Annotated in this window: 49 protein-coding genes and 2 pseudogenes (1 of these 51 running past the window's edge); 15 read left to right on the top strand and 36 right to left on the bottom strand. The window is 58.9% G+C overall.

All coding sequences use genetic code 11. From position 1 onward, the window contains the following. Positions 1 to 474: the beginning of a 4-aminobutyrate--2-oxoglutarate transaminase gene (gene gabT / locus AC1DU9_RS15570; RefSeq protein ID WP_457266033.1), read on the bottom strand. It extends 819 nt beyond the left edge of the window; 474 of the gene's 1,293 nt are visible here — the first part of the coding sequence; it begins with the start codon at positions 472 to 474; its stop codon lies off the left edge, out of view. Positions 475 to 761: 287 nt separating this feature from the next. Between gabT and AC1DU9_RS15565 the strand changes: the two genes are divergently transcribed. The 4 genes from AC1DU9_RS15565 (at position 762) to tatA (ending at position 4,033) form a co-directional block, all read left to right on the top strand. Beyond that, on the top strand, positions 762 to 1,688 hold the full coding sequence (locus AC1DU9_RS15565) for a 2-hydroxyacid dehydrogenase (protein WP_223458824.1): 927 nt from the start codon (positions 762 to 764) through the stop codon (positions 1,686 to 1,688). 413 nt (positions 1,689 to 2,101) lie between these two features. After that, positions 2,102 to 2,959, top strand: a complete 858-nt coding sequence (locus AC1DU9_RS15560) for a GNAT family N-acetyltransferase (protein WP_457266032.1) — start codon at positions 2,102 to 2,104, stop codon at positions 2,957 to 2,959. Between the two features lie 57 nt (positions 2,960 to 3,016). Continuing rightward, entirely contained in the window at positions 3,017 to 3,724 is a 708-nt protein-coding gene (locus AC1DU9_RS15555; RefSeq protein ID WP_457266031.1) for a cupin domain-containing protein, read from the top strand. A gap of 84 nt (positions 3,725 to 3,808) precedes the next feature. Further along, positions 3,809 to 4,033 (top strand): twin-arginine translocase TatA/TatE family subunit, encoded by a 225-nt coding sequence (gene tatA / locus AC1DU9_RS15550; RefSeq protein ID WP_457266030.1) that lies wholly within the window; start codon positions 3,809 to 3,811, stop codon positions 4,031 to 4,033. A gap of 51 nt (positions 4,034 to 4,084) precedes the next feature. Here the strand turns inward: tatA and AC1DU9_RS15545 are convergent, their stop codons facing one another. From AC1DU9_RS15545 to AC1DU9_RS15485, 13 genes are all read right to left on the bottom strand, one after another. Next, positions 4,085 to 6,211: a TonB-dependent siderophore receptor gene (locus tag AC1DU9_RS15545; protein WP_457266029.1), complete on the bottom strand. Its 2,127-nt coding sequence runs from the start codon at positions 6,209 to 6,211 to the stop codon at positions 4,085 to 4,087. 260 nt (positions 6,212 to 6,471) lie between these two features. Beyond that, positions 6,472 to 7,551 carry a tartrate dehydrogenase gene (locus tag AC1DU9_RS15540; protein ID WP_223458813.1) on the bottom strand — a complete coding sequence of 360 codons (1,080 nt, stop codon included), beginning with the start codon at positions 7,549 to 7,551 and terminating at the stop codon, positions 6,472 to 6,474. Between the two features lie 41 nt (positions 7,552 to 7,592). After that, a complete protein-coding gene (locus AC1DU9_RS15535) occupies positions 7,593 to 9,050 on the bottom strand; it encodes an NAD-dependent succinate-semialdehyde dehydrogenase (protein ID WP_223458811.1) in 1,458 nt (485 codons plus the stop codon). A 693-nt stretch (positions 9,051 to 9,743) separates the two neighbouring features. Beyond that, complete coding sequence (gene argE, locus AC1DU9_RS15530; RefSeq protein WP_477810448.1) at positions 9,744 to 10,901, bottom strand: acetylornithine deacetylase; 1,158 nt, start codon at positions 10,899 to 10,901, stop codon at positions 9,744 to 9,746. Continuing rightward, positions 10,898 to 12,052 carry an NAD(P)/FAD-dependent oxidoreductase gene (locus AC1DU9_RS15525; protein ID WP_477810447.1) on the bottom strand — a complete coding sequence of 385 codons (1,155 nt, stop codon included), beginning with the start codon at positions 12,050 to 12,052 and terminating at the stop codon, positions 10,898 to 10,900. Before AC1DU9_RS15525 ends, argE begins: the two co-directional genes overlap by 4 nt. Continuing rightward, positions 12,049 to 13,440, bottom strand: coding sequence for an FAD/NAD(P)-dependent oxidoreductase (locus tag AC1DU9_RS15520; protein ID WP_477810446.1), 1,392 nt, complete (start codon positions 13,438 to 13,440; stop codon positions 12,049 to 12,051). The genes AC1DU9_RS15525 and AC1DU9_RS15520 overlap by 4 nt, the downstream gene beginning before the upstream one ends. Next, positions 13,422 to 13,730 (bottom strand): (2Fe-2S)-binding protein, encoded by a 309-nt coding sequence (locus AC1DU9_RS15515; RefSeq protein ID WP_052964739.1) that lies wholly within the window; start codon positions 13,728 to 13,730, stop codon positions 13,422 to 13,424. The genes AC1DU9_RS15520 and AC1DU9_RS15515 overlap by 19 nt, the downstream gene beginning before the upstream one ends. Further along, positions 13,727 to 15,571 (bottom strand): ABC transporter ATP-binding protein, encoded by a 1,845-nt coding sequence (locus AC1DU9_RS15510; RefSeq protein ID WP_477810445.1) that lies wholly within the window; start codon positions 15,569 to 15,571, stop codon positions 13,727 to 13,729. The genes AC1DU9_RS15515 and AC1DU9_RS15510 overlap by 4 nt, the downstream gene beginning before the upstream one ends. 1 nt (position 15,572) lies before the next feature. Beyond that, positions 15,573 to 16,445, bottom strand: a complete 873-nt coding sequence (locus AC1DU9_RS15505; RefSeq protein WP_457265720.1) for an ABC transporter permease — start codon at positions 16,443 to 16,445, stop codon at positions 15,573 to 15,575. After that, positions 16,442 to 17,398: an ABC transporter permease gene (locus AC1DU9_RS15500; protein WP_151213984.1), complete on the bottom strand. Its 957-nt coding sequence runs from the start codon at positions 17,396 to 17,398 to the stop codon at positions 16,442 to 16,444. Before AC1DU9_RS15500 ends, AC1DU9_RS15505 begins: the two co-directional genes overlap by 4 nt. A 46-nt stretch (positions 17,399 to 17,444) precedes the next feature. Then, positions 17,445 to 19,091: an ABC transporter substrate-binding protein gene (locus AC1DU9_RS15495; RefSeq protein WP_477810444.1), complete on the bottom strand. Its 1,647-nt coding sequence runs from the start codon at positions 19,089 to 19,091 to the stop codon at positions 17,445 to 17,447. A gap of 93 nt (positions 19,092 to 19,184) precedes the next feature. Further along, the gene (locus tag AC1DU9_RS15490) at positions 19,185 to 20,459 is read right to left on the bottom strand and encodes an NAD(P)/FAD-dependent oxidoreductase (RefSeq protein WP_223458797.1); all 1,275 of its coding nucleotides are present in this window, start codon (positions 20,457 to 20,459) and stop codon (positions 19,185 to 19,187) included. A gap of 36 nt (positions 20,460 to 20,495) precedes the next feature. Next, entirely contained in the window at positions 20,496 to 21,164 is a 669-nt protein-coding gene (locus AC1DU9_RS15485) for a haloacid dehalogenase type II (protein ID WP_477810443.1), read from the bottom strand. Between the two features lie 862 nt (positions 21,165 to 22,026). On the opposite strand from AC1DU9_RS15485, the gene AC1DU9_RS15480 reads away from it, so the two are divergent. Further along, positions 22,027 to 23,532: an aldehyde dehydrogenase family protein gene (locus AC1DU9_RS15480; RefSeq protein ID WP_477810442.1), complete on the top strand. Its 1,506-nt coding sequence runs from the start codon at positions 22,027 to 22,029 to the stop codon at positions 23,530 to 23,532. 185 nt (positions 23,533 to 23,717) lie between these two features. Here AC1DU9_RS15480 and AC1DU9_RS15475 read toward each other — a convergent pair whose 3' ends face one another. Genes AC1DU9_RS15475 through AC1DU9_RS15445 form a run of 7 tightly spaced genes read right to left on the bottom strand, consistent with a single transcriptional unit; the run spans position 23,718 to position 30,001 of the window. Continuing rightward, positions 23,718 to 24,422, bottom strand: a complete 705-nt coding sequence (locus tag AC1DU9_RS15475; protein ID WP_108219368.1) for a 2-oxo acid dehydrogenase subunit E2 — start codon at positions 24,420 to 24,422, stop codon at positions 23,718 to 23,720. 3 nt (positions 24,423 to 24,425) lie between these two features. Next, positions 24,426 to 24,659 carry a lipoyl domain-containing protein gene (locus tag AC1DU9_RS15470; RefSeq protein WP_223458791.1) on the bottom strand — a complete coding sequence of 78 codons (234 nt, stop codon included), beginning with the start codon at positions 24,657 to 24,659 and terminating at the stop codon, positions 24,426 to 24,428. A 4-nt stretch (positions 24,660 to 24,663) separates the two neighbouring features. Further along, positions 24,664 to 25,689, bottom strand: coding sequence for an alpha-ketoacid dehydrogenase subunit beta (locus AC1DU9_RS15465; RefSeq protein WP_223458789.1), 1,026 nt, complete (start codon positions 25,687 to 25,689; stop codon positions 24,664 to 24,666). Between the two features lie 24 nt (positions 25,690 to 25,713). Then, on the bottom strand, positions 25,714 to 26,793 hold the full coding sequence (locus tag AC1DU9_RS15460) for a 2,3-butanediol dehydrogenase (protein WP_223458992.1): 1,080 nt from the start codon (positions 26,791 to 26,793) through the stop codon (positions 25,714 to 25,716). Between the two features lie 56 nt (positions 26,794 to 26,849). Next, positions 26,850 to 27,839 (bottom strand): thiamine pyrophosphate-dependent dehydrogenase E1 component subunit alpha, encoded by a 990-nt coding sequence (locus AC1DU9_RS15455; RefSeq protein WP_223458786.1) that lies wholly within the window; start codon positions 27,837 to 27,839, stop codon positions 26,850 to 26,852. Between the two features lie 12 nt (positions 27,840 to 27,851). Next, entirely contained in the window at positions 27,852 to 29,432 is a 1,581-nt protein-coding gene (locus AC1DU9_RS15450; protein ID WP_223458784.1) for a GMC family oxidoreductase, read from the bottom strand. A gap of 50 nt (positions 29,433 to 29,482) precedes the next feature. Beyond that, positions 29,483 to 30,001: a gluconate 2-dehydrogenase subunit 3 family protein gene (locus AC1DU9_RS15445; protein WP_477810441.1), complete on the bottom strand. Its 519-nt coding sequence runs from the start codon at positions 29,999 to 30,001 to the stop codon at positions 29,483 to 29,485. Positions 30,002 to 30,499: 498 nt separating this feature from the next. Between AC1DU9_RS15445 and AC1DU9_RS15440 the strand changes: the two genes are divergently transcribed. Beyond that, positions 30,500 to 32,449: a sigma-54-dependent Fis family transcriptional regulator gene (locus AC1DU9_RS15440; RefSeq protein ID WP_477810440.1), complete on the top strand. Its 1,950-nt coding sequence runs from the start codon at positions 30,500 to 30,502 to the stop codon at positions 32,447 to 32,449. 61 nt (positions 32,450 to 32,510) lie between these two features. On the opposite strand, the gene AC1DU9_RS15435 is transcribed toward AC1DU9_RS15440, so the two are convergent. Beyond that, positions 32,511 to 33,062, bottom strand: coding sequence for a VOC family protein (locus tag AC1DU9_RS15435; RefSeq protein WP_477810439.1), 552 nt, complete (start codon positions 33,060 to 33,062; stop codon positions 32,511 to 32,513). A gap of 262 nt (positions 33,063 to 33,324) precedes the next feature. Here AC1DU9_RS15435 and AC1DU9_RS15430 point away from each other — a divergent pair. Continuing rightward, positions 33,325 to 33,444 (top strand): annotated as a pseudogene (locus AC1DU9_RS15430) (lipoyl synthase); the annotation flags it as partial. A 38-nt stretch (positions 33,445 to 33,482) separates the two neighbouring features. Here the strand turns inward: AC1DU9_RS15430 and AC1DU9_RS15425 are convergent. Then, complete coding sequence (locus tag AC1DU9_RS15425) at positions 33,483 to 34,391, bottom strand: carbohydrate kinase family protein (RefSeq protein ID WP_223458775.1); 909 nt, start codon at positions 34,389 to 34,391, stop codon at positions 33,483 to 33,485. Between the two features lie 160 nt (positions 34,392 to 34,551). Further along, on the bottom strand, positions 34,552 to 36,117 hold the full coding sequence (locus AC1DU9_RS15420; protein WP_477810438.1) for a carbohydrate porin: 1,566 nt from the start codon (positions 36,115 to 36,117) through the stop codon (positions 34,552 to 34,554). A gap of 167 nt (positions 36,118 to 36,284) precedes the next feature. On the opposite strand from AC1DU9_RS15420, the gene AC1DU9_RS15415 reads away from it, so the two are divergent. The 6 genes from AC1DU9_RS15415 to AC1DU9_RS15390 all read left to right on the top strand — a co-directional run bounded on the left by AC1DU9_RS15415 (position 36,285) and on the right by AC1DU9_RS15390 (position 43,136). Then, positions 36,285 to 37,559 carry an ABC transporter substrate-binding protein gene (locus AC1DU9_RS15415; RefSeq protein ID WP_223458771.1) on the top strand — a complete coding sequence of 425 codons (1,275 nt, stop codon included), beginning with the start codon at positions 36,285 to 36,287 and terminating at the stop codon, positions 37,557 to 37,559. A gap of 21 nt (positions 37,560 to 37,580) precedes the next feature. Then, positions 37,581 to 38,540 carry a carbohydrate ABC transporter permease gene (locus AC1DU9_RS15410; protein WP_223458769.1) on the top strand — a complete coding sequence of 320 codons (960 nt, stop codon included), beginning with the start codon at positions 37,581 to 37,583 and terminating at the stop codon, positions 38,538 to 38,540. Then, on the top strand, positions 38,537 to 39,379 hold the full coding sequence (locus AC1DU9_RS15405) for a carbohydrate ABC transporter permease (RefSeq protein WP_223458766.1): 843 nt from the start codon (positions 38,537 to 38,539) through the stop codon (positions 39,377 to 39,379). The genes AC1DU9_RS15410 and AC1DU9_RS15405 overlap by 4 nt, the downstream gene beginning before the upstream one ends. 27 nt (positions 39,380 to 39,406) lie before the next feature. Then, positions 39,407 to 40,552 (top strand): ABC transporter ATP-binding protein, encoded by a 1,146-nt coding sequence (locus tag AC1DU9_RS15400; RefSeq protein WP_223458764.1) that lies wholly within the window; start codon positions 39,407 to 39,409, stop codon positions 40,550 to 40,552. Next, complete coding sequence (locus AC1DU9_RS15395; RefSeq protein ID WP_223458762.1) at positions 40,549 to 42,051, top strand: glycoside hydrolase family 32 protein; 1,503 nt, start codon at positions 40,549 to 40,551, stop codon at positions 42,049 to 42,051. The genes AC1DU9_RS15400 and AC1DU9_RS15395 overlap by 4 nt, the downstream gene beginning before the upstream one ends. Before the next feature lie 92 nt (positions 42,052 to 42,143). Next, entirely contained in the window at positions 42,144 to 43,136 is a 993-nt protein-coding gene (locus tag AC1DU9_RS15390; protein ID WP_477810437.1) for a LacI family DNA-binding transcriptional regulator, read from the top strand. Positions 43,137 to 43,421: 285 nt separating this feature from the next. Here the strand turns inward: AC1DU9_RS15390 and AC1DU9_RS15385 are convergent, their stop codons facing one another. Continuing rightward, positions 43,422 to 44,834 (bottom strand): aldehyde dehydrogenase family protein, encoded by a 1,413-nt coding sequence (locus AC1DU9_RS15385; protein WP_223458758.1) that lies wholly within the window; start codon positions 44,832 to 44,834, stop codon positions 43,422 to 43,424. Positions 44,835 to 44,838: 4 nt separating this feature from the next. Continuing rightward, positions 44,839 to 45,888 carry a homoserine dehydrogenase gene (locus tag AC1DU9_RS15380; protein ID WP_477810436.1) on the bottom strand — a complete coding sequence of 350 codons (1,050 nt, stop codon included), beginning with the start codon at positions 45,886 to 45,888 and terminating at the stop codon, positions 44,839 to 44,841. Between the two features lie 267 nt (positions 45,889 to 46,155). Here AC1DU9_RS15380 and AC1DU9_RS15375 point away from each other — a divergent pair. Beyond that, positions 46,156 to 46,284 (top strand): annotated as a pseudogene (locus tag AC1DU9_RS15375) (DUF6124 family protein); the annotation flags it as partial. A 315-nt stretch (positions 46,285 to 46,599) separates the two neighbouring features. On the opposite strand, the gene AC1DU9_RS15370 reads toward AC1DU9_RS15375, so the two are convergent. From AC1DU9_RS15370 to AC1DU9_RS15340, 7 genes are all read right to left on the bottom strand, one after another. Next, positions 46,600 to 47,037, bottom strand: a complete 438-nt coding sequence (locus AC1DU9_RS15370) for an Lrp/AsnC family transcriptional regulator (RefSeq protein WP_008003746.1) — start codon at positions 47,035 to 47,037, stop codon at positions 46,600 to 46,602. Between the two features lie 22 nt (positions 47,038 to 47,059). Continuing rightward, on the bottom strand, positions 47,060 to 48,439 hold the full coding sequence (gene thrC, locus AC1DU9_RS15365) for a threonine synthase (RefSeq protein WP_477810435.1): 1,380 nt from the start codon (positions 48,437 to 48,439) through the stop codon (positions 47,060 to 47,062). A gap of 16 nt (positions 48,440 to 48,455) precedes the next feature. Then, positions 48,456 to 49,346: a LysR substrate-binding domain-containing protein gene (locus AC1DU9_RS15360; RefSeq protein ID WP_477810434.1), complete on the bottom strand. Its 891-nt coding sequence runs from the start codon at positions 49,344 to 49,346 to the stop codon at positions 48,456 to 48,458. A 60-nt stretch (positions 49,347 to 49,406) separates the two neighbouring features. After that, positions 49,407 to 50,837 carry an amino acid permease gene (locus AC1DU9_RS15355; RefSeq protein ID WP_223458750.1) on the bottom strand — a complete coding sequence of 477 codons (1,431 nt, stop codon included), beginning with the start codon at positions 50,835 to 50,837 and terminating at the stop codon, positions 49,407 to 49,409. 150 nt (positions 50,838 to 50,987) lie between these two features. Then, positions 50,988 to 52,265, bottom strand: a complete 1,278-nt coding sequence (locus AC1DU9_RS15350) for a cystathionine gamma-synthase family protein (RefSeq protein WP_223458748.1) — start codon at positions 52,263 to 52,265, stop codon at positions 50,988 to 50,990. 394 nt (positions 52,266 to 52,659) lie between these two features. After that, positions 52,660 to 53,598, bottom strand: coding sequence for a carbohydrate kinase family protein (locus AC1DU9_RS15345; RefSeq protein WP_223458746.1), 939 nt, complete (start codon positions 53,596 to 53,598; stop codon positions 52,660 to 52,662). Between the two features lie 90 nt (positions 53,599 to 53,688). Next, positions 53,689 to 54,348 carry a nucleoside triphosphate hydrolase gene (locus AC1DU9_RS15340; protein WP_223458744.1) on the bottom strand — a complete coding sequence of 220 codons (660 nt, stop codon included), beginning with the start codon at positions 54,346 to 54,348 and terminating at the stop codon, positions 53,689 to 53,691. A gap of 147 nt (positions 54,349 to 54,495) precedes the next feature. On the opposite strand from AC1DU9_RS15340, the gene AC1DU9_RS15335 reads away from it, so the two are divergent. Next, on the top strand, positions 54,496 to 54,621 hold the full coding sequence (locus tag AC1DU9_RS15335; RefSeq protein WP_477810433.1) for a hypothetical protein: 126 nt from the start codon (positions 54,496 to 54,498) through the stop codon (positions 54,619 to 54,621). A 16-nt stretch (positions 54,622 to 54,637) separates the two neighbouring features. Here the strand turns inward: AC1DU9_RS15335 and AC1DU9_RS15330 are convergent, their stop codons facing one another. The 3 genes from AC1DU9_RS15330 to AC1DU9_RS15320 form a co-directional block, all read right to left on the bottom strand. After that, positions 54,638 to 55,564, bottom strand: a complete 927-nt coding sequence (locus AC1DU9_RS15330) for an ABC transporter substrate-binding protein (protein ID WP_108219387.1) — start codon at positions 55,562 to 55,564, stop codon at positions 54,638 to 54,640. 46 nt (positions 55,565 to 55,610) lie between these two features. Beyond that, a complete protein-coding gene (locus AC1DU9_RS15325) occupies positions 55,611 to 56,633 on the bottom strand; it encodes an ABC transporter permease subunit (RefSeq protein ID WP_477810432.1) in 1,023 nt (340 codons plus the stop codon). Further along, on the bottom strand, positions 56,630 to 57,671 hold a 1,042-nt coding region (locus AC1DU9_RS15320; protein ID WP_477810431.1), incomplete at its 5' end, for a sugar ABC transporter ATP-binding protein. The genes AC1DU9_RS15320 and AC1DU9_RS15325, both read right to left, overlap by 4 nt.

Raw genomic sequence — 57,671 nt, 5'->3', positions numbered from 1 at the left:
GGGTTGGCTCATGCCAGTCAGCGTCGTACCCAGTAAAGTACGCCCATGGAAACCGCCACGAAAGGAGATAACGGCTGAACGATTGGTATGCGCGCGGGCGATCTTCACCGCGTTCTCTACCGCCTCTGCACCGGAAGTAAACAGCGCTGCCTTGTAGGCTTCTTGGCCACCCACCAACTCGCACAAGCGCTGTACCAGGTCAATGTAGGGTTTGTAGGCCACCACCTGGAAGCAAGCATGGCTGATCTTTTGCAATTGGGCCTGCACTGCCGCGACCACCTTCGGGTGATTGTGACCGATGTTCAAAACGCCAATGCCGCCGACGAAGTCCAGGTAGCGCGTCCCGTCCACGTCCCACACTTCAGAACCCTGGGCCCGGTCGATGACCAGCGGGTGTGCCGTGACCAAACCCCGTGGCACGAATTGATCGCGCTGACGGAGCAAACTCGGGGTTTCTTCGACTTTACTGTTCATGGCATCTCCCATAGTGAACCTGGCAACCGGGAAACGGCTGCGATGTGTTCCAAAGGTTAAGCTTTCGACGCAATTGTCTAAGCCGAACTTGGCCTCTGAGAAATTCGGATCGACTGTTTTCACCCCGGTAAACAGCAGAATCCTTCAGCTGTAGCCAGCTCCCATGGAATCTGCCGACGTGCACCCCATACAACGCAACGTTATGCGTTTACGCCGATTCTTTCGACATATCCTGCTCTGCCACTCGGGCATGCTGGATACTCCCAATCTGAAGCGAGAAGTTACCCATGGCCCTGCTCTATAAAGCTGACCCGGTGCGCGGCGAACAATGGAAACGCCTATTCGCTGAGCACGCTCCGGATATCGAATGGCGTGCCTGGCCGGACATCGGCGATCCGAAGGATATTCGCTACCTGGCAGCCTGGCAGGCGCCGGACGATCTCGAAACATTGTTGCCAAACCTGCAGGTACTGTTCGCCTTGTCGGCCGGGGTCGACCAACTTGACCTTGACCGTCTGCCAACGACCCTGCCGGTGGTACGTTTACTCGACCCGAGCATCACCCGGGGCATGTGCGAGTACGCCAGTTTTGCGGTGCTCAGCCTGCACCGGGATATGCTCCGTTATCGCCAGCAACAAATGGCTCGGTGCTGGCAGGCTCACCTGCTGCAACCGGCAGCCAAACGTCGGGTAGGTGTGATGGGGCTCGGCACGCAGGCTCAACAGATTCTAGCCACCTTGCAGACCTTTGGATTCGACTTGTCAGGCTGGGCACGCAGTGAGCATCGCATTGCCGGGGTGGACTGCTTTGCGGGCGCTGAGCAACTTCCGGCCTTCCTCGGCCGTTGCGACATCGTGGTTTGTGTCTTGCCATTGACCGAGGAGACTAAAGGGATTCTCAACCGACAGTTGTTCCAGCACCTGCCCAAGGGTGCTGCCTTGGTCAACATGGGCCGGGGTGGGCACCTGATAGAAGAGGATCTGCTGGAGGCTTTGGCCAGCGGCCAGCTCAGCGCGGCGGTGCTCGACGTACTGGAACAGGAGCCGGCGGCGCCGGACCATCCCTTCTGGCACCATCCGCAGATATTGCTGACACCGCATATCGCTGCGATGACCCAACCGGAAAGTGCGTTTAGCGTGTTGCTGGAGAATATCCGCCGGCATCAACGTGGTGAATCAATGCTTGGCCAGGTTGACCGCGAGCGAAGTTACTGAGCAACGCGCGACCTCGTTCGAGAGCGATATCGACGAGGTGCGCCTGATCATCGAGTATCCGCTGAGCATTCTGTAACGTTTGGTCCTGGCCGGTTTTATCTGTGGACCGGCCGGTTTTGTTGAAGGTCTGCTCCGCGCTCCCTTAGCCTTGAGGCGCCCATCCGGGCGCCTTTCTTTAAGCAACTTCCCCCATCAGCAGTGCCTTTTGCTTTGCTCTGCATCCTGAAAGCCGATCCAGTATTTGCTGCCGATCCTGCTTCTCATTTGAGCAGTAAATGTGGCGTACAGAGCTGTCGCTTAAAGAATCTACCGAATCAATGGGGGCCTCTTGTCAGGCCTCGCAGCAGGTGAGATACCAATACTTTCAGCGGAGAAATCCGACCGGTCACGCTCCCCGTCTACGGAGATCTGTCATGTCCAACTCGCAACGCCCTGCATATACCTATCGCCCCATCACCCCGGCCGATGTGCCGCTGGCCCACGCCTTGTCCGTACAGTTGAAATGGCCCCACCGCCTGGAGGAATGGGCCATGTTGCAACGCATCGCGCAGGGTTTTGTCGTAGAACATGAAGGTCGTCTGATAGGTACCGCGTTCACCTGCGTGCAGGGAGATTACGCCACTATCGGCCTGGTGATCGTCAGTGATGAGTACCAGGGCCAGGGTATCGGTCGCAAGCTGATGGAACTGGCACTTGAGGCTTGCGGTTCACGTACCGCCATGCTCAATGCGACGCTGGCCGGCGCCCCACTTTATGCCAGTCAGGGATTCATTGACTTTGGACATATTCAACAACATCAGGGGCAAGCGCTGTCTCCAGTACCCAATGATCTGCCAGCCGGTGAGCGCTGCCGCCCGCTGACCGAAGCCGATCGAAGCGATCAAATCGAACTGGCCAACGCCGGCAGCGGCCTGAACAGACAGGCCGTGCTCAATGAGCTGTTCGATAGTGTCGAACACTCGGTCGGTATCGAGCGCGAGGGTCAGCTACGTGCCTTCGCCATGCTGCGCCCATTCGGCCGTGGTCGCTGCATCGGCCCGGTCATCGCGGAAAGTCCAGAGCAGGCCAAACACTTGATCGCGGTGTTGTTGGCCCAAGTGCCGGACGCATTCGTGCGCATGGATATATCGTCCGATAGCGGACTGGCCCATTGGCTGGAAGAGGCCGGGCTGAAGCAGGTCGACACCGTTGCGCAAATGGCCCGTGGCACCCCACCGCAGGCTATCGGCGCAGTGCGCCAGTTTGCGCTGGTGACTCAGGCCATCGCCTGACAAACCCCACAGATCCATCCAACGCCACACGACGCATATTTCTGGAGAAACTCCTTCATGCAAGAGCCCACTGCAGTGCTGCTGGCACACGCCGACGGCAGTCCCGTTTCAACAAAATTTACCCCCGGCTCGCTAGGAGCCAACGATCCGTTCGACAGGCACATTGCATATGTCGGGACGGATGACATAGCTGCCGGCGTGGTCCAGGCGAGCGGACAATTCAGCGTCGATGAATATCCCTACAGCGAAATGATCGTGGTACACGCAGGACAAGTCACCCTGCAGAGCCAGGATGGCACGCTCCAACTCAATCCCGGTGATAGCGCAGTGATTGCCCGGGGCACATCTCTTCAAGTCGAAGCGCAACCCGACTCTCTCTGGGCATTCTGCGCCGATACCCAGCTCGTTGAGGCGTGCAATCCCGGGTTAACGCCTCTCCCCCAGCTAACCCTGCTCTCTCCCTCGGCAGCACCGGATGCAGAAATCCTGCTAAGCCCGGCACCGCAATGTCGCTCGCACAATTTATTTGTCGAAGAAGCGACCAACCTGCGTATCGGCGTCTGGGACTCGACACCCTATACCCGCAAGGCGAGGCCGCACATGCTGCATGAACTGATGCACTTGCTCGAAGGCAGCGTCACCCTCCAGGTGGCGGACGGGACACATCTGACGGTCAACACTGGCGATACAGTGTTCGTGCCCCGAGGCGCACCATGCGCCTGGAACAGCAGCGCCTATGTACGCAAGTTCTACGTCGTCAAGTAACTCGAACCGCGTTAGCGCCGGCAGATGAGTTTTCCTCCGCCGGCCCCACCACAAAATCGATCAATCAGTTGCGGAGTACAGACAATGGGATTAGGTGGCTTCAGTACCGGAAAACTCCTGATCATCCTGTTGATCGTGGTCATGCTGTTCGGAACCAGGCGCCTGAAAGGCTTGGGGTCGGATCTCGGTGACACGATCAGGGGGTTCCGCAAATCCATGGCCGACGATACGCCAGTCACCGAGGAGTCCAGGGACCCGCCCATTGACGCTCAGGCGCGCACACTCGAAGGCTCGGTAAAAAAATACTAACCCCTGATTTATATCGGCTTTAGCGAACCGCTGCAGGATTCACTGGATCGCCTAGAGGGTGTAAGAAATACCAACCTGCACGGTTCTCGGCACCCCTGGATAGGCGTAAACGTTGCCGAATGCCCCTTCCTCATAGTCTTCGTCAGTCAGGTTTTTTACATCCAGATTGAGCCTGATTTTGTCGTTGACCTTGTAGTAGCTCAGCAAATCGACAACCGTGTAGCTGCCCATTGAAAACGCTGTATTGGCGGTCTGTCCTGCGCGCTCATCGACGTACCTGAGGCCTGTCCCAAGACCCAATCCCTTGAGTGCGCCATCCTGGAACTCGTAGACATTGAGCAGGCTGAAACTGTTCTGTGGAATGTTCATCAGTCGGGTGCCGGATTTGATGACGTTGTCCTTGGTCACTTCGGCATCGACATAGGCGTAGCCGCCAATCACTCGCCATTGCGGGGTCAGATTGCCGGCGACGTTCAGGTCGAGACCACGGCTGCGCACCTCGCCTGCCGCGACACTGAAGGTCGAGTCCACAGGATCGGTGGTGAGCACGTTGCGCTTTTCAATGTGGTAGATCGCCGCGTCGACACTCAATTGACTGTCCAGCGCTTCCCACTTGAGACCCAGTTCATACGATTTGCCCTTTTCCGGTTCGAAACCACCGCCCTGGCGACTGGCACCGGTATTGGGTTTGAACGAGCGCGCCGTATTGGCATAGATCGCCACGGTGTCGGTCAGGTCATAGGTCACCCCTATGCGCGGCGTCACTGCATTGTCGCTGGCATCCCAGCTTCTGCCGCCTGGCACAAAGGTTTCGTAGTCATGCTCGAAGCGCTCGAAACGGGCCCCGGCCAAGACTCTCAAACGTTCGGTCAAGGCCACCTGATCCTGAACGAAAGCAGCGTAGGTCTTGAGGTTTTCTTTGTCGTTAGTCGGGGTTCGGGTCAAAGCTGGACGAGGTTGACCATATACCGGGTTGAAGATATCAATCGGGTACGCACTCACAGCCCCACTGGAGCGCTGGATGATCGCCTGGTAGTCGTAATCCTCATATTCGACGCCGGTCAGCAAGGTGTGATCGAAACCGCCTGCGGTGAAATGTCCGGTGAGGTTGAGTTGGGTGTCCTTGTCCGTCCACTCCAGCTTGCGGTAGTTGAAGTTACGGCCCAGGGTTCGCCCGTCCGCGGCCACACCGTTGGCTTCGACCGCGTTCCCCTCGAGGGTGCCGTCGAGCCATTGGAATCCGCCGCCCAACGTCCAGTTATCGCTCAGCAGATGCTCGAACCGCAATTGCGCCATGTTGTTGTCGTTGTGCAATTTGCCAACGTCTTTTTCACCGAAGAAGGTATCGCGGGACGCGGTGCCAATCTGATTCGGAAAGCGGGTCACGCCGCGATCGAGCGGGTGGTTATTGCGCATGAAGTCGCCTTCGAAAATCACCTTGGTGTCGTCGGTGGCCTGCCAGGAAAGCACCGGCGTCACGCCGTAACGTTCGGTTTCGACATGATCGCGGAAGGTATCACCGCCCTCACCCACCACGTTCAGGCGATAGGCCAGTCGGCCTTCTTCATCCAACGGGCCGGAGGCGTCCAGCGTGCCACGCTTCATTCCATGGTCATCGAGTTGGCTACCCAGCGTCACCGTTGGCATGGCCAAGGGTTGTTTGGAGATGACGTTGAATGTGCCGCCTGGATCGCCTCGGCCATAGAGCATGGTCGCCGGCCCTCGCAGTACTTCCAGTCGCTCGATGGTGTTCGCATCCGGCATGTTCGGATAACCACGGTTGATCGGGAAGCCGTTGCGGTAGAACTCGCCAGTGGTAAAGCCACGCACGGTAAACGTGGTCAAGCCCTGGCCACCGAAGTTATTGGCCCGCCCCACCCCGCCGGCGTAATCGAGCGCGTCCTGCAACCGGGTGGCACTGATGTCCTCCACGACATCCCTGGGCACCACAGTGATGGATTGTGGTATTTCGTGGATCGAGGTGTCGGTACGCGTTGCACTGGCCGAACGCGTCGCACGATATCCATCAACCGGCCCCAACGCCGTTTCAAAGTCAGCCGTGCCAACGATGTCTGTCGCTTGCAACTCCAGACTGGTTTTATCGGTTGTGACTTGCTCCGCCCAGGAGGAAGCGGAAAACGCCTGAAGCACACAGATAGAAACCAGAGTACGACGCATCGAAGAAACCTTGAGAAAATAGCCAAATGGGACGGCATACGTGCCAATAATTCGCGGCGTATGGTATATCGCATCATCAGCTTTTGATACGTATTCGCATTTATATTTTCTGAACGCTGCCTGCGGTTTTACAAGCAATCCCGGAACACATCGCTTCGGGAACCAAGGTCGAATCAAAAAAAGCCCGCAGTGTGGACGGGCTAAAAGGGTGAGACACAAGAGTGAGTGGAGCTTTCCAGCCGACCTGTTGTTATCCGGATTTAAAGCGCCGCGGCGATTGCCATACCGACATCCTGGGTCGAGCCCTGCCCGCCCAGATCTGGGGTGATCGGTCCCTCGGAGATGACCTGCTCGATGGCCTTGAGAATACCGTCATGGGCCGCACGGTAACGCTGATCGCCATTGCCCAGGAAATCCAGCATCAAGGCACCGGACCAGATCATCGCAATCGGGTTGGCGATGTTCTGCCCATAGATATCCGGCGCCGAGCCATGGACCGGTTCGAACAGCGAGGGAAAGCGCCGCTCCGGATCGAGGTTGGCCGAGGGGGCGATGCCGATGGTACCGGCGCAGGCCGGTCCCAGGTCGGACAGAATGTCGCCGAACAAATTCGACGCCACCACCACATCGAAACGATCTGGCTGCAGCACGAAGCGCGCACAGAGAATGTCGATGTGTTGCTTGTCCCAAGTGACGTCCGGGTACTGCTGTGCCATTAACGCCGTGCGTTCATCCCAGTACGGCATGCTGATGGAAATGCCGTTGGACTTGGTGGCCGCGGTCAGACGTTTGCGCGGCCGGGTCTGGGCCAGATCGAAGGCGAACTTGAGAATCCGGTCCACACCGCGCCGGGTGAACACTGACTCCTGCAGCACGAACTCATGCTCGGTGCCTTCGAACATCTTGCCGCCGACCGAGGAATACTCGCCCTCGGTGTTTTCGCGGATCACCACGAAATCGATATCCCCGGCTTCGCGTCCGGCCAGCGGACACGGCACACCGGGAAACAACCGCACCGGACGGATGTTCACGTATTGGTCGAAGTCACGGCGGAACTTCAGCAGCGAACCCCACAGGGAAATGTGATCCGGCACTTTGTCCGGCCAGCCCACGGCGCCAAAGTAAATCGCGTCGAAACCCTTGAGTTGTTCGAACCAGTCAGCGGGCATCATTTGCCCGTGTTCCAGGTAGTAATCGCAGTGCGCCCAGTCGAGCACTTCGATGCTCAAATCCAGCTGCCATTTCTTCGCGGCCTGCTCCAGTACCCGCAGCCCTTCAGGCAAGACTTCCTTGCCGATACCATCGCCGGCAATCGCGGCGATTCTGAATGTTTTACTCATCAATCGTGGCTCCTCAATGTCCTGTTCAAACGGTAACCGGATCAAAGCCCACCGATGTGGAAGGCTTTGACTTCCAGGTATTCATCCAGGCCGTACTTACTGCCTTCACGACCCAGACCCGATTGTTTGATACCGCCGAATGGGGCGACTTCCATGGAGATGAGCCCGGTGTTTAGACCGATCATGCCAAACTCCAGCGCCTCGCCGAACCGCCATGAACGGCGCAAGTCCTGGGTGAAGAAATAAGCGCCCAGGCCATAAGGCGTGGCATTGGCCAGGGCCAGCGCTTCTTCTTCACTGGTAAAGCGCATCAGCGGTGCGACCGGGCCGAAGGTTTCTTCGTTGGCCAGCAGCATCCCGGCATGGGCCTCACCGAGCACCGTCGGCTGGACAAATTGGCTGTCGCCCTCGGGGACGCCGCCACAGAGCAGACGGGCTCCCTGACTCAAAGCGTCGTCGATATGTCGAGCGACCTTGCTCACCGCCGCTGCATTGATCAGTGGGCCGATGGTGGAATCTGCGTCCAGGCCATTGCCGACCTTGAGTTTGCCCACCTCCTCCACCAAGCGCTGGGCGAAGCGCTCATAAATACCCTCCTGCACCAGGATCCGGTTGGCGCAAACGCAGGTCTGGCCGGCGTTGCGGAACTTGCTGAGCATGATGCCGGCCACTGCCTGTTCCAGATCAGCGTCGTCGAACACAATGAATGGTGCGTTACCGCCCAGTTCCAGGCTCAGGCGCTTGATGTGTTCGGCGCTCTGACGCATCAGCAGCCGACCGACAGCGGTGGAACCGGTAAAGGAGATTTTGCGCACCGTCGGGTTGCCGGTCAGTTCTTCACCGATGCCGACGGGCATACCGGTCACTACGTTGAACACCCCGGCCGGAATGCCGACGCGCTCGGCAAGCACCGCCAGAGCCAGGGCGGACAGCGGAGTCAGATCCGAGGGTTTGACGATGACCGGGCACCCGGCGGCCAGGGCCGGCGCGCATTTGCGGGTGATCATCGCGTTGGGGAAGTTCCATGGGGTGATCGCGGCGCAGACGCCAACCGGCTGTTTAAGCGTGAGCAAGCGGCGGTCGCCGCCGGGTGCCGGGATGGTTTCGCCGTAAACCCGGCGGGCTTCTTCGGCGAACCATTTGACGAAACTGGCGCCATAGCGGATCTCGCCCTTGGCTTCGTTGAGTGGCTTGCCTTGCTCGCAGGTCATGATCAACGCAAGATCGTCCAGGTTGTCGATCATCGCCTGATACCAGCGCTCCAGCAGCGCCGCCCGTTCTGCCGCCGGGCGTGCGCGCCAGGCCGGCCAGGCGCGTTCGGCAGCTTCGATGGCGCGTCGGGTTTCGCTGCCGTGCATCGCGGGTACGCGGGCGAGCAACTGGCCGCTGGCCGGGTCGATAACGTCCAGGGTGGCGGCGTTGTCGGCGCTGATCCACTGACCGTCGATGTAAGCGAGTTCTACCAGCAGGCTGGGGTCTTTCAGGCGATTGTTGAGCATGGTCGAGTCCTGTTCCGAGACAGCCTTCAGTCTATTGTGTCGCCACAGACGAGGATGCTGAAAGCGCCGCCCCGACAGCCTTCGAACGCTGAAAATCGGCATTCGACGGCAGGCTCTACTGTTGGTGGGGTGATGGATACTGTCGCGGTCAGACGATGTAGTGCTTGACGATGCCGTTCAGTTCGCAGGCCAAGATCAACAGCTTCGCGAGCAGGCTCCCACAGTTGGACTGGGTACATCCGGAGAAGATTGATCGGCTGACAGGCCGCCATCGCAGCGATGCGGCGACCCGACAAGCCAACCCCACAAAAAATCAGAACACATCCGCTCTGCTTTTCACCACCCAACAGGCCGAGCGTTAGCTCGCCTGCAGCTTTTGATCTTGATGCACCGCCCCCTCGAGAGGCCGAGTGGAGGTTCTGCGCAGTGGGCAACCCGGCATGGATGCCGGGTTAGCCGCGCACGGCCATGGATGGCCGATCGCGGCGGGCCCACGGAGCAGGACCGGAGCGAGGGCATGCCGAGCCTAGGCGAGGCACCGAACGAAAGGGGCAAGAGCGCTTGGTTACTTGGCGCTTTTCCAAGTGACCCGCCGTAAGGGCGGAACCCTAAGTAGCCGTGACCGCAGCAACGGATATGTCCCCCCTAAAAATCGGGCAGATGTGTAGATACCTATGCTAAGTGGGCACAGCCCTACAGCCGCAACGAGCCCAACACCCCTTGCAGAAAGTACTCGCCGGCTTCCACTTGGCTGATCTCGATGAACTCGTCAGGCTTGTGCGCCTGTTCAATCGAGCCCGGGCCACAGACCACCACCGGCACATCCAGGCGTTGTTTGAACAACCCGCCCTCGGTGCCGAATGAGACTTTGGCAGTGCCGGTGTCCGGGGCGGCGAAGTTTTTCAGGAAGCGCACCGCTTCGACGCTCGGGTGGGTATCGAGGCCCGGATAGACGTTCAGGGTTTCGATCTCGATATCCGCCGCGCTGGACAGTTTTTTCGCTTCGCGCACGATCACTTCGGCACGCTCGCGCATCTGTTCCAGGAACTGATCCAGGTCGTCCRCCGGCAAGTTACGCACTTCGAAATCCAGGGTGCACAAGTTCGGCACGATGTTCAGCGCCTTGCCGCCGACAATCTGCCCGACATGTACGGTGCTGTAGGGCACGTCATAGTCGGTATCCTGCGCGCCCTGCTCTTGCAGTTGCTGCTGGCTCTGACGCAGTACCGCGATGAAATCGCAGGCCACGTGAATCGCATTGACCGAACGCGGTGCCAGCGAGGAATGCGCTTCCAGGCCGCGACAGTAAGTGCGGTAAGAACCCTTGCCCTTATGCCCGAGAACGAACTGCATGTTGGTAGGTTCGCCAATCACGCACAAAAACGGCCGCACCGGCGCCAGGTGCAGCACGTCGAGCAAACGCCGCACGCCGACGCAGCCGATCTCTTCATCATGGGAGAGCGCCAGCTGCAATGGCCGGTTCAATGAATAGTCGGCGGCATCGAGCATGGCGTCGATAGCCAGCGCGATAAAGCCCTTCATATCGCAACTGCCACGCCCGTAAATCCGTCCGTCCTGCACCGTTGCCTGAAACGCCGGAAAGGTCCAGGCCTGCCCCGCTGCCGGCACCACGTCGGTATGACCGGACAGCAGAATCCCCGGCACCTCCCGCGGCCCGGTACTGGCGAAGAGGTTGGCTTTTTTGCCAGTGGAGTCCTTGACGATCAGCGACTCGATGCCCTTGGTCAGCAGCAGATCGCGCACGTATTCGATCAAGGCCATGTTCGACTCCGAAGAGACGGTGTCATAGGCCATCAGACGTTTGAGAATGTCCAGCACGCGGGGTTTCATGAGACCTTGCTCCGTTGCTCGACTGAAGAAGCGAACCGGTTGATGGAGAACGGCGAAATCGAAGTGCTGGTGCTGCCGGTGCTGATCAGTTCGGCCATCACGTCGCCCACGCCCGGACCGAGCTGGAAGCCATGGCCGGAGAAACCGAAGGCATAGAACAAGCCATCAACGGTGCCGCTTGGCCCCATTATGGGCAGGGAATCGGGCAGGTAACCTTCGATACCACTCCAGACCCGAATGATGTTCAGGTTGCCGACACCCGGCAGCAGGCGACGCATCTGATCGAACTGATTGAGAATGCTGCGCGGCTCGACATAGGCCCGGCGGTTGAGCATGTCCGGCTCGCTACGATAGCCGCCACCGATGATGATGTTTCCACGGGGTATTTGGCGGAAATAAATCACTTCCTCGGGAATCTTGGTATAGACACCGATGACTGTCGGCAAGGCGTAAGGCACTGGCTCGGTCACGGCCATTTGCGGACCATGGGTTTCCAGCGGCACCGGTTCGCCGAATTGCGCCGAGAGTTTTTGGCCCCAGGCGCCAGCGGTGATCAACAGCTGAGCGGCACAGAACTGACGACCGTCGGTGGTGCTGATGTGGAACTCACCGCCGATCTTATGCACCTCGGCCACTTCCGTGCGCTCTTCGATCTGCGCACCGAGGCGTCGTGCCGCGCGGGCAAATGCCGGGGCCGCCAGACGCGGGTTGGCATGCCCATCGTGGGGGGCATAAGAGCCGCCTTTCACATCCGGGCCGAGAAACGGAAAACGCTTGTGTAATTCGTCGCCACTAAAGATCTTCAGCTCCAGCTGCTCTGCCTCAGGGGCGTCTGCGTAGGCTTGCAGCTCGGCGATCTCGTCTTCGCGGTAACACACCCGCATATGCCCGCTGGCGATGAATTCCAGGTCATCGTCGATCAGCTCCGACAGACGCTTCCATAACGCCCAGGAACGATTGGCCAGTTCCAGCTGCCCGAGGTAACGCCCTTGACGTCGCACGTTGCCGAAATTCACGCCGCTGGCGTACTGACCGATCTGGTCGCGCTCCAGCAAGATCACCGACTGCCCGCGCTGACGCAGGAAAAACGCCGCCGCTGAGCCCATCAGGCCGCCGCCGACAATCACGACATCGGCTTTCTGTACCGTCATGGCGACACCTCCTCGGTGAGTATCGAAAGGGGTTTGACCGGCGCCTGACCCCGTTGTCGGCCGACCTGTTGCACGCTGACGCCCGCGGCAGCGGCAATCACCTCTGCCCCGGCCTGCGAGCAATAACGCCCCTGGCAGCGGCCCATGCCGACCCGGCTGAAGGCCTTGGCCCGGTTAACTTCACAGGCCCCCTTCTCACTGACAGTACGGCGCAACTCGCCGGCCGTGATCATTTCGCAACGGCAGACGATCGCTTCGTCCGGCAGCGCTTTGGCCTGGGCAGAAGGCCACGGAAACGCCTGGGCCAGTCCGAGACGAAACTGATCCATTACCGTCAGCGCGTGCCGTTGTTCGTCGCGCAACCCGATGTTCACCGGATGCTGCAGATCCTCCAGCAGCGCCATGGCCACCAGGCGCCCGGCGTGCTCGGCGGCGTCGGCGCCGCGAATCTTCGAACCGTCACCGGCGGCATACACACCGCTGACCGAGGTCCGGCCGTCTTCATCCGTAGCCAGCCACCATTGGCTCGACGCTTCATCGAAGCGCATACGGCAACCGGCCAGGTCGGCCAGTTGAGTTTCCGGGCGCAGGTGATAACCCAGCGCGACGGCATCGCAATCCACCGTCAAGGTCTCACCACGTGCCGTGCGCACGCGTACGCCACTGACACCGCTGGCCGCATCGCCCTGCACTTGAAGCGGCGAAATGCCCAGATGCACCGGGATCTTCGCGCGATACAACTGCGCCAATAACTTCATCCCGGTGAACAGCAACCCCGGGCGCGCCAGCAGTTTCGGCATGGCAAGGATGCGTTTGCTCAGAGGCGAAGTGTCGAGCACTGCCGCGACCTTCGCTCCCGCCTTCACATACTGACTGGCAACCAGATACAGCAAAGGCCCGCTGCCCATGAACACCACGCGGTGGCCGATGGACACAGCCTGAGATTTCAGGGCGATCTGCGCACCGCCGAGACTATACGTGCCCGCCAACTGCCAGCCTTCGATCGGCATCAAGCGGTCGGTGGCACCGGTGCAGAGGATCAGCGCGTCGTAATCCACCGTCGAGTGCTTGCCCTGGCTGACACAACACAGTTGCCCCGGTGTCAGGTTCCACACCAGCGTGTCCGGGCGATAGTCGATCTGCCCGCGCAAACGATCGAAGCTCTGGTGCAGATCGTTGGCCTTGGCGGCTTCGGTGCCATACAGCGTGGAGTAATCCCGGGTAAAACCTTCGGGCTGGCGACGGTAGATCTGCCCGCCATCCCGGCGATTCTCGTCGATCAGGATGGGCTTTAATCCAGCGGCGACCAGGGTTTCGGCACAACGTGTACCGGCCGGCCCGGCGCCGACGATAACGACTCGATGAGTGCTCAGCCGCGCAGTGGCCATATCGCCTCCGGTTGTGTGGTGACAATATCCAGGCCTTCACGGACCTCATTGGAACAGGCGCGCAGACGCTCGCCGCTGCGGGTCCAGACCCAACAGTCCTGGCAGGCTCCCATCAGGCAGAAACCGGCGCGGCGGCCCGAATCGAACTCCGATTGGCGCAAGGCCGAACCCTGAGTCAGCAACGCGACCATCAGCGTATCGCCCTGCAGCGCCTCGATAGGCTTGCCGTCTACCTGCAGTTTGATAATGGGCCGGCCCTGTTCGGCCAGCCTTACGAAACGCCCGTTCATGCATAGACTCCCGCGGTCATGCTGTTTGAATCCTTCTGGGCTTTCAGCAGCTCGGCACTGTCGTGATGGCAAAGGACTTCACTGCCGCCAACGATCATCCGACGGTCCGGCGCAACGCAATTGCACAGACCGTCAACCCGCACCGGGCAGCGATTGAGGAAGGTGCACAGCCCCGGCACATTGGCTTTTGCACCAATGGGCGGCAGCGTGCCGCAGGTCGTTGTTCCACAGCTTTCCAGCCAGCCCTGACGCAACTCCGGCACCGAATGGATCAACAAGTCGGTGTAGGGGTGGAACGGTGCCTGGGCGTACGACTGGCGACTGCCGGCCTGGATCTTGTGGCCGCTGTACATCACCACAATGTCGTCGCACAGGGCTCGCACGGTGGAGATGTCATGGCTGATGAACAGATAGGACACCCCCAGTTGCTGGCGCAGGTCGCGCAGCAGTTCGAGAATCGCTGCACCGACCACGGTATCCAGTGCCGAGGTCACCTCGTCGCAGAGAATCAGATCCGGTTTGGCAGCCAGGGCCCGGGCCAGATTGACCCGTTGTTTCTGCCCGCCGGACAGTTCGTTCGGACGACGTTCAGCCAGCGTGCGCGGCAAACGAACGAGATCCAGCAACTCACCGATACGCTCGCGCAAAGCCGCACCCTTGAGGCCGAAATACATCTTCAGCGGGCGACTCAGAATAGTGCTGACGCTGTGCATCGGGTTGAGCGCGGTGTCGGCATTCTGAAAGACCATTTGAATACGTCGGAACTGCTCATCGGTGCGCGACGACAGGCTGCCACCCAGGGGCTGGCCATCGAAGGTCAGTCCCCCGAGCGCCGGCTCCAACAACCCGGCCACCACCCGCGCCAAAGTCGACTTGCCAGAACCTGACTCACCGATGACGCCAATCGCCTGGCCTCTGCGAACCGTCAGATCAATGTCCTCCAATACCAGGATCGATGGCATGCCATGCGCGTTTTTGTTGCCGTAACCGGCGGTCAGTCCCTGGATAGTCAGCAAAGGCGTGTCTTCAGCGACACCGCAGGGTGGACGGATGGTGGTGTCCGGCCGTGCTGCCGCCAGCAAGCTGCGGGTGTATTCGTGGGCCGGGCCTTTAAGCAAGGGTGCCGTGGCGCTCTGTTCGAAGATCTCGCCGCCATTGAGCACCACGATCTGATCGGCCATCTGCGCCACCACGGCCAAATCGTGGGATACGTAGACTGCCGTCGCGCCACGTTCGCGTACCACTCGTTTGAACGCCCGCAGTACATCGATCTGGGTGGTCACATCGAGTGCCGTCGTCGGTTCGTCGAGCACCACCAGCAATGGATCGCTGATCAGCGCCATGGCCGCCATCACCCGTTGCAGTTGCCCGCCGGAAACCTGATGAGGGTAACGCTGGCCAATGTGATCGGGGTCTGGCAGGGCCAGGTCGCGGAATAACTCGATGGCCTTGGCCTCAAGCACAGTCCTGCTGCCCAGGCCATGAATCAACGCGCCCTCCACCACTTGGTCGATGAGTTTTTTCGCCGGATTGAACGCCGCGGCGGCGCTCTGGGCGATGTACGACACACGGTTGCCGCGCAAGCCTTGCAGCTCGCCTTCGCTCAACGCCAGCATGTCATGTTCGCCGATCTGCACCACCCCGCCCGCCAACCGACAACCGCGTCGGGCATAACCGAGTAACGCCAGGGCGATAGTGGTCTTGCCGGAGCCGGACTCACCGATCAACGCCAGCACTTCGCCTTTCTGCAGGGAGAAGCTTACGCCCTTGACGATTTCCACATCACCGAGTTCGCCACAGGCGACCACTCGCAGGTCCTGAACGCTAATTAATGCACTCATTTCAATGACCTCCCGAACGTCGGCTACGTCGCGACGACAGTCGGTCGATAAACAGATTCACACCGATGGTCAGGGTGCCGATGGCCAAAGCCGGAATCACGATGGCAGGCGCACCCTGGTAGAGACCGCCGATGTTTTCGCGCACCAGCGACCCGAGATCGGCATCCGGCGGTTGCACACCCAGGCCAAGAAAACTCATACCGCTGAGCAACAACACGATGAAACCGAAGCGCAGCCCCAGATCTGCAAGCACCGGGTTGAGCATATTCGGCAGAATTTCCACGCAAGCCACATACAACCGGCGCTCGCCACGGGTACGAGCTACCTGCACGTACTCCAGCGCTTCAATGTTCACCGCCATGCTGCGGGCGATGCGGAATGCACCCGGGGTGAAGCTCAATACCGCCGTGCAGATCAGCAAGGTGACCGAGGAGCCGAAAGCCGAGACCATGATCAACGCCAGCATCTTGCTGGGGATCGAGATGAAGGCGTCCATCAAGCGACTGATCAACTCATCCAGCCACTTCGGCGACACCACCGACAGCAACGCGAAGCTGGTGCCCAGACCACTGGCCAACACCGCCGCCACCAAGGCCAGGCCGACGGTGAATCGTGCGCCGACGAGGATCCGGCTGAGCATGTCGCGGCCCAGGTAATCGGTGCCGAACGGGTAAGCAGCGCTCAGGTTTTCGAAGACATTGTCGGAGACCACTTCCCCCACAGGATGCGGTGCCAGCCACGGGCCGAAGATGGCTACCAGCAACCAGATCACACACATCGCGGCACCCACCAGGCCGAGCCAGGACGATCCGTGGGAAACCTTGCCCAGCGCCAATTTTGTAGTAGCCGGCGATTTCACAATGAGATTGTTCATTGATTTCTCAGCCTCGGATTGGAAAGAATCGCGCACAGGTCGGCAATCAGCACCAACGTCAAATACGCCGTACAAAACAGCATGGTGCAGGCTTGAACCAGGGCCATGTCGCGGTTGGTCACGGCATCGACCATCAGGCTGGCGATGCCGGGGTAGTTGAAGATCGTTTCAACGATCACCACCCCGCCCAACAGGTAAGACAGGCTCAAAGCGATGGCATTGGCGATGGGCCCGATGGCGTTGGGCAAGGCATGGCGTAGAACGATCCGAATCTTGCTCACACCTTTGAGTCGGGCCATCTCCACGTAAGGGCTGTCGAGCTGATCGATCACCGCCGCCCGGGTCATGCGTGCCATCTGCGCGACAATCACGCAGCACAGCGTCATCACCGGCAAGGCGTAAGTGCGCATGAATTGCCAGGGTGATGTGATGTCACTGGCGTAGGACAACGCCGACAACCAACCCAGGTTCACCGCGAAAATCAGCACTGCCAGGGTCGCAACCAGAAACTCTGGCACCGCTACCATGGTCAAGGTAAAAAAGCTCAGGACACTGTCGATGCGCCCGCCCCGGCCCATGGCCGAACCGATGCCCAGAATCAACGCCACCGGCACTGATACCAGCGCCGTGGCGGCCGCCAGCATCAGGGTGTTGGGCAGACGCCCGGCCATCAAGTCGCTGACTGGCATGGCGTTGGATACCGACTGCCCCATGTCACCGCTAAGCAGGCTCATCAACCAGTGCAGGTAACGCAACACACCGGGCTGATCCAGCCCCATTTTCAGGCGCAAGGCTGCCACCTGCTCGGGCGTGGCGAACTGCCCCAGAGACTGTTGTGCCGCGTCTCCCGGCAGCACCGCCGTGATGGCGAACACCACCATGGACACAATCAACAAGGTCACGATCGCCGCGCCCAGGCGCCGGCCGATCAACCACAGAGTGTTGCTATTCATCACCCTATCCTCATGCTATGTAACTGCAGCAAAAACCCGACTTTCATCAAGCGTCCAGCCAGACCTGCTCGGCAAACATGTACCCCATGAAACCGCCCAGGGGGTTGGTGCCGTAGCCCTTGACTCGCTGATCGGCGCCATCGATGTTGCTGATGAACACCGGCACGCCAATACCGCTGTGCTCATGCACCAGGGTTTGCATATCTGCGTACATCTTGCCGCGCTTGGCCTCGTCGGTTTCACCTCGGGCTTGTACCAACAGTTGGTCGAACTGTTCGTTTTTCCAGCCGGACTCATTCCAGGGTGCTGTCGACTGGAAGAACTGCGAGAAAAGCATGTCGGCATTGGGCCGCGGATTGATGTTGCCAAAGCTCAGTGGGTGCTTCGCCCAATGGTTGGACCAGTAGCCATCGCTCGGCAGACGGTTGACGTCGAGCTTGAGCCCCGCCTGTTTGGCTGACTGCTGCAGCAGCACGGCGATGTCCACCGAACCGGTCGCAGCCGGCGAGCACATCAGCGGCATAGTGATGCTTTCCATGCCGGCCTTTTTGAGCAGGAACTTGGCTTTTTCCGGATCGTAGGCACGTTGTGGCAGGTCGGCGTTGAAGAAGCGCRCACCGGGTGCGATCGGGTGATCGTTGCCGACCCTGGCGTAGCCACGGAATATCGCCGACTTGATCTGCTCGCGGTCCAGCAAGTATTTCATGGCCTGGGTGAATTCCGGGCTTTGGCCTGGCATCTGGTCCTGACGAATGATCAGGTCAGTGTAGTTACCCGACGGCGAGTCCACGACCCGATGCCTGGTGCTGGCCTTGATGCGAGCCGTTGAGCGCGGGTTAACCTCGTTGACGATGTGCACGTCGCCCGACAACAGGGCGTTGATCCGTGACGGCTCGTCGGCAATGGCGATAAATTCGATCTCGTCCAGATACGGCAAGCCGGGTTTCCAGTAATTGGTATTGCGCACACCAATCGAACGCTCCCCGGGCTTGAACTCCTTGACCTTGAACGGACCGGTACCGATGCCCTGGCTGAAATCGCTCGTACCCTCGGGAACGATCAACATGTGAGAGATGGCAAGAATCGACGGCAATTCAGCATTCGGGCCGCTCAATTGAATCTGCACTTCGTGGGTGCCGACGGCCTTGACCTCAGCGAACTGCGACGCGAGCGGCAGGACCTTGGAACCGGTGATCGGGTCCTTGTGCCGCAACAGGGAAAACACCACGTCAGCGGCGGTCAGGGGCTTGCCGTTGTGGAAGGTCACTTCCTTGCGCAGGCTGATCATCCAGAGCGTGGCGTCAGTGGTTTCAATTCGCTCGGCCAACTCCAGTTGCGGCACCATATGGCTGTCGAAACGGGTCAGGCCGTTGTAGAACATGTAGTGACGCACGTAGTCGGTGGACGACGAACCTTTGGCTGGATCCAGGGTGTCGGCGGTGGAGCTGGACGAGCCTGCAACGCGGATACGACCGCCAGGCTTGCCTTTGCCAGGGCTTGCACCTTCATCATCGGCAAACAGTTTGCCAGCGGCGCCGAACAGACTGCCAGCCCCCACTGCGGCCACCCCTGCCAACCCCAGCATTTGCAATGCATTGCGGCGTGACATGCCGCGATTGAGCCCTTCAAAAACACGCAGACTTTCTTCACCGGTGATCAACTGGGAGTCGATATTCTTTTTATCGTCAGTCATGTCAGTCCAACCTTTCGCAAATGATAAGGCTCAAGTGCTGGCGATTAAGCGCAGCGTGATTGAAACGTAAAAATGAGAAGCAACCACATGAACTCAGTGCAGGTAGTCCTGCAGGCGGTAATACGCACCCACCAGAGGCAGGAACCAGGGTTTGCCGAAATGCCCGGGAATGGCTGGCCAATCGAGTTCGCGCCACGGGTTGGCCTCGACCTTGCCGGCCATTACCTCGGCCATGACCTGCCCCATGTGTACCGACATTTGCACCCCATGACCGCTATAACCCATGGAGTAATAAACCCCTCCATGCTGCCCGGCCCGGGGCAACCGATCGGAGGTCATATCCACGAGACCACCCCAGCAGTAATCGATCTTCACGCTAGCCAGTTGCGGAAACATCTGGACCATCGCCGCCTGCAATACCTTGCCGCTCTTGGCGTCGGAAATGCTGTCAGACATGGCAAACCGGGCACGACCGCCAAACAGCAAGCGGTTGTCCGGCGTCAGGCGGAAGTAGTTACCGATCATGCGGCTGGTGACATAGGAACGCCGTGCCGGTAGCAAGCTGTCGATCAGGGCCTGCGGTAGCACCTCCGTGGCGATCACGAAACTGCCCACCGGCACGATCCGCCGCCGATACCAGCCCAATCCGCCCTGCTGGCACGTGCCTGTGGCCAGCAGAATTTGCGTGGCGTGTAGCGAGCCCTTGGTGGTGTTGACCTGATAGCCGCCAGCGCTGGCTTTCCAGTCCGTCACCGACACGCCCTGAAAGATCGATGCGCCGTGACGTGCTGCTGCTTCGGCAAGCCCGACACCGAAGCGCCCGACATGCATCTGCACGCCGTTGCGCTGCAGCATGCCTCCATGGAACTGGGCCGAGTTGGCTTCAGCACGGGCTTCTTCTGGAGAGAGCAACTCGACGTCGGCGTCGACCTCCCGCCGAATCAATTCGCAGGTGCGCGCCAAACCTTCGTAATGCATCGGTTTGGCGGCCAGCTTCAGCTTGCCATTGCGCTTGAGGTCGCAGGCAATCTGCTCCTGCTCCACCAATGAAACGACGCTCTGTACGGCGCTTTCATAGGCTTGGTAATAAGCACGCGCCTTATCAGCGCCGAGGCTGGCGCTGAGTGCCGCGTAGTCTTGGGCAACGCCGGTGCTGCAGTGGCCACCATTGCGCCCCGAAGCCTCGCCAATCACTCGCCCTCCTTCCAGCACCACCACACTGGCCCCCTTCAAGGCCAGGGCTCGGGCCGCCGCCAGGCCGGTGAGACCACCACCGACGATGGCCACATCGACCTGCCCGGGCAATGCGCCGAGCTGAGCACCGGTGAATTGCGGTGCGGTATCGAGCCAATAGGACTCACTGCCCATGTCTAACCCCTTTTGCCTTGAAGAGTGCCCTGAGACTCAGAGACCGACCAACCCGGGCAATGCGCCGATATCCGCGATCTGGTGGTAGCCATAGACGGCATTCGCCGGCTGTTCATGACCACGAGCAACGAAGGCTTTGTTCTTGATCTTCATGTCGTTGGCCGGCATCAGGTCATAACGAAAGCTCGAGGACACATGCAGAACGTCTTCTGGGCCGCAGCCGAGGTTATCGAGCATGAACTCGAAGGCGGCCAGGCGCGGCTTATAGGCTTGGGCTTGTTGGGCGGTGAAGACTTTATGGAAAGGTGCGCCGAGCTTGTCGACGTTGGACATGATCTGCTCGTCCATCGCGTTGGAGAAAATCACCAGGGGAATCTTGTCGGCGATTTTCGCCAGGCCAGCCGGCACGTCGGCATGTGGCCCCCAAGTCGGTACGGCGTCGTAGTAGAGCTGGCCTTCGCCTTTGTACTCGACACCCCAACGCTTGCAGACCCGCGCCAGGGCGGTCTTGATGATCTCATCATACGGCCGCCAGTCACCCATCACCTGATCCAGACGATAGGCGGAGAAGTCCTTGACGAACTGATCCATTTGCTCAAAAGGGACACGATCGGCGAACAGTTCGCGCGTCATGTTTCCCATTTGAAAGTTGGTCAACGTGCCATAGCAGTCAAAGGTAATAAACTTGGGTCGAAGAAAGCTCATGAGTGCGGTCCTTAATGATTGTTGAGGTCATGACGGGGCAAACAGTTACTCCGCTCTGGAAGCATCGGAGCAACGCTGCATCACGGATTTATTACAACACCAAGAGACCATGCATAAACTGTTAAAAGTATAGGCTGCTTGGTACAAACCACCGTTTTGCAGGGCTTGCTCAGCAGACTTTGCGGGATGCTCCAGACTCGGGCGCTCCAGCCCCTGTTTCTACGCCTTTGCGGGCTGTTATGGTGCGCTGGCAAGCCATGCACAACGCCATGTGCGGCAGTATTCATGACTGGCGGAAGGAGATCGGGGGCATTCGCTGAGGACGCACCCGCTGATTGTGCTGCGAGGTGAGGCGGGGCCAGTCAAGAGTCAATGCGCGTTGGGACAACCTTGCTTCCATTAGCGATAGGCGTGACATGCCGGTCAACGCAACATCTGTACGCGTCGCGACAGCTCTACAAAGGCGGCGCATTGCACGATGCAGCACCACGTCCCTTCCTGCTTGTCTATATGGCCCACCACCGCCACCGATGAGCCTGCGACCGCACTGACTGGTAATGGTCTCATCGAGCTGTCTATCAGCAAGGTTACTGACGAAATCGGGTCAACTTGCTCTCATACAAAGTCAGCCTGGCAGATACGGCAGATTCTCCCTTGCAAACCTCAAGAACAGCACATTTTATCTGGCACGCTTTGTTAGCTTATTGAGAAGACGCGGCATAGCGATGTCCTGGTCGCCACGGCGATGTTCTGGTGATTTCCACGTTCGGCCTGATCTACTTTTCAGCGGCCTTGCCGGGTCGCGAGCCAGACCGCCCTCTGCTGCTTGCAGTGCCTGTTACCGCTCAAGGGAGCCAGTTGGATGACAATACAATCTTCGAATAGCTACAGCGTTGATCCGCAAACGTCTCACAAATTTTATATCAATGGCTGTTGGTCGTCCCCGGCGATCCCGGCAAGTTTGCCGGTGGTCAATCCGGCAACTGAAGAGGTCGTTGCGCAGGTCGCGCAAGGCTCCGCCGAGGATGTTGATCGGGCAGTAGCTGCCGCGCGTGCAGCGTTTGCTGGTTGGTCTGCTACCTGCGCAGAGTCGCGCGCGCTTGTCCTTGGAAAGATCCACGAGCTCATCCTTGAGCGAAAAGAAGTGCTCGCGCAGGCCCTCTCCCTCGAAATGGGTGCTGCCATCGGTTCCGCCCGGGCAATGCAAGTGCCTCTCGCGGCCGAACACGTTCGGGTCGCCCGCGACCTGCTGTCCACTTATCGTTTCCAGACGGTTGAAGATGGAACCGCGATTGAACGCGAACCCATAGGCGTCTGCGGTCTCATCACTCCGTGGAACTGGCCGCTTTATCAAATCACCGCGAAAGTCGCCCCGGCTATTGCCGCCGGATGCACTGTGGTCCTCAAACCAAGCGAACTGTCGCCTCTGAGCGCCCTTCTTTTTGCACAACTGGTCCACGACGCGGGCCTTCCACCTGGCGTCTTCAACCTCGTGAACGGAAGTGGTCCCGAGGTCGGCGCAGCAATCGCTGCGCACCCGGATATCGATATGATTTCGATTACCGGCTCCAACCGCGCGGGCGCGCTGGTCGCACAGGCGGCTGCCCATACGGTTAAGCGCGTCACACAAGAATTGGGAGGCAAATCCCCGAACATTCTGCTTCCCGACGCCGACTTTGCCAAAGCCGTCCCACTGGGCGTGATGTCAGCGTTCCGCAACGTCGGACAATCATGCAGCGCCCCGACACGAATGATCGTACCTAAGGACCGGCTGGCGGAGGTTGAATCGCTGGCAGCCGAAACCGCCAATGCGATCATCGTGGGTGATCCGCGATCGGAAGCTACGGTGCTCGGTCCCATTGCCAACGAGGCCCAGTTCAATCGCGTGCAAGCCATGATCGAGGCTGGCCTGAGTGAGGGCGCAAAACTCGTTTGCGGCGGACCAGGACGTGTGCCGGGTTTTGAAAAGGGCTTCTACGCTCGACCGACAGTATTCTCCGAGGTAGATACGGCAATGCGGATCGCCCAAGAAGAAATTTTCGGGCCGGTGCTGTGCATCATTCCGTATGAAACGATCGATGAGGCGGTCGTTATCGCGAACGATACGGTATACGGACTGGGCGCCCATGTTCAGTCTCAGGACCTTGATCTGGCGCGTGCAGTGGCCTCTCGTATCCGCGCGGGACAAGTGCTTCTGAATTACCCCGCCTGGAATCCAATGGCTCCATTCGGTGGTTACAAACGTTCTGGTAATGGTCGTGAGTATGGTGTCTACGGCTTGGAGGAATACCTGGAAACCAAGGCAATCATTGGATTCGGCGGATCACTTGATAGTACTTCCCGCACCTGGAACTCATTCAAATGTTAGGTACCGTCCAATTCGGCTGGCCGCCGATGCGGGCGCCCATCGCGCAGACCGGTTGAATCCACAGCCAAAAGCGGACGCTTTTCAAACGTCCGCTACGGCTGGATTGTCTTAAGGAAATCGACTAGTCCTCAGCCTTTTTCGCTCAGCCTCCAGGCCGGCCTCGATACTGACGTGCCAGATCCGGCTCATGGTGGCTCTACCCCTTCGATTCGCTGGCACAGATCATCGAGGAAGTCTGCGGCAGGAGCCCCGTTCACGGCCCGGTGATCAAAGGTCAGCGAAAGGCCCATGAAGTCGCGCTCTGATAACGAACCATCGGCACCTCGTTGCAGGCGACGCTGGATGCCTCCCAGCCCGATAATGGCCACCTGAGGGACATTGAGGATGGGCGTGAAGAAACGCACCCGCGACAGCCCCAGGTTGGTCACGGTCACCGTGGCGCCCGTCAGCTCCTTCACCGAGAGCTTCCCGGACAGTGCCTTGTCCACCAGGGCCCGGCGTGCAAATGCCAAGCCCTGCGCATCCAGTTGGTCGGCATCGAACAGTGCGGGCGCCACCAGCAGATCGTCCGGCAGCGGGATCGCCAGACCGAGATGCACCGAACCATGCCGCGTGATTTGGTTATCCTGCAGGGTTGCGTTGAGTCCCGGATGGTTCTTCAGGGAACATACGATCTCAAACAGCAGCAGGTCCTGGAGCGATACCTGGCTACCCGCAGCCTTCAGCTGCGCCCGTTTCGCCTGCAGGTTGGTCAACTCGCATTCAGCGTGATGAGTCAGTTGCGCGGCAGTCTGCAAGCTTTCGCTCATCTTCGCAGCGATCATTTTTCGCATGCCTTTCAAGAGCACGGTGCTACCGGTACGGGCAGCAACATTCTGTATGTGCCCCATGGCTCACTCCACTAACCCGATGGTTGCGCCTTTGACCACCACAGCGTCTTCTTCTTCGAGGATTTTCAGCACGCCGCAAGCTGGTGCCTCGATCTCGAACTGGGCCTTTTCAGACATGATTTCTGCCACCAGGTCGCCTTGACCAACTTCGGCGCCATCACTGACCAGCCAGGAAGTGATTACGGCTTCGGCGTCGCCTTCCCAGAGGTCGGCGGGAATCAGGATTGAGTTGGACATGTTGTTATTCCTCGTTCTTCAGGTTCTGGTAGGCCGCAACGATCTTTGCTGCGCAAGGCAGCGCCCATTGCTCCATAGGCGGTGTGAAAGGAATCGGAATGTCGGGGAAAGCCACTCGCTGCGGGCGCGCCTTGAGCATCCCGATGTCGTGTTCGACGACGCTGGCGATGATTTCGCCGCTCACACCAAAGCTGTGATAGTCCTCGTCGACAACGATGAGTCGGCCGGTCTTGCGCACAGAGGCGATGACGTGCTCACGGTCCAGCGGCACCAGACTGCGCAGGTCCACGACTTCGGCGCTGACACCCTGCTGCTCCAACTGCCGGGCAGCGCGCAGCGCGTGATGCACGCCGGCACCCAGGCTGACGATACTGACATCACTGCCTTCGCGGACCGTCTTCGCCTTGCCGATCTCCACGGTATAGGGTTCCTCCGGTACAGCCACCGTGGCGCCCTTTTCGGTACCCAGCCAGCCCATGCCCTGCAGCGACTTGTGGAACAGGTAGACGACCGGGTTGTCATCACGAATGGCGGCGGTCATCAGGCCCTTGGCGTCGTAGGCGTTGCTCGGCACCACCACCTTCATGCCTGGCAGGTGAGCGAAGGTGCCGTAAAGGCACTGCGAATGCTGCCCGGCGTCGGAGTAGCCGGCACCGGTGGATGCCATCAGCACCATGGGCACGCTGACCTTGCCGCCGGAGAAGTAGGTGTTCTTCGCCATCAGGTTGTAGATCGCGTCCATACAGACGCCGAAGAAGTCGACGAACATCAGTTCGACAATCGGACGCATGCCGTCAGAGGCCGCGCCCACGGCAGCGCCGATGAAGGCGGTTTCCGAGATAGGCGTATCGCGAATGCGCGCGCTGCCGAATTCTTCATGCAGGCCACGGGTGTTGCCGAACACCCCGCCGAGTTGGCCAATGTCCTCGCCCATCACGAAGACGCGTGGGTCGAGGCGCATTTCCTGGGCCATCGCCTCGGCCATGGCGCGGGCGACGGTGAGTTTGCGTTCTTTGATTGTTGCAGACATGTCTGATTTCCTCCGTCGATGGGATCAGTGACTGGCAGCGGCAGGCGCGGACGGCCTGACGATGATCTTCACGTTCTGGTCCTTGTTGTTAACCAGTTCCTCGAAGCCCTGCTCGAGGATGTGTTCCAGCTCGATCCGCCCAGTGATCAGCGGAGTGACGTCCAGGCGGCCGTCGGCGATCAGAGCGATGACATCGGCGAACTCACCGTTGTAGGCCAAGGCGCCAATGACCTGCTTTTCRGTGGCGACGATTTCGAAGAAGTTGAATTCGCTGGGTTCCTCGAAGATGCCCACCATCACGCAGCGCCCGCCCTTGCGAATGACATCGATAGCCAACTTGGCAGTGGTCTTGTGGCCGATGCACTCGAAGGAAACCGCGGCACCATATCCATCTGTCAGTTCGCGCACCGAAGCAATGGCATCGCACTGGCTGGGGTCAAGCACCTCGGTGGCCCCCACCTCAAGCGCCTTCGCCTTGCGCGCCGTGGACATTTCGAGAGCGATGATCCGGGCTGCACCCGCGGCACGGGCGCACATGATGGTGCACAGACCGATGGTTCCAGCGCCGACTACCACCACTGTCTGGCCGAGGAGGCTGCCGGCCTTCTTCACCGCGTGCATGCCAACTGCCAGAGGTTCGATCAGCGCGCCGGCCTCTGCCGGGAAACCTTCCGGCAGGCGGTACAGCAGATTTGCCGGGATGTTGACCAGTTCAGCGAACGCACCGTTGTTCATCAATCCGGTGAAGGCGAGGTTCTCGCACAGGTTGTATCGGCCCTGCTGGCAGAACCAGCATTTGCCGCAATGCTGGCAAGCATCGGCGGCCACACGCTCACCTACTGCAAAGTTCTGAACCCCCTCCCCCACGGAGACAATCTCGCCGCAGAACTCGTGGCCGAGAATGCACTGCCCTTTGAGGCCAGTGAGCGGATGGGCGGTATCAGTGGGAATGAATACCGGCCCGGCCAGGTATTCGTGCAGGTCCGAGCCACAGATGCCGCACCATTGCACACGGATTTGCACCCAACCCGCCTGAGGTTGCGGGGGGCAGGCAACGTCCTGCAGGCGGATGTCGCGTCGGCCATGCCAAACTGCGGCCTTCATCGTCGGTTGTCGGTACATGTCGGTCTCCTTCTTGTCGTTGTTGTGGCGGGCTCCGTTCACACGAACACCATTTCCAGAGCTTCTTGCGGTGCCGGATAGGCACTGTCGCGGGCGAACTGCACCGCAGCGTCGACGCGTCCCCGGGCACGTTCTTCAATGGCGGCGGCGCCGACCTCGTCCAGCACGCCCAGATCCAACAGGCGTTGGCGGTAAGCCGGAATCGGGTCCTTCGCCAGCAGGGCTTGCTTCTCGCCGGCAGGACGGTAGGTTTCGCCGTCACCCATGAAATGGCCGGCCAGGCGGTGAGTTTCGATCTCGATCAGGCTCGGCCCTTCACCGGCACGGGCCCGAGCAATGGCCTCACCGGCCGCGGCGAAGATGGCATCGGCATCGTTACCCGGGACGAACACGCCGGGCATGCCATAAGCGGCAGCACGCAGGTAGTTGCGCTCGATGGCAGTCGAAGAGGCCTTGGCCACCGAGATGCCCCAGGCGTTGTCCTCGATGACGAAGACCACCGGAAGCTTCCACAACGCGGCCAGATTCAGGGTTTCGTGGAAGGCTCCCTGGTTCGCTGCGCCTTCACCCAGGTAGGCCACGGCGACTCCGGACTTACCCTGCAATTGGCGCGATAACGCAGCACCAACCGCAGGGCCCATGCCTTGGGCGATGATGCCGGAGCAGGAGAAGTTCACCCGTGCGTCGAACAGGTGCATATGGCCGCCGCGGCCGCCAGACAGGCCGGTCTTTTTACCGAAGATCTCGGCGACCATCTCGTCCAGGTCTACGCCCTTGGCCACGGCGATGTGGTGCGGGCGGTGGGTGGCGGTAACGATGTCCTCCACCGCGAGATGGGCGCAGACACCGACGGCGCAAGGCTCCTGACCGTTGGACAGGTGCATCTCACCGGGAATTGGCCCATTGGCCATGTTGAATACAGGCGTCTTGCCTTCCATGTAAATTCGTTCGATAGACTCTTCCAGGTAACGGCTGACGAGCATCTGCTCGAGCATCCACAGTCGCTGGGCTTTGCTGGGCGTGGTCATGGGATTGGTTCCTCAGAGGGCGCGCTGGTTCATCAACGCGCCGATGTGCTCGGCCTGGCGCAGGGCCAGGGCGACAATGGTCAGGGTCGGGTTCTGCCCGCCGCTGGTGGTGAACTGGCTACCGTCAGAAACGAATAGATTGGGAATGTCGTGGCTCTGGCCCCATTTGTTCACCACGCCGTCGGAATCTTTGGCGCTCATGCGGTTGGTGCCCATGTTGTGACTGGCCGGGTAAGACGGCAGGCGGATCACCTCGGTGGCACCGACCGCCTCGTAGCACTTGCGGGTCTGCTCCACACCGTGATTACGCATGGCGGTGTCGAAGGCATGGTCGTCCTTGTGCACCACCGGGACGGGCAGGCCGTACTGGTCCTTCTCGGCGCCGTGGAGGGTGATGCGGTTGCTCTCCATGGGCAGGTCCTCACCGCACAACCACACGCCGGACATATGGTCGTAACGCTCCATCCGCGAAGCGAAGGCACGGCCCCAGCCCTGCGGGGTCGGATCGAGGAAGGCGGACATGAACGGCAGGCCGAGGGACAGGATTTCCAGCCGGTAGCCACCGACGAAGCCCCGCGAAGTGTTGTTGTAGGACTCGTCGGAAATGATTCCGGCACAGGTGGTGCCCCGATACATGTGAATCGGCTTGGGCAGCACTGCGTAGATGCCTGCGGTGGTGTGACACATGTAGTTGCGCCCAACCTGACCGGAGGAGTTGGCCAGGCCGTCCTTGAACATCGAGGACTCGGAGTTGAGCAACAGGCGCGGCGACTCGATGGAGTTACCGGCCACGCACACCACTCTGGCCTTCTGGCGCTGCTGGTGGCCCTCGGCGTCGGCGTAAACCACCCCGGTGACTCGGCCGCGGGCATCATGTTCGATGCGAAGCGCCATGCTCTGCGGACGCACCTCACAGTTGCCGGTAGCCTCGGCGCGGGGGATATCGGTGTAGAGGGTCGACCACTTGGCGCCGATGCGGCAGCCCTGCATGCAGAAGCCGATCTGCATGCACCCGGGACGACTGTCATAGGGCTGCGTGTTGATCGCCATCGGGCCGGACTGGATTTCTTTGTAGCCAATGCGTTGGGCGCCTGTGGCCAGGACCTTGAAGGAGTTGTGCCATTGGTGATAAGGCATTCCGGTGCTTGGACCGGTCACGCCCATGTGCTTCTCAGCCTTGACGTACCAGGGCTCCAGCTCCTCATAGCTGATTGGCCAGTCCAGCACATTGGCGCCCTTGATATCGCCGTTCTCGGTGCGCATGCGAAACTCGAAGTCGCGAAAGCGCAGGGCCACGCCGGCCCAGTGCACGGAACTGCCACCCACCGCTTTGACGATCCAGGCCGGCAGGTTCGGGTGGTTGCGCGCCACGTCCCAGCCGCCGGTGGCGATGCGTTTGTCGAGCCAGGAAATCTTGTTGAACATGGCCCACTCATCGTTTTCGATGTCGGACATCTCGTAACGCTTGCCGGCTTCCAGCACCACGGTACGGATTCCTTGCTTGGCCAAGGCGTGAGCCAGGGTCCCGCCGCCGGCGCCCGAGCCAATGATGACGACGACATCGCTGTCGTCCTGGGAGTATTTCGCTGCCATGGGGTTAACCCTCATTGTTGGAATGGATGGAGCCGCGAAGAAAAGACTGATCAGAGCCAGTCGAGGTCGTTGAAGCCACGCGCGATATAGCCACCTTTCTCCACCGACGAGCCCTCGTAGCCAAACAGTGGGAACAGCGTCTTGTTGTCGTAGATGCCAAACATCAGCGCACTGCGGGTTTCGCGGAAGAACGGCGTAGTCTCGATCTCGCGAAGCAGAGCGACGCGATCGTCCTCGCTGACGATCTCTTCGAAAGGCCGCCCCTGTGTGGCGCGGGCGCGCCCCTGCAGGGCCTTCAAGCCATCGTTGACCAGGTCCGGGTGTTTACCGAGCAGCTCGACCAGCGACTTGGCATACGGTGCATCGCCGAGCCGGTCATGGGGATAGATATCGCGCCCCATCTGCAGCAGCCCGGCGGGCAACCGGGGCAACACGTCGTCGGCGATGGCGGTGACGGGAATGAGCTGGCTGAAAACGGCGGTAGCGCCGATGATCAGGGCCGATTGCCCCGAAAGACTGRGGAAGCGCCGACGGCTCAGAGGGCCACTCAGGGGTGAAGAGTCATGCATGGCAGAGCTCCAGGCTTTTGCCGGCACGCCTGTAAGGTGGGAACAGGTGTGGCCGACGTTATTGTTATTAGTCCAGGTGCCTTTTCGGCCCCTTCGATAGTGAAGGGGCAACTTGTGTGCCAATGCCAAAAACAGATCCTAACTTACTGTTTTTAAATGATTTTTTAGCACTCAAAAAAAACATCTTTCGAGCATGACCTGTAAAGCGAAGGCTTTACACCTGTAAGCATCCGTCCAAGCCTTTTACATACGTAAAGGCTGGCGATACCTGAACTGAGTGCGAGATCGCAGCGGCGGCATTGCCGGGCACCGCCAACAAATAAGGGGGACCATTTACCGGTCTTCCGGCGGTGGTCCAGCCGCGATCAACGAGGGAAGTGACAGCGCAGGGCTAAACTCGTAATGTGATTGCAACCGTGCCAGCCCGCCCCCCCACGTGCTGATGCCAAACAAGAACAAGATCGTCACGGGCCCCTCATCCCGTGTCCGGGAGGCCGCATGAGCACCCTTTCGACCCCCAGCCTGCACATCGACACTGTGCTGTCCTACGCCAGCGATAACGCTGGGCACGAGTCCATCATCACCCGGTCCTGGAAGCGTTGTATCCAGGATTACGGTCTGGATCCGGCCAAGCCCGCGCCACYGCGGTTTGTTCCGCGTCAGGTATTGCGGGAACACCAGGACCACGCGGACGAGCTGATCAACGTGGCCCGTGCAGGCGTCGAGCAGCTGTACCGCCACATCGCCGAGCTGGGGTACGTCATTCTCCTCACCGATAGCCGGGGGATCACCGTGCAGTTCCTCGGCGATCCACTGGATGAGGCGGCGCATCGCAAGACTGGCCTGTACCTCGGCGCCGACTGGAGCGAGAACCACGCAGGAACCTGCGCGGTGGGGACCTGTATCAAGGAGCAACTGCCGCTGACCTGCCACCACCATGATCATTTCAGCGCCCATCACATCGCCCTGACCTGCACCGCAGTGCCCATCTTCAATCCTCACGGGCAGCTGCTGGCCGTGCTGGATATCTCGGCATTGAATTCACCACCTTCCAAGGACTCCCAGCAATTCGCCCTGCAACTGGTCAAGCAGTACGCACGAATGATCGAGGATGCCTACTTCCTGCGCCGCTACCGTGAAGCTCATATCCTCTGCTTCGACCGTTCCCGCGAGTTCGTCCTGATCAATCGCCAGTACCTGCTGGCGATTGCCGGGGATGGCAGTCTCCTGGCGGCGAATACCGCGGCCCGTGTACTGCTCGCCGAATGTGGCTTGCAGTTGCCGGAGCGGCCTTCGGCACTGGCGCGCCGGATCGGTATCCAGGATCTGTTCGACTGCGAACCTGAAGACATCTTCGGCATCCCCCGCGCCAGCCCCGACCAGGTACGCGCGTTCCGTACCCACCGTCAAAACGCCCTGTTCTATGCCGCGTTGATGGAGCCCAGCCGAACGCCCGTTGCCCCTCAAGCTCAACGTTCGAGTGAGGAACGCTGCCCGCTGGATGAGCTCTCCGACGATGACCCCGCCATGCGCAAGATGCTCGCTCGCGCCAAGCGACTGTGCAACGAGCCGCTGAACTTGCTGCTCAATGGCGAAACCGGTACCGGCAAAGAACGCCTTGCCCGCGCTTTGCACGACAGCAGCAACAGGCGCAAGGCCCCCTTCGTCGCCATCAACTGCGCGGCAATGCCTGAGTCATTGATAGAGAGCGAACTCTTCGGCTACCAGCCAGGCACCTTCACCGGGGCACGCAGCAAGGGTATGCGAGGGCTGATCCAGCAGGCCGATGGCGGCACACTGTTCCTCGATGAAATCGGAGACATGCCGCTGCATCTGCAGACGCGGCTGCTGCGCGTGCTTGCCGAGCAGGAAGTGATGCCACTGGGCAGCGAAAAACCGATCAAGGTCAATATCCGCGTCATCGCGGCCAGTCACCGTGACCTGCGGCAGTTGATTGAACGAAACGAGTTCCGCGAAGACCTCTACTACCGCCTCAATGGCGCGATCCTGCGCCTGCCGGCGCTGCGCGAACGGGCCGACAGGAACTACCTGATAGAACGCATTTTCAGAGAGCTCTGTGAACAGCGCCAACGTCCCGCACGAATCCGGGGCGACGCCATGAGTGCTCTCCTCGGCTACGCCTGGCCAGGCAATATCCGCGAGCTGCGCAATGCGTTGCAGTACGCGCTGGCCACCGCGGAGACGGATGAAATCACTGTGAACGACCTGCCCGAAGAATGCCTGCCAAGCGTCAATCAAAGACAGGCCAGGAGTTCGGTTCCCGTGCAGGAACAACAGACATCCCACGCACGCGAAATCGAGGACTGCTTGCGCAGGCAACGCTGGAATGTCAGCGCCGCGGCACGCGAGCTCGGCATGTCGCGCCCGACCCTATATCGCTGGATGAAGCTTCACAACATCGTTCCTCCCAACGCCCTGGACAGCTAAACCAATAGTTTCAAACGCCCGTAACCGGCCCGAGCCGGGCCGGCCGGGCTTTCAAGTCGAATCAGTGCTCAGGTGTGCGCGGGTCCCAGAGAAGGCGCGTCACGCCTTTCTCGTAGCCCATCCCGTCCGGGAAACTCACCAGCTCCAGCTGCAACCCCCAAGGCGCCAGGAAGTACACCCAGGTCAGGCCCTTGGCCGGGCCATCGGTGAAGGTCGATGGAGTATCCAGTACCTGCACGCCACGAGACTGCAGGTACTCCACCGCCGCCTCCATGTCGTCCACATAGAACGCCAAGTGGTGCCCGCCGACGTCGCTGTTGCGGGGCAACCGACGACTCTGGTCGGGAGCTGTGTACTCGAAAATTTCCAGGTTGGTGCCATTGCCACATCGGACCATCTGGAAGTCGCGAATAGACGCGCGCGGATGCACATTGAGGTGCCGCTCCATCCAGTCGTCTTCAAAACGGAACTCGCCAAAGGTGAAGTATGGCTCGCAGCCAAGCACCTCGACGAAGAAGGCAACAGCCTCGGACAGGTTAGGCACCGTGATGCCGATATGCTGCATGCCGCGCATTCCCGGCAGAGCGTCATTCAGGTTGTTCTTGTGGGTCATGAGGGTCTCACTTGTTGTTGTACGAGATTGGCCAGCTTCGTGCTGACACATTCCCTGCTGCACACCCAATGCCACAAACTAACCCATTGATTTGAATAGCAGTCACTCCCGCCGTTGGCAGCAGCGGTGTAAAGGCCTTTACAGCTGCAAGGCGTTACAACAGCCACCTCCCATCCTCTCTCGCCCCTGCCAATGGGCCTTGCGCGGGTTGGCCCAGCTCTTGCCTGATGTTTGGGGACATACCCTTGAAAGATGGAGACCTATGGTGGAGCCCCGACACATCGTCACTGGGCCGGGCAAGGTTGAAACCGGCATAAAATTGCGCGGTGCCGAGAAGGTCGCGCGTATACCGGTGAAGATCATTCCGACCGAAGAACTGCCGAATTTACTTAGACAACTCCCCGGCGCCGGCAACCATGGTCAAGTATGTTTTAGCAGCTGCAGCAAACCTTCCACATCAGCTAGCGCTGGAGCATGGGCTCCGGCATGGCGGCAAGATATGGATGCGCAAGCCGCTGAAAATTGCAGGCGCTCTCTCAAGTCCACGATCCCCAGCAACTGCGCAGCCAGCCAACCAGCCATACAAGCGTCTCCTGCTCCAACCGTGTCTTCCACCTTCACGGCAATCGCCGGCTGATCGAGTTGGCTGTCCGGGGTGTGGAGAATCATCCCGTGTTCTCCTCGGGTAAAAAGGATCTGCGCCTGAGGATTAAGAGCGCGAAGCTCATCCATTGCCTGGTGTTCTGTCAGCCCTGGATAAATTTGCCGAAGGTCTTCATCGGAAAGCTTAATCATGTCAGCAAGGGTGGTCATCGTAGGGAAGGTCTGCTCCCGATAATGGCTATCCATTAAATTGCGCCAGTTCGGATCATAGCTAATCCGTTTACCGGCTTTTTTGGCCTGCTGAGCAATTTTAACCAGCCTGTCTGCCAGTGGCTGTCGAGCCAAACTGATGCAGCTGAAATGACACAGCTCTGCATGGTTGATCCATCCTTCGGGCATCAGATCCGGATCAAAAAACAGATCGGCATCTCCAGCAAAAAAGTATCTTGGGGGACGGCTCGATGGAACGATGGCAACCAAAGGATCTCGGTCTACCCGTTGGATAAACCTCATATCCAATCCTGCCACTTCCGACTGCGAAACTATCTCGTCACCCAGTGAATCCATGCTCACCGACCCAGCAAAAGCACTGCTGACACCCAAGCGACTTAGCGCTCGTGCAACGTTCCAGGGAGCACCACCCGGGTAGCCCTTCCACTGTCCGGGAGTGCCTTGGACAAGATCGGTCAGGGCTTCGCCAAACACTATTGCGCGAGGCAATACCATCGTCATTTCCTCAATATTTTGTCGTAGGGAACTGCTGGCTGATCAGATCAGACCGGTAATCACTTACTCAATGCGCTTTGATGAAAGGCAGGGTTTGTTGAAGTCAGAGAAGTTCTCATCGCCAACCTCAAAGCAGATGTTGGCCGAACACGTTCAAATATTAAAACCAGGTTTCCATTTGTATACCGTATTGCCATACACCTCCGGCTTTGAAGTCCGTCATGCCAAAGGAGTCTGTGGTACTGAATTTGTCCAGATCCGAAGACCAGTTCATGAAGCTTGCGAACACTCGCAATTCGGGACGTGTGAGAAGATCTCCAACCTCAGGTTTGAATGTCGGGGCGACAGTGAACTTCCAAAAGTTACCGTCGACCGCATTACGTTGTAGATAGTCCTTCGGGTCGAGGTTCATGGTTTGCCAGCTTATTTCGTAGGCCATCTCGAAATTGCTGTTGATTTTATTGGCCAAACGCACGTTCAGGGTCAGCCAGCGGTAGTCGTCACCCTTGACGTATCTATCCTTGCTCTGTTCGGCCAGCAAGCTGGGGCCGATACGCCAGTCAGGCGCAAGGGGTGTCTCACCGTAAAGTGCCAGACGCAGAGCGCGGGCATCGTCGATGAGTTCGCCATCCGAGCCGATGTTCTTGACCTCGGCTCCCAGACCTTGCCCATAGAGCAGCGCCGTTTTGAAGAAGCCTTCCCTGCCGAAAAAGTTTTTCTGGTGATTGGCCAGCATGCTGTGCAAGCCGGAATCCGCAGGCGTCAAACCCGCTGCATTGGTGCKGGTACCGAAATCGTTTTTCTTTGCGCCGATGCCATTGAACATCCACTGCCACTGACCATCCTCGAAGAACTGGTTGGAGGTCAGGATGTAGCTTTCTACATCGGCACTAAGATCGCCTTGACTGAAATCCCCGTAGTTACGCCCGATCAAAGAGTAGTTCGAACGCCAATTCTTGTTCATCTGCATATCGTAGATTCCACCCCCGGTGCCGGCCAGAAAGACAACGTCCGAGTCCAGCCAGTGGATATCGAAATTATCTCTATCGAATCGCTTGCCTGCCCACAGGGTGGCGTTCTCGAACACTGAATTGCCCTTGAACGCAGCGACATGGTCAAGCGCTGTGAATACCTGGCGCACGTTCAGTTTGCTTTCGTCGGCCGTCCAGTCATTGGTGCTTTCCACACCGTCGGCGATGGAGACCGTGAATTTGGAACGGGTGCCGTTTTGCGCATAGCTTTCTTTCGACAGGTCTATACGCATGTAGGTGTCGTCTTCGTTACCGAGTCGCCCGACTGCACCACCGACTGAACCGGCAGGAGTTGTATAAGGGCCGCCACGACCACCACCCAGCCGATCGTTGATCAGCAATCCGGAGCGGGCGTAGCCGTTGAAGCTGAACCCATCAGTGAGGTGTCCGGTACTGCCCTCTTTCTCCAGGCTTTGCTGACGGGCTTCGAGTTTTGCCAGTCGGGTATCCAAAGCGGGCGCCGAAATTACTGCCGCATTAGACGCGGCGGGCTGCAAGGGAGCAGTGGCGAGTTTGATCTGCTGCAATTCCCTGGCAAGTGCCTGGGTTTGCTGCTCGGCTGCGGCTGCACGCTTTTCCGCGGCGCTGGCACGGGCTTCGAACGCGGCCATGCGTTCTTCCAGAGTCGCGGCCTGAGAGGTTACCGCTGAGGTGCCGAGCACGCCTGCGAGTAGCCAGCTTGATGCTTTCTGCATGTGAATTTCCTGTTTTGTTTTTATTGTGTCGTTCCCGCGACCGGCCATTTTTCGTGAGTTGCGAATTGTCGCAATCGACGAAAAAAAGGATGCCTCATCGCTAATACGCTGCTACATTTGGCGATGTTAACGTTAACTTTTCTAAAAACAAAAATAAAGAGGGCTTTATGAAACAGCTGAAATCTGTCCTTCCAGCAGCACTGCTCACCCTTTGTGTCGGGCTTCCGTCCCTGTCGAGCGCAGCCGATTTAACGATCTCCTGCGGCGCGGTGGGTGCGGAGCTACAACTCTGCAAAGAGGCTGTCGAGGCGTGGTCCAAACAGACCGGCAACCACGTCGAGGTGGTCTCAACACCTAACTCGGCAACCGAGAGGTTGTCGTTCTACCAACAGATCCTCAGTGCGCAGTCCTCCGACATCGACATCATTCAGATCGATATGGTGTGGCCAGGGATGCTGGCCAAACATCTGATGGATCTGCGCGAAGTGCTTCCTGCCAATGCGACCCAGGGCTACTTCCAGGCACAAGTGGATAACGCCACGGTGAACGGACGGCTGGTGACRATGCCGTGGTTCACCGACTCGGGCCTGCTGTATTACCGCAAGGACTTGCTCGAGAAGTACAACCAGCAGGTTCCCCAGACGTGGGAGGAAATGACCGCTACGGCCAGGGATGTTCAGCAGGCCGAGCGCAACGCCGGGAACCCCAATGCCTGGGGTTACATCTTTCAAGGGCGCGCCTACGAGGGCCTGACGTGTAATGCGCTGGAGTGGATCAGCAGCCAACCGCAAGGCGGGCTGGTCAATCCGCAAGGCGACATCGTGGTCAACAACCAGGCCTCAAGAACGGCATTGACCCTGGCGAAAAGCTGGGTAGGAGACATCTCCCCGCGTGGCGTACTCAACTACACCGAGGAGGAAGGCCGTGGCGTATTCCAGTCGGGCAATGCGCTGTTCATGCGTAACTGGCCTTATGTCTGGGCCTTGGTGCAAAGCCAGGACAGTGCGGTAAAAGACAAAGTCGGCGTCGCTCCCCTGCCCCGTGGCGGCGAGACCGGTACCCATGCCTCCACCCTCGGTGGGTGGGGCCTGGCGGTGTCGCGTTACAGCGCCCATCCAAAACTTGCCGCAGAACTGGTGAGCTACCTGACCAGTGCCCAACAGCAAAAACATCGTGCTCTGGCTGCCGCCTATAACCCGGTGATCGAGTCGCTGTATCAGGATCCCGAATTGCTCGCGGCAATGCCTTATTACAGTCAGCTCCATAGCATTCTCAACGATGGGGTCATGCGCCCCGCCTCCATCACTGCCGATCGCTATCCACGGGTCTCCAATGCGTTCTTCGATCGAGTGCATGGTGTGCTGGCGGGCGAGTTGCCTGTGGATCAGGCGCTGGCCGAACTGGAAAGCGAACTCACGCGCATCAAACGCCGGAACTGGTAAGCCACAAGGAAGGAAATCACCATGTCTGTCTCTACTACTGCCCCCTGCGACGAGCTCCTGCTCACCAGGGAAACGCCCGTACAACGTCGCCGAGTACGCGCCGCCTGGCTATTTCTGACACCGATGCTGCTGTGTCTGGCCCTGGTGGCAGCCTGGCCGCTACTGCGCACATTCTGGTTCAGCCTGACCGACGCCAGTCTGTCGGACACCGGTGGCGGATCCTTCATCGGCCTGAGCAATTATCTGTTCCGCAACGGTTCCACCTGGTCGGGCATCCTGGTCGATCCTCAGTGGTGGAACGCGGTGCGCAACACCTTGCATTTCACCGTGGTGTCGGTGGGACTGGAAGTCGTACTGGGACTGTTGGTGGCGTTGCTGCTCAACATCAAGTTCACCGGCCGTTCCCTCGTGCGTGCGATGATTCTGATTCCCTGGGCGATTCCGACCATTGTCTCGGCAAAGATCTGGTCATGGATGCTTAACGACCAGTTCGGCATCATCAATCACATGATGCTGAGCCTCGGCCTGATTGACGCGCCCCTGGCCTGGACGGCCGATGCGGACCTGTCGATGTGGGCGGTGATCCTCGTCGACGTCTGGAAGACCGTGCCGTTTGTCACGCTGCTGATGCTGGCGGCCTTGCAGATGTTGCCGAGCGATTGCTACGAAGCCGCGAGGGTTGATGGCATTCATCCGCTGAGGGTGTTCTGGCGTGTCACGCTTCCCCTGCTGATGCCCGCCTTGTTGGTGGCGGCGATCTTCCGCATCCTCGACTCGCTGCGGGTATTCGACGTGATCTATGTGCTGACCTCGAACTCGTCGAGCACCATGAGCATGTCGGTGTATGCCCGCCAGCACCTGGTGGAGTTCCAGGACGTCGGTTACGGCAGCGCAGCCTCGACGCTGTTGTTTCTGGTGGTTGCGGTCATCGCCATGCTTTATCTCTACCTCGGACGCCGTCAACTGGAGGTCCGCTCATGAGCCCGCGCCTGCTGAAAAAAACGCTGTTGCGCCTCGGGTTCTGGTGTCTGATCGGGGTATTGCTGCTGTATGCGGTTTTCCCTTTCTACTACGCCATCGTGACGTCGTTGAAGCCATCCAGCGCCTTGTTCGAGGTGAGCTACTGGATCGATAACCCCGATTTCTCCAATTACTCGGCGGTACTCCACCAAGCCTCATTCCTGCGGGCCATCGGTAACTCGCTGGTGGTTGCGCTGTGTGTGGTGACGCTGGCGTTGTTCCTCAGCCTGACCGCCGCCTATGCCTTGGGCCGGGTGAAGTTCCGTGGGCGTGGCACGGTGTTGATGATGGTGCTTGGCGTGTCGATGTTTCCCCAGGTCGCCGTGCTGTCGGGGCTGTTCGAAGTGATCCGCGCGTTGGGCCTGTACAACACGTCCTGGGCGTTGATCCTGAGCTACACGATTTTCACCCTGCCCTTCACCGTTTGGGTGCTGACCACATTTATGGGGCAACTGCCCCATGAACTGGAAGAAGCGGCAATCATGGATGGCGCGTCCCCCTGGGTCACGCTGACCCGAGTGCTGTTGCCGCTGCTCTGGCCCGCACTGGTCACCACGGGCTTATTGGCCTTCATCGCCGCGTGGAACGAGTTCCTGTTTGCCCTGACCTTCACCCTCACCGACACCCAACGCACGGTGCCGGTCGCCATCGCCCTTATTTCCGGCGGCAGCCCTCATGAATTGCCTTGGGGGTTGTTGATGGCTGCATCGGTGCTGGTCACCGTCCCACTGGTGATTCTGGTGCTGATCTTCCAGCGCCGAATCGTTTCCGGTCTCACTGCCGGCGCGTTAAAGGGTTGATGCCCAACAAAGACAAGGAACAGCATCGTGATTAAATTGAAACTGGACAACGTGAACAAACAATTGGGCGGCGCGCGGATTCTTCGCGACGTCAGCCTGGAAATCGCGGCGGGTGAATTCGTGGTGTTCGTCGGCCCTTCGGGCTGCGGCAAGTCGACCCTGCTGCGCCTGATCGCCGGGCTGGATTCGATCTGCGGCGGCGACCTGCTGATCGACGGGCGTCGGGTCAACGACCTGGAGCCGCGCGAGCGTGGCGTCGGCATGGTGTTTCAGTCCTATGCGCTGTACCCGCACATGAGCGTCTACGACAACATCAGCTTTGGTCTCAAACTGGCCAAGACTGAAAAGACCAGCCTGCGCGAGCGCGTGCTGAAAACCGCGCAAATCCTGCAGTTGGACAAACTGCTGCAACGCAAGCCAAAGGAACTGTCTGGAGGGCAGCGCCAGCGTGTGGCAATGGGCAGAGCCATGGCGCGTGAGCCGGACATTTTGTTGTTCGATGAGCCGCTCTCCAATCTGGATGCATCCTTGCGGGTGCAGATGCGCAATGAGATCGCCCGGCTGCATGCTCGACTGGGCTCGACCATGATCTACGTCACCCACGATCAAGTGGAAGCGATGACCCTGGCCGACAAAATTGTCGTACTCAATGGCGGTCGCGTAGAGCAGGTCGGCTCACCGCGCGAACTCTATGAGCGCCCGGCGAGCCGCTTTGTCGCCGGTTTTCTCGGTTCGCCCAGAATGAACTTTCTGGCGGCACGCCTGCATGTCCCGGGTAAAACCAGCCTGGTCGATACTCCCGTCCTGGGTATGACCGCCCTGCCCTTCGACAGCTCGAACCTGGCGGTGGACGCCCCACTGAGCCTGGGGATTCGCCCGGAACACGTGTCGCTCAAGGCGGCGCAGGGAACTGCCGGCGTCGTCGTGACCGGGGTCGAATACCTGGGCAGTGAAACCTATGTGCACCTCGATACAGGTCAGGACGAGCCACTGATCTGTCGTTGTGAGGTCAACGCCGGATGGCAGGTGGGCGATCAGGTCGAGCTGCAGCTGGAGTTCGGCAATCTGCACCTGTTCGACGCCGACGGCACTGCCTTGAGTCGCCACCCACAAGCCATTGAAACCCTGCCGGATGACGTCTCTCTACGCTCAGCCCGAGCACGCGCCCTATGACCTTGTCTTTGAATACCATGAGCGATCCAATGTCTTCTTCCCTTGACCTTGCGCAGCGCGCCCTGGGTGACGGCCTGTCTCGCGTCATCCAGGACTATCGACCCGATTATCATCTTGCCCCCCCGGTGGGCTGGATGAACGACCCCAACGGTGTGGTGTACTTTCGTGGCGAATACCACGTGTTCTATCAACACCACCCCTTCGAAGCGAAATGGGGCCCGATGTATTGGGGGCATGCCAAGAGTGCCGATCTGGTCCATTGGCAACATCTGCCCATTGCGCTGGCGCCCGGCGACGACTTCGACCGTGACGGTTGTTTTTCCGGTAGCGCGGTGGTGTGTGGCGATACCCTGGCACTGATCTACACCGGGCACACCTGGCTGGGGGACGTGGGAGACGAACGCTCGATCCGCCAAGTCCAGTGCCTGGCCACCAGCACCGACGGTATCCGGTTCGTCAAGCATGGCGCCGTCATCGAGAACGCGCCGCAAGACACGATCATGCACTTTCGTGACCCCAAGGTATGGCAGGAGGATGACTATTGGTACCTGATTGCCGGCGCGCGTCTGGGTGATAAACCGCTGCTGCCGCTATACCGTTCCACGGATCTGCACGCCTGGGAGTTCCTTGATTATGTGTCCAGTGGCAGTGAGGGCGATGGCTATATGTGGGAGTGCCCGGATCTGTTCCGACTGAACGGGCGCGATGTGCTGCTGTACTCCCCCCAAGGCATGCAACCCGAGGGTTACGAACGGCTCAACAAGTACCAGACCGGTTATCGAGTGGGCCGACTCGACAGCGAATGGCACTTCACGGGCGGGCCTTTTATCGAGTTGGATAACGGCCACGATTTCTATGCCGCACAAACGCTACTGGCCGCCGACGGTCGCCGCCTTGTGTGGGCGTGGCTCGACATGTGGGAAAGCCCGATGCCGAGCCAGGCCCATCACTGGTGCGGCATGCTCGGGTTGCCGCGCGAACTTGAACTGTGCGCCGATCGCCTTTGCGTGTATCCGGCACGGGAGCTGACCGCACTGCGCAAGGCGCCATTGCCGGGCACGTCCTGGTGGGATGGGTCGGGAGCCCGATGGGTGCGGGAAGTGAATGGCGACAGGCTCGAAATCCATGTGCAGCTGGATTTGCTCGGCTGCACCGACGGCCACCTGGGAATCGCTTTGCGTTGCAGCGACGATGGCCAGGAAGAAACCCTGCTCTACTACGATGCATCGCTGCAGCGTCTGGTGCTTGACCGCAGCCGCTCGGGTGCACAAGTCACCGGCCAGCGCAGCGTGGCGATAGATCCGACACAAGAGCGACTGGAACTGCGTGTGTTTCTCGATCGCTCGTCCATCGAGGTGTTCGACGAGAACGGGCGCTTCAGCCTCAGCAGTCGCCTCTATCCGCGGCCCGACAGTCTGGGCGTGAAGCTGTTTGCCAACGGAAGTGGCGGGCGTGTCTCGATTCCCAAGGCATGGCCTCTCGGCTCTGGATGGCTATGAGCGGCGGATGGCTGTGAGCAGCGTCATTCGAGTCGCGAGAAGCCCGGGCCCTGTGTCATGATTCTGCGTCAACCTGACCGGGCTCACCTCGCATGACTTCAGTGAAAGACGTTGCACAGCTGGCCGGCGTGTCCCTGATGACGGTTTCTCGAGCGCTCAATAACCCGGAAAAACTGAGCCCCGAAACCCTTCAGCGGGTGCGGCGCGCCATTGATGAACTGCAATTCGTACCGAGCCTGTCGGCGCGCAAAATGCGCGGCGACAACCTCCAGTCGCGAACTATCGGAGTGTTCGCGCTGGACACCGCGACCACACCGTTCGCGGTCGAGCTGTTGCTGTCCATCGAACAGACCGCACAGCAAGCCGGCTGGAATGTCTTTATCCTCAACCTGTTGAGCAACCCGCCCACCGACCAGAACATCGACCTGATGTTGTCGCACCGTCCCGACGGGTTGATCTTCAGCGCCATGGGGTTTCGCCAGGTATGCATTCCCGAGCGCTTGAAAAGCAAACCCCTGGTACTCGCCAATTGCCTGGCCGGAGACAGTCACCTGGTCAGTTATGTGCCGGACGACGAATCTGGGCAGTATCGCGCCGTACATCACGCGTTGAGCCAAGGCTATCGGCGCCCTCTGTGTATCAATCTGCCTAAACAGAGTCTGGCCTGGGGCCTGCGACAAAAAGGCCTGCAGCGTGCCTGTCAGGCATTCGGCCTGGCGCCTGACGCACTGCTGCAATACGACCTTTCCGATCATGATGCCTATGGTGAAACCGCAGCCATCCTCGACCGGCACATCATCGAGGGTCGTCCCCGGTTCGATGTTCTGATCTGTGGCAACGACCGCATTGCCTTTTGTGCCTATCAGCTATTGTTGGGCCGTGGCCTGAAAATTCCCGACGATGTCGCCGTGCTCGGCTACGACAACATGATCGGTATGGCTGAGCTGTTCATCCCGCCGCTGACCACGGTGCAACTGCCGTACTACGAGATCGGTCGCAAGGCTGCCCGGCACCTGATCGAGACCCTCGACGTATCGGGAGCCCAGCCAGTTGATTGTCCATTGGTGGTCAGGGCATCGCTATAAGATTCAGTTAATTCGGTGATAGCGCGCCCGCTTGCATTCGATTTGCCACTAGCCTGTCACCGACCGCTCATGGCCCAAAGGGTCAGTCACGACATGCACAAAACCGCCAGAAGTCGTCATTCTTCAGATCTCACCGCCCCTCAGATTGCAACAGACGCTTTCTTGGCGGTTATCAGCTCAGTGAAAATATTCAACTTCTCCTTTCTCCCCATTCAGCAAAACGCATTGGGCCGGTGACCAAACCGACCCAATGCCATACGAGCTGATCCACTTACCGCGAATCGACTAACCCAACGTGTTAAGGCACACCACCTTGGGCTGGGTCATTTCCTCGTAGGCAAAACGCACCCCTTCCCGGCCCAGGCTACCGTACTTGGAACCGCCAAACGGCATCGCATCGAAGCGGTAGTCGGAAGAGTCGTTGATCATCACTCCCCCGGCTTCGATCCTCCGTGCGGCGCTCATCGCGGTAGCCAGATCATTGGTGAAGATCCCGGCATGCAGGCTGTATTCGGGTTCATTGGCCAATGCGATGGCTTCATCGAAGGTTTCGAACAGCTGCAATACCACCACCGGAGCGAAGACTTCATTGCGCCAGAGTCGACTGGCGTGATCGACGTTTTCCAACACGGTGGCGGCGTAACACGATCCTGCACGCCGATGGCCGCAGAGCAATGTGGCGCCCTCTTGCAAGGCCTCGTTCACCACTTGCTCGGCATTCTGCGCAGCTTGCGCAGTAATCATGGGGCCGATATCGGTGTCGGCCAGCAATGGATCGCCGACCACAAGCGCACGGGCCTGGCTGACGAATCGCTCCCGGAACGCTTCATAAATCGACGCCTGAATCAGCAAGCGTTGAGTGCCTACGCAGTTCTGCCCCGCTGCCCAAAAAGCTCCGGACACGCAACTCTCGACAGCGGCCTCAAGGTTGCAGTCGCCCATGACGATTACCGGCGCATTGCCGCCCAGGTCCATGGCCAGTTTCTTCAACCCGGCCGTGCGGGCAATCTGCTCTGCGGTGACGAAACCGCCGGTGAAGGAAATCATCCGCACCTCACGGGCGGCGACCAACGCCTTGCCCAGTTCCGCGCCGCCGGTGGCGACTGTGACCACTGATTCAGGCAAGCCTGCCGCGACCAGATAAGACACCAGTTTAATGGCCGACAATGGCGCGAGCTCGGAGGGCTTGAGAATCACCGCGTTACCGCCCGCAATGGCCGGACCGAGCTTATGCGCCACCAGGTTCAACGGATCGTTGTACGGCGTGATCGCAACGATCAGCCCCAGAGGCTCACGGGAAAACCAGCCCTGACGCGATTCGGAGCCTTCATAAGCGTCGAAAGGCACCACCTCCCCGGCATTGCGCCTGGCCTCCTCGGCCGACAGCTTGAGGGTGTTGACGCAACGCTTGACCTCCTTTTCCGCCTGTTTGAGGGTCTTCCCGGCCTCGTCGACGATCAGCCTGGCAAACACACCGGCATCATGTTCGATGTTGATTGCGGCTTGCTCAAGAATGCGAGCCCGACGATGACGCGCTAACTGCGCGCACGCTCGTGCACCACTGCGCCCAGTCTCCAACAACTGGGGAACTTGCGACGCACAGACATTCGTTACGCTGCCGATGACGGAACCGTCATAGGCGTTAAAGACTTCAATGGGCGGCTCCACGATATCCAGAACCAGGCGCGATAATTTCACAGGCTTACTCCTGGTTGCGTGCAATGGACTGATGGATGCTGACGATGTCCGAGAGCAGCGCAAACGCTGTTTCCGTACGCCCGGCTCCCGGCCCCGAAACCGTCACCGCACCGAGCAGTTCGGAGGTAAACGACACCGCGTTGGTCGCRCCGCCGACACTGGCCAGCGGATGGTCGTTGTTCAACAGCCGCGGTTCGACACTGGCACTGATCGAACCGTCGGCATGGCGCATCGCCGACCCGATCAGCTTCCAGCGCGCACCGTCCTGCCGGGCTTTTTCGATGTCGCCAAGGCTGAGGGACGAAATGCCGCTGCACGTGACGTCACTGACCGTCAGCTTCGCGTCCAGCAGTTCATTCGCCAGGATCACCACCTTGAGGCGCACGTCATGCCCCTCGACATCCGCCGTCGGGTCGGCTTCGGCGTAACCCAGCGCCTGAGCCTTGGCAACGGCCTCGGCAAACCCCAGGCCGCCTTCCATGCTGGTGAGCACGAAGTTGGACGTGCCGTTGAGAATCCCTTCAAAACCGACAATGGAGCTGCCGGCCAGTGCCTGCCGGGCCAGGCGGATAACCGGCGTGCCGCTCATGACCGAGCCTTCGTATTCAAAGGCGACATGCTTGCGTCGAGCCAGTGCCTTGAGCTCGGCGCCGTGCAAGGCGATGGGGCCCTTGTTGGTGGTGACGACATGTTTGCCGCCCTCCAGCGCCCAACGGCAGAACGAAGTTGCCGGTTCACCGTCCACCGGGTTGGTAAACGTGGCTTCAACAATAATGTCCGCGCCGGAGTCCTTGATCACCGCTTCATTGAGGGCTGTGACGTCGCCACCCGACAGTTGCGCCAATGCACCTTTGACTGCCGGCAATTGGGCGAGCACATTGGCGTCCAGCCCTTCGCGGCCAATCACCGAACCGAGAAACAAGTCAGTCACACCAACGATTTTCAAGGTGAAACCCAGTTCTGTTTTCCACTGTTCGTTGCGTTCGGCAATCAGCTGAGCCAATGCCCGGTTAACACCACCAAAGCCAACCAGCGCCAATTTGTATTCAGTCATTTTGTTATGCCCTCGATCCGGGGAATGGGTTGTTGGGCACTAGGTTAGGGCTGGGCCCAGGGCAGTGAAATAGGCCAATTTGCTCTATTTTATGGGCGTTTTGACCAGTGTCAGGACAGAGTTTCGGAATCGGGTAGGAGTGAGCTTGCTCACGATGGCGGTCTTACATTCAACATCAATGTTGACTGTTGTGGCCTCATCGCGAGCAAGCTCGCTCCCACAGGTTTTGGGGACAGCTCGCGCCACCGATTTGGCCAAAGCTACCCGATGGTGCATCAACTGGTGGATCATCTGGAGGGTGGTGACCGCAATGCCCTGCTGGGCATTTCCAACAGCGTGATGCTCGCAGAAATCACCGCGAACCGCGTGCTTGATCAAATCGAGCTGGCCGCATAAACCCGCCTCACCACTGCCCCCTGTGGGAGCGAGCTTGCTCGCGATGGCGGCGTGACAGTCAATAGAGATGTTGGATGACAGGGCCTCATCGTCGGAACGCCGCCCGGAGCAAGCTCGCTCCCACAGGGATTGTGGCCGGCCGTGGGATTGGCGGTCACTGAAGATCAAAACTGTRGGAGCGAGCYTGCTCGCGATAGCGGTGGGGATATGGTTGCTTTTGCCCTGGCAACGTTGGGATGAAACGGGTGAGAGTGCCATGCCTGGCGCACGCATAAAAGCCAACACAGGTTGGCTTTTGGCGGTACGAAAAATGGGCTACACGACAGACGACAGCACAAAGGAGGTCACGGTGTTTTCCACCCCGGGCAACGCGGCAATTTCAGTCCAGACCTTGTGCACCCGCTGCGGGCTCGCAGCGCCCACCCGCAGCATCAGGTCGAATTCACCGCTCATGACATCGCACTGGATGACTTCCGGAATGGCCCGTAGCGCTTGCAGCACTTCCGCCCCCCGCATCCGGTCGTAGCGGTAAACGAAAATCACCGCGTTGATGTTCGAAGTGGCTTGTCGCCCCTCCCCCGTGCGTACCGTATATCCCTGTATTACCCCGTCGCGTTCAAGTCTTTCTATACGTTGGCGCACCGCATTGCGTGACAGATTGACCTTGGCTGCCAGCTCGGCATGTGCAGCCCTGGCATTGAGCTGTAGTTCCGCGATGATGTGTTCATCGAGGGGGTCCAGAATTCGCTTCACTTGGCCTCCTGTTGTCGCGCCTTCACAGCGCGCCGAGCAGCTCATGGATGGTATCGAGGTCGTCCGGTTGAATCCGGTAAACCTGCGCCTGTCCTTGCGTCGCGACCTCAAGTTGCGGTCCCGCCACACTGATGCCCAACTCGCCAAGCAGTGCCGCCGACTTGACCGGCGAGATTTCCCCCAGGGTCACCATTGGCGCCACCAGGCTTCGCCGATACAATCGGGCGGCCAGCACGCCAGTGGCTGTATGCGGGTCGATGACGTATCCCGTGTCGCGATACAGCGAGGTGATTTCCGTCAGCGTCTGCTCATCACTGACCGCGTAGGAGTCGATGATCATCCGCGCCTGCAACCAGAATTCGTTGGCGATGACCATCTCGCCGCTGGACTCGAACCCCTCCATCAGCGCACACACCGCCTGGTCGTCACGCCCGTAGAGCTCCCAAAGGAAGCGTTCCAGATTGGAAAAGATCGACAGGTCCATGGCAGGCGAAAGCGTCTTGTTGGCTCGTGACCTGCTGTAGTGGTTCTTCTGAAACAACTGATGCAACGCGTCGTTCTGGTTGGTCGCAACAATCATCTGGGTGATCGGCAGGCCCATTTTTTGCGCGATGTAGCCGGCATACACCTCGGCAAAACTCGCCGCCGGCACACTGAAACCGATCGGTCGCTGGCCGCCTCCCAGTTGCAACACGGCGTGGAAGTAAAACACCAGTTGCGCCAACACACTGACCCAGTTACTCGAGTTGAAACTGATCGCCTCGTGCTGCGTATTCGGCCATTCCCGGAACAGCCGGGTGACGATGGTCTGGCACTCATCGAAGCTGCCATTCACTGCAAACTGATGAACCCTTGGGTGCGCCGCTGCTTGCAGATGCTGGAGTTGGTCCAGGGGGACGCCCTTCTCTGGGTAAAACACCACCACGCAGGTGTCCTCGCAGTGCTTGAACGCCTCGATGGCCGCCAGCCCGGTATCGCCGTTGGTGGCACCGATCACCACCCCGCGACGCCCGCGCTTGCGCAGAAAATACGGCACCAGCCGCGCCTGCAACTGCGCGGCAAAATCCTTCGAGGAGCGAGTCGGGCCGTGGAACAGTTCCAGCACCCACTCGTTACGATCGACCTGATGCAAAGGCGCCAGGGAACGGTGGCTGAATTGACTGCCAGCCTCTTTGAGCAGGCGCTTGAGGTCTGTCTCGGGGATCGCCTCCCCCACGAACGGACTGATCACCCTGTAGGCCAGTTCGTCATAGGGCAAGGTCGACCAGTTGGCGATGTCCTGCGCTTCAAACAGCGGCAGTTCAAGCGGTACGAACAGCCCACCGTCCTCGGCAATGCCAGACAATACGACCTGTTCGAAGTCGACCTGCACGGCCGAATTTCGGGTACTCACATAACGCATGGTTGGCTCCGGCCATTCATTTGAAACGATGTGCCTGCTCGACCAGCCAGGTGGAAAACATCACTGCGTCGGGGTGCTGCTCGGCCCCGGAACCGCGCACAAGGTAAAAAGACTCGCTGGCTTCGATACGCTGGGTAAAGGGTTCGACCAATCGTCCGTCCTGAAGCATCTCCTCCACCATCGAGGACCGCGCCAGGGCGATCCCCTGCCCTAACTCGGCCATGCGCAAAGTGCAGATCAATGTGTCGAACTGCATGCCGATCGAGGAGTCGACGGTGTCCGCACCGACCATGTTCAACCAGTAACCCCAACCCTCTTCGTAACCCAGAACATGCAACAGCGGATGGTGCGACACGTCCGCCGGGATCGTCAGCGGCGACTTCGCCATCAGGTCCGGCGAGCAGACCGGAAACAACGTGTCCCAGGTCAGGCGCTGCGACACCAGGCCGGGCCATTGACCGTGGCCCCAGCGAATCTCCATGTCATCCTCACCGTCCAGTTCCTTGACCCAGATATTGCTGATGTAGCGGATATCGACATGCGGATGCGCCTGGCTAAACCCCGCCAGCTTGGGTGCCAGCCAATGCACGAAGAACGCCAGGCTGCCACGCACCTTGATCGGCCGACGTTTGTGCTGGCCAAAAATCTCGTTGGTCCCCACTGCCAGTCGCGTGATCGCATCCTGCACCACCGGCAGATAAGCCTGGCCTTCCTCGGTCAGCCCCAGGCCACGGGGTAAGCGCTTGAACAGTGCCACCCCAAGATGACTCTCCAGTTGGCGGATCTGCTGACTGACCGCGCCCTGGGTCAAAAACAGTTCTTCGGCGGCATGGGTGAAGTTCAAACAGCGGGCAGACACCTCGAATGCCCGCAGCCAGTTCAATGGGGGTAGCGTCTTTTGCTTCATGGCTTGAACCTCTTGGACGCCCCCTCCACCGAGCACGCTTGCCCATCCCGTCGACGCTGACTAGAACGCGTCGGACGGTTGTGCCAAGGGGGCAACCGACAAGCGTCGCTCGCGGCTTTTGCGGGTAATGTAATACACGAAATAGCACCAGGCGATGAAGGGCAAACCGAAGTACAACGCCACTCGCTGCTCCGGATCGAAGGCAATCCCGACACACGCCAGACTGCAGCAGACCAGCGCTCCCAACGGCACCCATGGATAACCCCGGACACGGAATTTCAAGTCGCGGATGTCACCGCCGTTGGCCACATAGTGACGGCGGAAAGCAATCTGGCTCGCAGCGATGCTCATCCAGACCACTACGACCGCCAATCCGGAGATCGACACCAGTGCCAGATAGATGGTGTCGGCGGCAAACACACTGCTGAGCAACGAGGCAGCCCCACCCGCCATGCTGATGATAATCGCGTTGAGCGGCGTGCCCATGCGCGTCAGTGCCGAGAATCGCTTGGGCAGGTGACCCTGGTCACTCAGCGTCCAGATCATCCGTGACGCGGCATACAAACCGGAGTTGGCGGCCGACAGCAAGGCACTGATGATCACGAAGTTCATGATGTCTGCCGAATAGGGAATCCCGATGTAGGTGAACACAGTCACGAATGGACTCTCTACCAGGCCGGCCTGCTCTCGAGGCAATAGTGTTGCCAGGACAAAAATGGTCCCTACGAAAAAGATCGCCAGGCGCAGCACGGTCGTGCGGATGGCACGCGGCACGTTGCGCTGCGGGTCTTTGGTTTCCCCTGCGGCAATACCGATCAACTCAGTGCCGGAGAATGCAAAAGACACCGCCAATAACGTCATGGCTATCGGCATGACTCCGGTAGGAAAAAGTCCTTCGCGAGTGAAGTTGCTCAACCCGATACTGTGGCTCTGCTCGATGTGCAGCAAACCGAGAATCGCGCCACCGCCAATCATCAAAAACACGATGACGGTCACCACTTTAACCAGAGACAACCAGAACTCGGTCTCAGCGAACAGGCGCACCGAAATCACATTGGTCAGAAACACCAGACCTGCAAACAACGCACTCCAGATCCATACCGGTGTATCCGGGAACCAACGCACCATCAAGATACCGGCGGCGGTGAATTCAGAACCGATGGCCACCGTCCAGGTCAGCCAATACAGCCAGGCGACGGTATACCCGGTACCGGGCCCCAGAAAGCGGGTGGCATATGTACTGAACGAACCGGTTTCCGGCATCTGTACCGCCAGTTCGCCCAGGCACATCATCACCATGTAAACCATGAGCGCGCCGATGATATAAGCGATCACCGCACCCAGAGGACCGGCCTGGTTAACCGTATATCCAGACGTGAGAAACAGCCCGGTACCGATGACGCCACCTAATGCCAACATGACAATATGCCGTGTTTGCATTTCCTGTTTAAAACCGGAACGCGAGTGAAATTGTTCTTCTTTTATGGACATGGTTGCTCTCATGAAAGTTATTAGGGCGCGAATTAACGTCTGCGATGACTGACTGGGCAGAGAAAAAACAGATCGCCACTAAGTTTTATTATTATTCCACTTCATGAACGCCCCACTCACATCCTTGCAGTGAGGTTTAACGCTAACGCTTCAGCTTGCAACTTCGGCGCAACTTTCATTGATTGAAAGCTGCGTGTTTGATGGTGCGGGTTCGTTGCCCGCCCCCCTGACAAATGCGAACGCCTGTTTCAGGTCGTCGAGCAGATCGTCGGTGTCTTCAATGCCGACAGAGATCCGCACCAGCCCTTCGGAAATACCCAGGGCCAGGCGTTCCTCCAGCGTGTTCTCGACATGGCTGGTGGTGCGGGCCGGACCGTAGATGGTTTCCACCGCACCGAGATTGCCCGCGCAATGGGCGAATCGCAGTCGTGGCAAGAGTACCTTGACCGTGTCCATGCCGCCCGCCACCACAAAGCTGACGATGGCGCCGAAGCCGGACATTTGCGCACACGCCACCGCATGATTCGGATGGCCTGGCAAACCGGGATAATTGACCGACTCCACCAAGGGTTCGACGCAGAGGTACTCGGCCAGTGCGCGGGCACTGCGCTGCTGCTGACGCATGCGCAGCACCAAGGTTTTCATGCCGCGAATGATCATGTAGGCGGAGAACGGGTCGAGCGTCGCACCGTTGATTTCCCGGTAATGACGCACCTTGTCCATCAGTGATTCACTACCGCACACCAGGCCGCCAAGCACGTCGCCGTGGCCGCTGAGAAACTTGGTGGCACTGTGAATGACCACGTCCACACCCAGTGCCAGCGGGTTCTGATTCAATGGCGTGGCGAAGGTGTTATCCGCCACCACAATGGCACCGACACGCTTGGCCGCAGCCACCAGACGCTCGATATCGAGTATTTTCAGCGTCGGGTTGGTTGGCGTTTCCAGATACACCAATTGGCAACCTTTGGCGATTTCGCGTTCGATTTCTTCGTGATCGAACGTCTCGCACAACGTCACGTTCACACCGGTGCGTGGCAGGAACTCTTCGAAAATCTTGTTGGTGCCGCCATAGCTGTCCCTGGTCGAGACCACCCGATCGCCATGGGCCAGGAAGGTGTAGAGCACGCTGCTGATCGCCGCCATCCCGCTGCTGAAAGCCACGGCTGATTCGGCCAGTTCCAACTCGCAAATCTTTGCCTCGAGGGTCTCGACTGTCGGGTTGCTCATGCGGCTGTAAATAAAGCCGGGCGCCTTGCCCAACGCAACGTCGTACCAGACATCGATGTCGTCATAACCATAGGCGGCACTGACCACGATGGGCGTTTGAGTGGCGTTGTAGGGATGCCTGACCTGCTCCCCGCCCCACACGGCACGGGTTCCCGCACCTGCATTAACAAACCCTGCGTTGTCTGGTTTTTTATTCATAAAGACTACTCGCACTGAGGGTGGCGAATGTTGAGTCACTCACCGGATCTGGCGGCCAATATAGTGAAAAGCAGCGCCGCCGAGAAACGATGTTATCGGTGCCAAAGGGCCGCTTTTTTTAATGGCTGTGATTGCGTGGAGCCAGGTCGATTGCAACCTTTCACCACAAGGCGGAGCACGGCGGCTGGAGCGAAACGATCTCTTTCGCCGCCTGCTTGAGTTGAGCGCCATCGAAATTCGACACACCGATGACGTGAGTTTTTCCTTGATCGCGCGCGACTGCCAAAACCCCGGCATCAACGGCGAGTGCAAAGTTTTCCCGTGTTGATATCCGGCACGGAGGCGGCGCGATCAGGGTAGAGTGCAGTGCCGACGAAACAATCCTGACCAGATATCAATGCAACTGATGCCGAAAAGGTAAGTCCGGACCGTTTTTACCGCAGGTCAGGGCCGCGGCGCTGACGGCAAAGTCGAGCATTGCGTCGATCTGTTCACGGCTCAAGCGTTGCAAGCCCTCCACCGAATCCAGTTGCTGCTCAGTCAGCCAAGCAATCAATGCCGCTTGGAAGGTGTCACCGGCGCCTACGGTATCGACTATCGCCACGGCACGGGCCGGCACCGACCAAGTGCCATGACGGCGGCTGAAAACTGTCGCGCCCTGACCGCCACGGGTGAGGAATACCAGTTGGCAGCGGTGCTCCAGCCAGCCCTCGATCACGCTCTGCGGATCACGCTCTGGGTAGAGCAGGTTCAGGTCTTCGTCACTGACCTTGATCAGATCGGCATGTTCGACCAGAGCGCCGATACGTTCGCGCCACAATTCGATATTCGGCTCTGGGTTGAGTCGCACGTTGGGGTCGAGACTGATCAGGCGTTTGCCACTTTCCCGGCAGACCAGAGCCAACAGGGTATCGGCAATCGGCTGCACCACCAACGAGAACGAGCCGATATGCAGCCCTCGCACCTCAGCGCCCAACTCAGGCAAATGCCCCGGCAACAGCTGACGATCAGCGCAGCCTTCGCCGCGAAAGCTGTAATGCGGCGAGCCATCGGCACCAACGGCGACCATGGCAAGAGTGGTCGGTGCGTCGAAGTCCTGAAGGTAATCCAAACGCACGCCCTCCTCCTGCAATACTTGCTGTAAACGCCGGCCCAGATAGTCGATGGACAACCCGGCAAACAACGCCACGTCGATACCCAGGCGCCGCAGCCCGACGGCGACATTGAACGGTGAACCGCCGGTAATGGCCTTGTAGTTTATTTTTGAAGCTTGAGCTCCGGGGTCGTTTTCACTAAAAAAATCGAACAGCGCTTCGCCACATACCAGATACATAGTCGTTTGCTCTTTAATGGTTCGCTACAGGTTGTTGATAGCGTTAATTGGCCTGTTGATAGGCAGCCACGCCGGCTGCGACACTCTCGTTCAAGGAGAAGAAGCAGGTTCTTCATCTGTGATCGTGAAGTCAGCTCTACTGCTGGCCGAAATCACAAACTCGGCATTCGGAAGGTCGTTGCAATGAACTTTTTCATAGGCAGTAGACTCATCGAACCCGAATGATCGCCATCGATCAAGCAGTCGCGTCTCCAGGGTTTTACGGTCAACCTGCAGCATAATGGTGGTGTCAAAACAGTCCTTTAAGGACGACCATGGGGCAAGATTCAATAGAAGGTAGTTTCCTTCCACGATGAGATATTTCACGTCAGAGGAAACCAATCGTCCTGCGGCACGGGATATCTCCAGGTTACGATCGAATACTGGAACGGCAACCGTTGGTTCGTTGTTCGCACGAAGCCGCAGCAGCAGACTCCTGAAGCCACCCACATCGAATGTTTCGGGGGAGCCCTTACGGTCTAAAAGGTTCAAGGATCCAAGAACCGCGTCATCGTAATGAAAGCCATCCCCGGGGATGACCGCTGCACTCCCCGGCATAATACGATTAAGGGCCTCTACCAAGGCCTCAGAGACGGTGGACTTACCGGCACCAGGTGGCCCCGCCAGCGCAACGACAATTCGATTACCAGGCAGAGCCTTGACGTAGTCAAGTAGCTCTATGCTTACTATTGTGTTTGCGTTGGAAAACATGCCAGGTTTCTCGTCAGCAAGCGTCGTTCACGCCCCCATACCGAGATACGTGGAGCTTGAACAATACTTATGGATACATAATGACAACAGGATCAACTGAATCCTTAGCGAGCACACCTCTAAGAGGCCAATAATTGRAGCACATCCATGGGCCTGATACTTAACCAGAGCCACCGGAAGATCATTAAATTCAGGCTGTTCGGCTACTACGAGTACCTCGCAGCAGCCATTACCCGCATTCCAGATGTGGCTGGATACCCCTATGCCACCTGACTAAACCGCATATTAGTCATTGGTCAGCTTGCCAACCTTTGTACTCCATAACATTAGCTCGGGTTACAAGTGAGGGTTGAAGCAGTACCGTTGTGCTCTCCAGGGATTTGCCATTCAGCAGGTCGTTACCCATCGTTACGGCCTGTTGTGCCTGGCCCCAAGGGGACTGAGAGGCAGAAGCCTGGATCTGTGTATCGCTTTTGAGTGCTGTCTCAATATCGGGAGCCCCATCCACCGATGCGATAATGATGCCTTTACGCTTGAGTTGTTTTGCTGCCAGGTCTGCACCTATGGCTTGGGGATCATTGATAGCGAACACCGCGTCGATTTTTGCAAAGCGAGTCAGGTCGCCTTGCATCACGCTGTAGCCACCTTCTCGCGAGCCTTTGGCATCCTGATTATCGGACAGTACCTTGATATCAGGTGCCTGTGCGAAAACACTCTTACACCCATTGACACGATCCAGGACTGCTGAAGTCTGCGTACCATTCTGGATAATAACGTTACCCTTGCCACCCAGCTGCTCGGCAATGTACTGACAGACTATCTTGCCGGCTTCAACGTTATCTGTCTGTACCGTGGCGTTGGCACCCTGCACCATGACATCAACCCCCACAACCACTATGCCGGCCTTTCTGGCTTTGGCAATCGCAGGTGCAATCGCTACAGGGTCGACGGCATTGACAAGAATCAGGTTTACGCCCGACGAAATGAAGTTATCGATCTGGGTGAACTGCTTGTTTAGATCGTAGTCGGCCGAGACTGAGGTGAATTTTGCGGCGGGGTTGATCTGCAATGCCTGCGCTTTGGCGCCATTTACCATCGCTACGAAATACGGATTTCCCAGCGAGCCAACGGTTATCCCGACGGATTTCAATTCTTGCGCTTGAGCGGTATTAAATGCCAGGAGTGCACAAGCAGCGGCCAATATTGTTTTTTTCATGAGCACAGTCTCTTATTGTTGGAGTATTAGAGGAGTTTTATAGAGTTCAGGTTCGTGCGCCGGCCTGCCGAAAACGATCGAGTGCTACCGCCCCGATGATGACGACACCCTTGATGATGTATTGCCAGATATCCGAAACGCCCAGCAATATCAGACCGTTGGAAAGTGTCGCGATGATCAGGGCGCCAATCAGCGTACCGACGATGGTGCCGACGCCGCCGGTGAAACGTGTGCCACCCAGGATGACGGCGGCGATAGCGTCGAGTTCATAGGACTGGCCCATTTGCAGACCGTTGGCCGCCATCAAACGAGCGGAAGTCATGATGGCCCCCACACCTGCCAGCAAACCGGATATGGCGTAAACGAAGAGCTGGACTTTCCAGACCTTGATTCCCGATAACCGCGCGGCCTCAGGATTGCCACCCACTGCGTAAATCTGTACGCCTAAAACCGTCCGGCGAAGAATGAGCCACGAAAGAGTCACCACTACCAGCGCGATGACAACCAGCCATGGCACCCCGAACAACGTATCGTTTCCAATGAAGGCAAATGACAAGTCGGGGTTGAACACCGTTTTGTCTTCGCCGATGAGGCGTGCGATCCCACGCATCGCCGTCAATCCGCCCAGTGTGACTATAAACGCAGGCAGCTTGCCAAAAGCGACCAATACGCCATTGACGAGCCCGAGCAACAGGCCGATTCCAAGCCCCGCAGGGATGGCCAGAGAGGACAATCCGGGAACTTGCGATACCAACAGCGCCACTACCGCGGAAACAGCCAGGATCGAACCCACTGAAAGGTCGATGCCCCCGGTCAAAATCACGAAAGTCAGACCGGATGCCAATACCACATTGATAGAGGCTTGTTGGCTGATGATCGAGAAGTTCTGCGCCGAGAAGAAGTTGTCGCTCATCAGGCTGAAGCCCACACACAGGAGCAACAATACGGGGAGCATGCCCGCTACCCTCATCAGTTGGCGCATTTTTTCCTGTGCGCCAGGTCCGGCAATGTTCCGCGTATTGGGTGTGATGAAGTCACTTGCTACTTTGCGTTGCAGTGGGGAAGTCATTGAACTAAGTCTCCGTTGGCTAGAGTCAAGCTGTCGCTGCCTGTGGCAAACGCGATAATGGTTTCGGGTGTGATATCAACACCGCTGCGGCCACCGAGTTCGGCGACAAGTTTCCCTTCACACATGACCAATACACGGTCAGCGATACCAACAATCTCTGGCAGTTCACTTGAAATCATCACTACACAAACGCCGGAGGCGGCCAATGCATTGATTATTTTATATATCTCTGTTTTGGCTCCAATATCGACACCCGAGGTGGGTTCGTCCAGGAACAGCACTTTGGGCTTCATCTCAAGCAGACGAGCCAGCAAAACCTTTTGTTGGTTGCCTCCAGACAGCGCGCCGACATTGATGTCTGGAGATGCTTTGATATTGAGTGCCTGAATGGCTTGTTCGGTGCGTCCGGTTCCAGCCGTCCGGTCCACAAAACCCGTCAATGAAGCATCATTTCCCAATACACAAACATTGATATTGTCGTGGACACTCATATCGAGAAAGAGGCCCAAGGCTTTACGGTCTTCTGTCAGATAGGCGATACCTGCATTGCCTGCATCGCGAGGGGAGCGTATGGCTACAACTTCGCCGTCCAGTTCAATGTGTCCACCCGAGTATGCATCGACACCTGCAATTAATCGGGCAAGTTCTGTTCTCCCTGAGCCCACCAGCCCTGCAATCCCGAGAATTTCGCCAGCATACAGATCGAAACTGCAATCTCGAATTTTTAAACCATCAGTAAGGTGGCGGACACGTAGTACCGGTTGCTCGTAAGAACACGTAGCACGCTCATGGGCATAGAAACCGGAAACATCGCGACCCACCATCATCCGGACCAGGGTTTCAGCCGATAGCGTGCCACGGTCCAGCGAACCCACGTAACGGCCGTCCCGGAGCACCGAAACAAAATCGGACAATGCGTATATCTCAGCCATTCGATGGCTGATATAGATGATCGCGACACCGTCATCACGTAACTGGCGAATCAACCTAAATAGACTTTCCGTCTCTTTTGAAGACAGCGGCGTTGTAGGCTCATCC

Source organism: Pseudomonas sp. P4_C1, assembly GCF_056402155.1.
This window is presented reverse-complemented; position numbering and strand designations above follow the sequence as displayed.

Excerpts from the sequence above, each read along its gene's own strand:
- AC1DU9_RS15565 (WP_223458824.1), top strand. The coding sequence starts at position 762 with ATGGCCCTGCTCTATAAAGCTGACCCGGTGCGCGGCGAACAATGGAAA.
- AC1DU9_RS15560 (WP_457266032.1), top strand. The coding sequence starts at position 2,102 with ATGTCCAACTCGCAACGCCCTGCATATACCTATCGCCCCATCACCCCG.
- AC1DU9_RS15555 (WP_457266031.1), top strand. The coding sequence starts at position 3,017 with ATGCAAGAGCCCACTGCAGTGCTGCTGGCACACGCCGACGGCAGTCCC.
- tatA (WP_457266030.1), top strand. The coding sequence starts at position 3,809 with ATGGGATTAGGTGGCTTCAGTACCGGAAAACTCCTGATCATCCTGTTG.
- AC1DU9_RS15545 (WP_457266029.1), bottom strand. The coding sequence starts at position 6,211 with ATGCGTCGTACTCTGGTTTCTATCTGTGTGCTTCAGGCGTTTTCCGCT.
- AC1DU9_RS15540 (WP_223458813.1), bottom strand. The coding sequence starts at position 7,551 with ATGAGTAAAACATTCAGAATCGCCGCGATTGCCGGCGATGGTATCGGC.
- AC1DU9_RS15535 (WP_223458811.1), bottom strand. The coding sequence starts at position 9,050 with ATGCTCAACAATCGCCTGAAAGACCCCAGCCTGCTGGTAGAACTCGCT.
- AC1DU9_RS15525 (WP_477810447.1), bottom strand. The coding sequence starts at position 12,052 with ATGACGGTACAGAAAGCCGATGTCGTGATTGTCGGCGGCGGCCTGATG.
- AC1DU9_RS15520 (WP_477810446.1), bottom strand. The coding sequence starts at position 13,440 with ATGGCCACTGCGCGGCTGAGCACTCATCGAGTCGTTATCGTCGGCGCC.
- AC1DU9_RS15515 (WP_052964739.1), bottom strand. The coding sequence starts at position 13,730 with ATGAACGGGCGTTTCGTAAGGCTGGCCGAACAGGGCCGGCCCATTATC.
- AC1DU9_RS15510 (WP_477810445.1), bottom strand. The coding sequence starts at position 15,571 with ATGAGTGCATTAATTAGCGTTCAGGACCTGCGAGTGGTCGCCTGTGGC.
- AC1DU9_RS15505 (WP_457265720.1), bottom strand. The coding sequence starts at position 16,445 with ATGAACAATCTCATTGTGAAATCGCCGGCTACTACAAAATTGGCGCTG.
- AC1DU9_RS15500 (WP_151213984.1), bottom strand. The coding sequence starts at position 17,398 with ATGAATAGCAACACTCTGTGGTTGATCGGCCGGCGCCTGGGCGCGGCG.
- AC1DU9_RS15490 (WP_223458797.1), bottom strand. The coding sequence starts at position 20,459 with ATGGGCAGTGAGTCCTATTGGCTCGATACCGCACCGCAATTCACCGGT.
- AC1DU9_RS15485 (WP_477810443.1), bottom strand. The coding sequence starts at position 21,164 with ATGAGCTTTCTTCGACCCAAGTTTATTACCTTTGACTGCTATGGCACG.
- AC1DU9_RS15480 (WP_477810442.1), top strand. The coding sequence starts at position 22,027 with ATGACAATACAATCTTCGAATAGCTACAGCGTTGATCCGCAAACGTCT.
- AC1DU9_RS15475 (WP_108219368.1), bottom strand. The coding sequence starts at position 24,422 with ATGGGGCACATACAGAATGTTGCTGCCCGTACCGGTAGCACCGTGCTC.
- AC1DU9_RS15470 (WP_223458791.1), bottom strand. The coding sequence starts at position 24,659 with ATGTCCAACTCAATCCTGATTCCCGCCGACCTCTGGGAAGGCGACGCC.
- AC1DU9_RS15465 (WP_223458789.1), bottom strand. The coding sequence starts at position 25,689 with ATGTCTGCAACAATCAAAGAACGCAAACTCACCGTCGCCCGCGCCATG.
- AC1DU9_RS15455 (WP_223458786.1), bottom strand. The coding sequence starts at position 27,839 with ATGACCACGCCCAGCAAAGCCCAGCGACTGTGGATGCTCGAGCAGATG.
- AC1DU9_RS15450 (WP_223458784.1), bottom strand. The coding sequence starts at position 29,432 with ATGGCAGCGAAATACTCCCAGGACGACAGCGATGTCGTCGTCATCATT.
- AC1DU9_RS15435 (WP_477810439.1), bottom strand. The coding sequence starts at position 33,062 with ATGACCCACAAGAACAACCTGAATGACGCTCTGCCGGGAATGCGCGGC.
- AC1DU9_RS15425 (WP_223458775.1), bottom strand. The coding sequence starts at position 34,391 with ATGGTATTGCCTCGCGCAATAGTGTTTGGCGAAGCCCTGACCGATCTT.
- AC1DU9_RS15410 (WP_223458769.1), top strand. The coding sequence starts at position 37,581 with ATGTCTGTCTCTACTACTGCCCCCTGCGACGAGCTCCTGCTCACCAGG.
- AC1DU9_RS15405 (WP_223458766.1), top strand. The coding sequence starts at position 38,537 with ATGAGCCCGCGCCTGCTGAAAAAAACGCTGTTGCGCCTCGGGTTCTGG.
- AC1DU9_RS15395 (WP_223458762.1), top strand. The coding sequence starts at position 40,549 with ATGACCTTGTCTTTGAATACCATGAGCGATCCAATGTCTTCTTCCCTT.
- AC1DU9_RS15390 (WP_477810437.1), top strand. The coding sequence starts at position 42,144 with ATGACTTCAGTGAAAGACGTTGCACAGCTGGCCGGCGTGTCCCTGATG.
- thrC (WP_477810435.1), bottom strand. The coding sequence starts at position 48,439 with ATGCGTTATGTGAGTACCCGAAATTCGGCCGTGCAGGTCGACTTCGAA.
- AC1DU9_RS15360 (WP_477810434.1), bottom strand. The coding sequence starts at position 49,346 with ATGAAGCAAAAGACGCTACCCCCATTGAACTGGCTGCGGGCATTCGAG.
- AC1DU9_RS15355 (WP_223458750.1), bottom strand. The coding sequence starts at position 50,837 with ATGTCCATAAAAGAAGAACAATTTCACTCGCGTTCCGGTTTTAAACAG.
- AC1DU9_RS15350 (WP_223458748.1), bottom strand. The coding sequence starts at position 52,265 with ATGAATAAAAAACCAGACAACGCAGGGTTTGTTAATGCAGGTGCGGGA.
- AC1DU9_RS15345 (WP_223458746.1), bottom strand. The coding sequence starts at position 53,598 with ATGTATCTGGTATGTGGCGAAGCGCTGTTCGATTTTTTTAGTGAAAAC.
- AC1DU9_RS15340 (WP_223458744.1), bottom strand. The coding sequence starts at position 54,348 with ATGTTTTCCAACGCAAACACAATAGTAAGCATAGAGCTACTTGACTAC.
- AC1DU9_RS15335 (WP_477810433.1), top strand. The coding sequence starts at position 54,496 with ATGGGCCTGATACTTAACCAGAGCCACCGGAAGATCATTAAATTCAGG.
- AC1DU9_RS15330 (WP_108219387.1), bottom strand. The coding sequence starts at position 55,564 with ATGAAAAAAACAATATTGGCCGCTGCTTGTGCACTCCTGGCATTTAAT.
- AC1DU9_RS15325 (WP_477810432.1), bottom strand. The coding sequence starts at position 56,633 with ATGACTTCCCCACTGCAACGCAAAGTAGCAAGTGACTTCATCACACCC.